General features: G+C 42.8%; 41 protein-coding genes. 23 read left to right on the top strand and 18 right to left on the bottom strand.

The features are described from left to right. Positions 1–168: 168 nt before the first annotated feature. From sthA to QL919_RS11060, 3 genes are all read right to left on the bottom strand, one after another. A complete protein-coding gene (sthA, locus tag QL919_RS11070) occupies positions 169–1,812 on the bottom strand; it encodes a Si-specific NAD(P)(+) transhydrogenase (RefSeq protein WP_290189576.1) in 1,644 nt (547 codons plus the stop codon). A gap of 144 nt (positions 1,813–1,956) precedes the next feature. Further along, positions 1,957–2,361, bottom strand: a complete 405-nt coding sequence (locus QL919_RS11065) for a DUF4377 domain-containing protein (RefSeq protein ID WP_290189575.1) — start codon at positions 2,359–2,361, stop codon at positions 1,957–1,959. 78 nt (positions 2,362–2,439) lie between these two features. After that, positions 2,440–3,336, bottom strand: coding sequence for a pyruvate, water dikinase regulatory protein (locus tag QL919_RS11060; RefSeq protein WP_290189574.1), 897 nt, complete (start codon positions 3,334–3,336; stop codon positions 2,440–2,442). A 747-nt stretch (positions 3,337–4,083) separates the two neighbouring features. Here QL919_RS11060 and ppsA point away from each other — a divergent pair. From ppsA to QL919_RS11030, 6 genes are all read left to right on the top strand, one after another. Further along, a complete protein-coding gene (ppsA, locus tag QL919_RS11055; protein WP_290189573.1) occupies positions 4,084–6,468 on the top strand; it encodes a phosphoenolpyruvate synthase in 2,385 nt (794 codons plus the stop codon). A 146-nt stretch (positions 6,469–6,614) separates the two neighbouring features. Continuing rightward, positions 6,615–7,316 (top strand): IS1 family transposase, encoded by a 702-nt coding sequence (locus QL919_RS11050; protein ID WP_290189572.1) that lies wholly within the window; start codon positions 6,615–6,617, stop codon positions 7,314–7,316. Positions 7,317–7,532: 216 nt separating this feature from the next. Then, positions 7,533–8,462, top strand: a complete 930-nt coding sequence (locus QL919_RS11045) for a branched-chain amino acid transaminase (RefSeq protein WP_290189571.1) — start codon at positions 7,533–7,535, stop codon at positions 8,460–8,462. A gap of 335 nt (positions 8,463–8,797) precedes the next feature. After that, complete coding sequence (locus QL919_RS11040; protein ID WP_290189570.1) at positions 8,798–9,886, top strand: glycosyltransferase family 4 protein; 1,089 nt, start codon at positions 8,798–8,800, stop codon at positions 9,884–9,886. A gap of 30 nt (positions 9,887–9,916) precedes the next feature. Continuing rightward, positions 9,917–10,879 carry a glycosyltransferase gene (locus QL919_RS11035; RefSeq protein WP_290189569.1) on the top strand — a complete coding sequence of 321 codons (963 nt, stop codon included), beginning with the start codon at positions 9,917–9,919 and terminating at the stop codon, positions 10,877–10,879. A 3-nt stretch (positions 10,880–10,882) separates the two neighbouring features. Next, complete coding sequence (locus QL919_RS11030) at positions 10,883–11,860, top strand: capsular polysaccharide synthesis protein (RefSeq protein ID WP_290189568.1); 978 nt, start codon at positions 10,883–10,885, stop codon at positions 11,858–11,860. 13 nt (positions 11,861–11,873) lie between these two features. Here the strand turns inward: QL919_RS11030 and QL919_RS11025 are convergent, their stop codons facing one another. The 3 genes from QL919_RS11025 to aspS all read right to left on the bottom strand — a co-directional run bounded on the left by QL919_RS11025 (position 11,874) and on the right by aspS (position 15,663). Next, complete coding sequence (locus QL919_RS11025) at positions 11,874–12,590, bottom strand: glycosyltransferase (protein ID WP_290189579.1); 717 nt, start codon at positions 12,588–12,590, stop codon at positions 11,874–11,876. A gap of 228 nt (positions 12,591–12,818) precedes the next feature. Beyond that, positions 12,819–13,769 (bottom strand): lysophospholipid acyltransferase family protein, encoded by a 951-nt coding sequence (locus QL919_RS11020; protein ID WP_290189567.1) that lies wholly within the window; start codon positions 13,767–13,769, stop codon positions 12,819–12,821. 67 nt (positions 13,770–13,836) lie between these two features. Then, a complete protein-coding gene (aspS, locus tag QL919_RS11015) occupies positions 13,837–15,663 on the bottom strand; it encodes an aspartate--tRNA ligase (RefSeq protein WP_290189578.1) in 1,827 nt (608 codons plus the stop codon). A gap of 389 nt (positions 15,664–16,052) precedes the next feature. On the opposite strand from aspS, the gene sohB reads away from it, so the two are divergent. The 5 genes from sohB (at position 16,053) to QL919_RS10990 (ending at position 21,783) form a co-directional block, all read left to right on the top strand. Beyond that, positions 16,053–17,033, top strand: a complete 981-nt coding sequence (sohB, locus tag QL919_RS11010) for a protease SohB (protein WP_290189566.1) — start codon at positions 16,053–16,055, stop codon at positions 17,031–17,033. A 248-nt stretch (positions 17,034–17,281) separates the two neighbouring features. After that, the gene (locus tag QL919_RS11005; RefSeq protein ID WP_290189565.1) at positions 17,282–18,550 is read left to right on the top strand and encodes an acyl-CoA dehydrogenase family protein; all 1,269 of its coding nucleotides are present in this window, start codon (positions 17,282–17,284) and stop codon (positions 18,548–18,550) included. A 111-nt stretch (positions 18,551–18,661) separates the two neighbouring features. Then, on the top strand, positions 18,662–19,945 hold the full coding sequence (locus QL919_RS11000) for a phosphotransferase family protein (protein ID WP_290189564.1): 1,284 nt from the start codon (positions 18,662–18,664) through the stop codon (positions 19,943–19,945). Between the two features lie 80 nt (positions 19,946–20,025). Further along, positions 20,026–20,781 carry a histidine phosphatase family protein gene (locus tag QL919_RS10995; RefSeq protein WP_290189563.1) on the top strand — a complete coding sequence of 252 codons (756 nt, stop codon included), beginning with the start codon at positions 20,026–20,028 and terminating at the stop codon, positions 20,779–20,781. 132 nt (positions 20,782–20,913) lie between these two features. Further along, entirely contained in the window at positions 20,914–21,783 is an 870-nt protein-coding gene (locus QL919_RS10990; protein ID WP_290189562.1) for an SDR family oxidoreductase, read from the top strand. A gap of 281 nt (positions 21,784–22,064) precedes the next feature. Here the strand turns inward: QL919_RS10990 and QL919_RS10985 are convergent, their stop codons facing one another. The 5 genes from QL919_RS10985 to QL919_RS10965 all read right to left on the bottom strand — a co-directional run bounded on the left by QL919_RS10985 (position 22,065) and on the right by QL919_RS10965 (position 29,081). Beyond that, entirely contained in the window at positions 22,065–23,765 is a 1,701-nt protein-coding gene (locus QL919_RS10985) for an AMP-binding protein (RefSeq protein ID WP_290189561.1), read from the bottom strand. Between the two features lie 722 nt (positions 23,766–24,487). Further along, positions 24,488–26,185 carry an AMP-binding protein gene (locus QL919_RS10980; protein WP_290189560.1) on the bottom strand — a complete coding sequence of 566 codons (1,698 nt, stop codon included), beginning with the start codon at positions 26,183–26,185 and terminating at the stop codon, positions 24,488–24,490. Between the two features lie 411 nt (positions 26,186–26,596). Beyond that, a complete protein-coding gene (gene fetB / locus QL919_RS10975) occupies positions 26,597–27,391 on the bottom strand; it encodes an iron export ABC transporter permease subunit FetB (protein ID WP_290189559.1) in 795 nt (264 codons plus the stop codon). A gap of 113 nt (positions 27,392–27,504) precedes the next feature. Beyond that, entirely contained in the window at positions 27,505–28,458 is a 954-nt protein-coding gene (locus QL919_RS10970) for an ATP-binding cassette domain-containing protein (RefSeq protein ID WP_290189558.1), read from the bottom strand. 29 nt (positions 28,459–28,487) lie between these two features. Continuing rightward, positions 28,488–29,081, bottom strand: a complete 594-nt coding sequence (locus QL919_RS10965) for a thioesterase family protein (protein ID WP_290189557.1) — start codon at positions 29,079–29,081, stop codon at positions 28,488–28,490. 305 nt (positions 29,082–29,386) lie between these two features. Between QL919_RS10965 and xthA the strand changes: the two genes are divergently transcribed. The 3 genes from xthA to QL919_RS10950 all read left to right on the top strand — a co-directional run bounded on the left by xthA (position 29,387) and on the right by QL919_RS10950 (position 32,280). Next, positions 29,387–30,220 (top strand): exodeoxyribonuclease III, encoded by an 834-nt coding sequence (xthA, locus tag QL919_RS10960; RefSeq protein WP_290189556.1) that lies wholly within the window; start codon positions 29,387–29,389, stop codon positions 30,218–30,220. Positions 30,221–30,322: 102 nt separating this feature from the next. Beyond that, on the top strand, positions 30,323–31,546 hold the full coding sequence (argJ, locus tag QL919_RS10955; protein ID WP_290189555.1) for a bifunctional glutamate N-acetyltransferase/amino-acid acetyltransferase ArgJ: 1,224 nt from the start codon (positions 30,323–30,325) through the stop codon (positions 31,544–31,546). Between the two features lie 335 nt (positions 31,547–31,881). Next, positions 31,882–32,280 carry a DUF4377 domain-containing protein gene (locus QL919_RS10950; RefSeq protein WP_290189554.1) on the top strand — a complete coding sequence of 133 codons (399 nt, stop codon included), beginning with the start codon at positions 31,882–31,884 and terminating at the stop codon, positions 32,278–32,280. A gap of 356 nt (positions 32,281–32,636) precedes the next feature. On the opposite strand, the gene QL919_RS10945 is transcribed toward QL919_RS10950, so the two are convergent. Beyond that, positions 32,637–34,073, bottom strand: coding sequence for an L-serine ammonia-lyase (locus tag QL919_RS10945; protein ID WP_290189577.1), 1,437 nt, complete (start codon positions 34,071–34,073; stop codon positions 32,637–32,639). Between the two features lie 461 nt (positions 34,074–34,534). Here QL919_RS10945 and QL919_RS10940 point away from each other — a divergent pair, with 461 nt between their 5' ends. After that, complete coding sequence (locus QL919_RS10940; RefSeq protein ID WP_290189553.1) at positions 34,535–35,974, top strand: solute carrier family 23 protein; 1,440 nt, start codon at positions 34,535–34,537, stop codon at positions 35,972–35,974. A 203-nt stretch (positions 35,975–36,177) separates the two neighbouring features. Here the strand turns inward: QL919_RS10940 and QL919_RS10935 are convergent, their stop codons facing one another. Together QL919_RS10935 and tnpB are read right to left on the bottom strand one after the other, a co-directional pair. Beyond that, on the bottom strand, positions 36,178–37,110 hold the full coding sequence (locus QL919_RS10935) for a DMT family transporter (RefSeq protein ID WP_290189552.1): 933 nt from the start codon (positions 37,108–37,110) through the stop codon (positions 36,178–36,180). 354 nt (positions 37,111–37,464) lie between these two features. Continuing rightward, positions 37,465–38,616 (bottom strand): IS200/IS605 family element RNA-guided endonuclease TnpB, encoded by a 1,152-nt coding sequence (gene tnpB, locus QL919_RS10930; protein ID WP_290189551.1) that lies wholly within the window; start codon positions 38,614–38,616, stop codon positions 37,465–37,467. A 157-nt stretch (positions 38,617–38,773) separates the two neighbouring features. On the opposite strand from tnpB, the gene QL919_RS10925 reads away from it, so the two are divergent. Beyond that, complete coding sequence (locus tag QL919_RS10925; RefSeq protein WP_290189550.1) at positions 38,774–39,808, top strand: WG repeat-containing protein; 1,035 nt, start codon at positions 38,774–38,776, stop codon at positions 39,806–39,808. Between the two features lie 145 nt (positions 39,809–39,953). Here the strand turns inward: QL919_RS10925 and QL919_RS10920 are convergent, their stop codons facing one another. Both QL919_RS10920 and QL919_RS10915 read right to left on the bottom strand, forming a co-directional pair. Continuing rightward, entirely contained in the window at positions 39,954–41,027 is a 1,074-nt protein-coding gene (locus tag QL919_RS10920) for an alpha/beta hydrolase (RefSeq protein ID WP_290189549.1), read from the bottom strand. Positions 41,028–41,054: 27 nt separating this feature from the next. Then, the gene (locus tag QL919_RS10915; protein WP_183618001.1) at positions 41,055–41,219 is read right to left on the bottom strand and encodes a rubredoxin; all 165 of its coding nucleotides are present in this window, start codon (positions 41,217–41,219) and stop codon (positions 41,055–41,057) included. A gap of 339 nt (positions 41,220–41,558) precedes the next feature. Between QL919_RS10915 and QL919_RS10910 the strand changes: the two genes are divergently transcribed. After that, positions 41,559–42,128: an adenine phosphoribosyltransferase gene (locus QL919_RS10910; RefSeq protein WP_290189548.1), complete on the top strand. Its 570-nt coding sequence runs from the start codon at positions 41,559–41,561 to the stop codon at positions 42,126–42,128. 173 nt (positions 42,129–42,301) lie between these two features. Here the strand turns inward: QL919_RS10910 and QL919_RS10905 are convergent, their stop codons facing one another. After that, positions 42,302–42,754, bottom strand: a complete 453-nt coding sequence (locus QL919_RS10905; protein ID WP_290189547.1) for a hypothetical protein — start codon at positions 42,752–42,754, stop codon at positions 42,302–42,304. Between the two features lie 188 nt (positions 42,755–42,942). Next, a complete protein-coding gene (locus QL919_RS10900; protein WP_290189546.1) occupies positions 42,943–43,884 on the bottom strand; it encodes a transaldolase in 942 nt (313 codons plus the stop codon). Between the two features lie 742 nt (positions 43,885–44,626). Here QL919_RS10900 and pheA point away from each other — a divergent pair. The 6 genes from pheA (at position 44,627) to QL919_RS10870 (ending at position 51,913) form a co-directional block, all read left to right on the top strand. Then, positions 44,627–45,808 carry a prephenate dehydratase gene (pheA, locus tag QL919_RS10895; RefSeq protein ID WP_290189545.1) on the top strand — a complete coding sequence of 394 codons (1,182 nt, stop codon included), beginning with the start codon at positions 44,627–44,629 and terminating at the stop codon, positions 45,806–45,808. 205 nt (positions 45,809–46,013) lie between these two features. Beyond that, positions 46,014–47,156, top strand: a complete 1,143-nt coding sequence (gene hisC, locus QL919_RS10890; RefSeq protein ID WP_290189544.1) for a histidinol-phosphate transaminase — start codon at positions 46,014–46,016, stop codon at positions 47,154–47,156. Positions 47,157–47,314: 158 nt separating this feature from the next. After that, positions 47,315–49,624: a bifunctional prephenate dehydrogenase/3-phosphoshikimate 1-carboxyvinyltransferase gene (locus tag QL919_RS10885; RefSeq protein ID WP_290189543.1), complete on the top strand. Its 2,310-nt coding sequence runs from the start codon at positions 47,315–47,317 to the stop codon at positions 49,622–49,624. Positions 49,625–49,929: 305 nt separating this feature from the next. Beyond that, positions 49,930–50,892: an EamA family transporter RarD gene (rarD, locus tag QL919_RS10880; RefSeq protein WP_290189542.1), complete on the top strand. Its 963-nt coding sequence runs from the start codon at positions 49,930–49,932 to the stop codon at positions 50,890–50,892. Positions 50,893–50,955: 63 nt separating this feature from the next. Beyond that, positions 50,956–51,366 carry a dihydroneopterin aldolase gene (gene folB, locus QL919_RS10875; protein ID WP_290189541.1) on the top strand — a complete coding sequence of 137 codons (411 nt, stop codon included), beginning with the start codon at positions 50,956–50,958 and terminating at the stop codon, positions 51,364–51,366. A gap of 1 nt (position 51,367) precedes the next feature. Then, positions 51,368–51,913: a 2-amino-4-hydroxy-6-hydroxymethyldihydropteridine diphosphokinase gene (locus tag QL919_RS10870; protein WP_198330870.1), complete on the top strand. Its 546-nt coding sequence runs from the start codon at positions 51,368–51,370 to the stop codon at positions 51,911–51,913. Positions 51,914–52,107: the final 194 nt, after the last annotated feature.

The following is a 52,107-nucleotide window of genomic DNA, read 5'->3' as shown; positions in this document are numbered from 1 at the left end:
ATATCTATAATGAGAGGCGACCGCATTTGAGTTTAAATATGCTAACACCGAACCAAGTCCATAGAAATATAGGATATAACTCTCAAAGAAAAAGTCAGATACTTGCAGTATCTGACTTCTCATAAACCCTCAACCTATTCTAGGACGGGACATTATATCAAACCACATCTAGAACACTCGGTTCAGACCGTTCAATGCTGCTACTCGATAGGCTTCTGCCATCGTTGGATAGTTAAACGTGGTATTTACAAAGTACTCTAAAGTAGCGTTACACTTCATCACCGCTTGACCAATATGAATAATCTCTGAGGCATGGTTACCATAACAATGGATACCTAGAATCTCAAGCGTCTCACGGTGGAACAAAATCTTAAGGACGCCTGAACGCTCACCAATGATTTGCGCACGTGCCAAATGTTTAAAGAACGCTTGCCCCACCTCATAAGGAACTTTTTCATCCGTCAGCTCTTGCTCGGTTTTACCAATACAAGAGATTTCAGGAATGGTATAGATACCCGTCGGCACGCTTGATACTGGCTCCGCATCACTATCGCCAACCATAAACGCCGCCGCACAGCGCCCTTGGTCGTAAGCTGCAGATGCCAAAGATGGCCAACCAATCACATCACCAGCCGCGTAGATATTGTCCACTTCCGTACAGTAAGTATCATCCACTTTTAGCTGACCACGGCTATTGGCTTCAAGACCAATGGCTTCGAGATTTAACCCTTCGGTGTTACCTGAGCGACCATTCGACCATAAAATAGCATCAGATTTGATACGCTTACCGCTCTTTAGATGCAGGACGACGTAATCATCATGCGTTTCTAGGTAATCAATCTCTTCATTGCTACGAATCAGTACGCCAAACTGTCTAAAGTCATGGGCGATAGCATCACTAATCTCACTATCGAGATAACTGAGCAATTGGTTTTGGTTATTAATCAAATCAACTTTATAACCAAGACCGGTGAAAATAGAAGCATACTCACAGCCAATCACCCCTGCACCATAAATGATGATTTTTTTGACCACATAATCCATTTGCAGAATCTTATCGGAGTCAAATACGCGCGGGTGATTAAAGTCTAAGATTTCAGGACGATAAGGACGGCTACCAACCGTAATAATGGCTTTATTAAAAGTCACGGTCTCAAAGGCACCATCGTCTTTTTCGACATTCAAAGTATGTGCATCAATAAAGCTGGCCCAACCGTGAATCACTTCAATACGGTTGCGCTCGTAAAAACGAGTATGGGTACTTACCTGATTGCGGATGACTTTACGGGCATTGGTCAGCACTTTATTTAGCGGTACTTGCTTATACTCCATCGCCTTAGTAAACATAGGATCACGGCGGAAGTTAATCAAGTTGAAAACTGACTGACGCAGCGCTTTACTCGGTATCGTCCCTACGTGGGTCGAATTCCCACCGACTTGCTCACGTGGATCAATAACAGCGACCTTTTTACCAGATTTTGTCAGCTTCATCGCCGCGGCTTCACCAGCAGGTCCAGCCCCTAATACGACAATATCGTACTCGTACTGATGCTTGTCCGCCTTTACAGGACGAGAGTCTTTGGTAAAACCTGTTTTGATATCAATGCGGGTATCATCTAGCGGATTGACCAAGTCAGGGTGATGCATGATGTCATCAGTGACTTGCTCATGAGTTTGCTCTATTTTTTCTTTCTTGTCTTTGCCTACAGTGTGTTCAGGGTTGGGCACACGACCGCTTTCTTTATTTGATACTTCAGTGTGAACATCTTCACCGATATCATTAGTAGCATCGCTTGGTTTTTTACTTCCCATTGTGTCCTCTTTATATTTATTAAGGTATTTATTATTTGGGGCGTATCCTCACTCTGAGCATTAAATGTAAAATAGGCTAACAATGAGTACACGCCCTAGGCGGTGAATCAATAAAACACTATTAAAGTGCTACTTATCACGGCGCTAAAGCGTGCCTACCATACGTTGAGATAGGATATTTTGCAATGTCCAATGCCCAGTAAGACTCTGCTTCCCCTCATCAATCTGTGGACGCACGCTAATCACATACTCCGTACCCAAGCTTGGCTTAAAGTCATCAATCCAGTCATAAGGAATCTGAAACACGCTACCGTCTTTACTCGATTTTGCCAACAAGCACTGCATCGGTAGGGCAGAAGCACAGGCCACGCGATTTGGCATGATGGTTAGAGTTTGTGCTTCACCCAATACGATGGTCGGAACATAGCGCGGCTCAGGTACTGGCTCACGCGCAAAAGGTGATGTCTGACAGGCACTAAGCAAAGTCGCCATGCTTAATAAACTGGCCAATAATAAGGGCTTCTTGCTAAACTGAAAGGATAAGCTCATAAGGTTCTCTATCTGAAAGTGGTCTTGTAATAAATGAGAGTGTATTAATTATTATTTGCTAAAAAGATGAATAAAGGATTAACCGATGCGGCGTTTTAGACCCGTCATCTGCAGAATACGAGTGGCAATTTCCTCAACAGACATCTCAGAGACATCAAGGCTTGGAATACCATGCGTGATATAAATTCCTTGTATCGCACGCTGTTCTTGTTGAACCTGCTGATAGCTTGAGTAACGGCTGCCTGCACGACGCTCCTGTCGTATCTTTACCAAACGATCTGTATCAATGGACAACCCAAATAATTTGTCTTTGTGATCACGCAGGGCTTTTGGCAACTGATTGTCATATAAGTCATCTTCGGTTAGCGGGTAATTGGCCGCACGGATACCGAATTGTAACGCAAGATATAGTGACGTCGGTGTTTTACCTGAACGTGATACCCCAACCAAAATAATATCTGCGGCATTGTAGTGACGCGTACGCGCACCATCATCATTGTCTAATGCAAAATGAACGGCATCGATACGTTCTTTATAGGTCTCAGAATCGACGTCGTCATGAGCATGGCCAGAATGACCATCAGGCTCTACCCCTGTTTCTTCGGCGACGCGTCCAATTAAGCCTTCATACATGTCCAGGTTACAGCTTTGCGCTGAGTTAATCGTCTCACGAATCTCAGGGCTGACAATGGTATCAAACACCAACGGCAGCATCCCATCTCTTTGATAGGCCATGTTGATTTGTTCAACAGCATCTTCAGCACGTTCGATACTATCTACATAAGGCAAGACTCTGGTCTCAAATGGTACCGAAGCAAATTGACTCAAAATAGCGCGACCCAATGTCTCAGCGGTAATCGCTGTACCATCTGAGATAAAAAATGCCGTTCTAATGGCTTGTGAGCTGTCTAAGTTTAGCGCATGGCGGTTTTGGATAGTCGGATTCACCTGTTCAGCTGGATTGCTTGAGTACATAACTTTGACACCTCGGTTGAAAACTCAATAGTAATCTTCATGTAGCGTTAATCTAATATTAGTCGGGCTTAACTGTTAATCGTCACGGCTTATCATTGGTCACTTATAAAGTAGCAACTCATAAACGAGTCGTTTATAAGTGATTCATAAATAATCATCAAATATTAATGCTGATAATGCACCATGATATAGCAGTAAAAACCCTGCCTTTATGGTCTACATTATACGCACAATAGCGTCTTAATAGAAATCAATGTTACAGGCGTACACTTAGAAACTGATACATATATAGCAGACGAAAACATCGTTAATATGCACTAATATCTAACAATATTTAGTAGCATCATACTATGTTTTGAAAATGACATTAGATGGTTATAGTTAGTCATAAATAAGTGCTTATAGTTTCATAACTTTTTAAATTTTGTCAAATGATTACAGTAGCCTGGTTTCGGTCTCACATGATCTACTTATCTAACTTCACCTTATCATGTCATTTATAGGTCATATTGGTGGTTATCACTCTTACTTAAAAATCATAAAGTATCAATATAGCGTTGTTTATCCACATTTTTGACGTGATACAAAAGTGAGCTTTTTAGAATACTGCCCTAAATTATGTAGCAAACCCCACAATTTGTATCTTTTTCACAAGTTTTTTGGTTCAACCCCTCGAAATTCTCTAAATATAGCGGTATAATTGACCGTTATAATCTTTACTAAATAACCTTATTTTCTGGAGTTATCATGGCAGCGCAATCTACAGCACTTGTAATCAATCTGGATCAGCTAGGAAAAAACGACATTGATATGGTCGGTGGTAAGAATGCCTCGCTTGGCGAGATGATCAGCCATCTTTCTGATTTGGGTGTCAGTGTTCCAGGCGGTTTTGCCACCACTTCAAATGCGTTCAACCGTTTTTTGACAGAGACGGGCTTACTAGACAAAATTAATAGTGAGTTAAAAACGCTTGACGTTAATGACGTTAACAAGCTTGCTGCTACTGGTAAAAAAATCCGTACTTGGATTATTGAGCAAGAGCTACCAAGCGACCTTGAAGCAGAAGTACGCAAGTCTTTTGAAACGATGAGTGGCGGCGAAGATATTGCAGTTGCTGTACGTTCTTCTGCGACTGCCGAAGATTTGCCAGATGCCTCATTTGCCGGTCAACAAGAGACCTTCTTGAATATCCGTGGTATTGATAACGTCCTGTTAGCGATTAAAGAAGTATTTGCGTCTCTTTATAATGACCGTGCTATCTCTTATCGTGTACACAAAGGTTTTGAGCATGAAGGTGTTGCTCTATCTGCCGCCGTACAGCGTATGGTACGCTCAGAAACTGGCGCTGCTGGTGTCATGTTCACGCTAGATACCGAAAGTGGTTTTGATCAAGTGGTATTTATCACCTCAAGCTACGGCCTGGGTGAAATGGTTGTACAGGGTGCGGTTAACCCAGACGAATTCTATATCTCTAAGCAATTGCTAGCCAATGGCAAGCCTTCGGTTATTCGCCGTAACCTAGGTAGCAAGCATAAGAAAATGATTTATGGTGATGAAGGTAGCACCACCAAATCTGTGAAAACAGTCGATGTTGAAAAACAAGAGCGTATGCAGTTCTCACTAACGACTGAAGAACTGACCTCTTTAGCCAAGCAGGCCGTTACCATTGAAAAGCATTATGGCCAAGCAATGGATATCGAGTGGGCAAAAGATGGCGATAGCGGTGAAATCTTTATCGTTCAAGCCCGTCCAGAAACCGTCAAGAGCCGTCAAGACAGCAATGTCATGGAACGCTATATCATCGATACTACTGATGCCAAAGTACTGTGTGAAGGTCGTTCAATCGGTCAGCGTATCGGTTCAGGTAAAGTGCGTATCGTTAGCAACCTAAACGAGATGGACAAGGTAGAAGAAGGCGACGTATTGGTATCAGACATGACGGATCCGGATTGGGAACCAGTCATGAAACGCGCCTCTGCTATTATTACCAACCGTGGTGGTCGTACCTGTCACGCTGCTATCATCGCTCGTGAGCTAGGTGTACCAGCTATCGTAGGTTGTGGTAACGCCACTGAGCTATTGGTTGATGGTCAAGACGTCACTGCTTCTTGTGCCGAAGGTGATACTGGTTTCATCTACGAAGGTCAGATTGACTTTGAAGTACAGACCAACTCTGTTGAGTCTATGCCAGAGCTTGCCTTTAAAGTGATGATGAACGTTGGTAACCCAGATCGAGCCTTCTCATTCACGCAAATGCCAAACGAAGGTATTGGTCTTGCGCGTCTTGAATTTATCATCAACCGTATGATTGGTGTGCATCCAAAAGCACTATTGAACATGAACAGCTTGCCACGTGAAATCTCACAAGCAATCCAAGAGCGTATCGCAGGTTATGCCTCACCTGTTGACTTTTATGTTGATAAATTGGTTGAAGGCATCTCAACACTAGCCGTTGCCTTTATGGATCAGCCAGTGATCGTTCGTATGTCAGATTTCAAATCAAACGAATATGCTAACTTGCTAGGTGGTAAGTTATACGAGCCATCAGAAGAAAACCCAATGCTTGGTTTCCGTGGTGCTAGCCGCTATGTGTCTGACAACTTCCGTGACTGCTTTGAGCTTGAGTGTAAAGCGCTGAAACGTGTACGTGATGAGATGGGCTTGACCAACGTCGAGATTATGATTCCATTCGTTCGTACTGTTGGCGAAGCCAAAGAAGTCATCGAGTTACTGGAGAAAAATGGTCTAAAACGTGGCGAGAATGGTCTACGCGTCATCATGATGTGTGAGCTACCAACCAACGCCCTATTGGCAGAAGAGTTCCTAGAACACTTCGATGGTTTCTCAATCGGCTCTAACGACTTGACTCAGTTAACGCTAGGCTTAGACCGCGATTCAGGTATCGTCTCACATTTATTTGATGAGCGTGATCCTGCTGTTAAGAAGCTATTGTCTATGGCTATCAACGCTTGCCGTAAAGCTGACAAATACATCGGTATCTGTGGTCAAGGCCCATCTGACCATCCAGATCTTGCTTTCTGGCTCATGGAACAAGGTATCAGCTCAGTGTCATTAAACCCTGACTCAGTACTAGATACTTGGTTCTTCTTAGCTGGTGAAGAAGCAAAATAACCCGTAACGTTAAGTCAAAGCGGTAACTCACAGTCGTTAACAATATAACCATTAGGGTCTATTTAAAAATGTGGTGGTGTATCAAAAAGTATGCTGGAGTAATAAAGGGAGGGTGACAGTCAAAGCAAGATGATATATTTGAGGTTATGAAGACACAAATACAGATCAATTGCCCCGACTGTCACAGTCCCAGTTTTTCGATACATGGCATAAAAAGCTATGGCAAGCAGAACTACCAATGCAAGGACTGCAAACGCCAATTTATTGGCGATCATGCGGTAACCTATAACGGCTGTCACTCTAGAATAGAAGATCTCATACGACTGATGACTGTCCGAGGTTGTGGTGTTAGAGACATAGCCGTTATAGCCAAGGTTAGCATTGGTAAAGTACTTGGCACCATAGGCTCATCTGTTTATAAGATCGCGCCTAAGAAGCGATATTATGAACGCTTAGAGGTTGATGAGTTCTGGACTTACGTGTATCGCAAGAAGCGTAAAGTCTGGCTCATCTACGCTTATGACCGTGCTACTAATGAGATTGTCGCTTATGTCTGGGGCAAACGTGACCTAAAAACGGCTAAGAAGTTAAGAGCACGTTTAAAGCAGCTTACAGTCAGCTATGGCTCGATTAGCATGGACAACTGGGACAGTTTTATAACCGCCTTTAAAAGTGATAACAAACGAATTGGCAAACAGCATACGGTAGGCATTGAAGGCAATAACTGCCGTCTTAGACACCGATTGCGTCGGGCGGTTAGAAAGACTTGTTGCTTCTCAAAAAAGCTTGATAATCACTTTAAAGTATTCGATCTGGTGTTCTTTTATGTCAATTATGGCTACGTCTGATGCCAGCATACTTTTTAGAACACCACCAAATATTTTATTTACTAATATAGCCAGTGATATAATCGCCCACACATGGTATTAGGTATTGATAGTAACGAAGATATATTTTTAACAATAAAAATGAATGCGGTGGTGTTATCATATGATGTTGATAATTACTGTTAAACAAAAACTACTTAAAAAGTTAGACGTCAGCGCTAGCATAAGGACTATAAAATGAATATGGCAACACAAGAAGGCAAGCTTTGGATGAATGGCACGATGATCGAACAGCCAGATGCCAAAATCCATGTACTGACGCATAGCCTACATTATGGCATGGCGGTATTTGAAGGTGTGCGTGCTTACCAAACTGCTGACAACCGCACGGCGATTTTTCGCCTAAAAGAACACACTGAGCGTTTGCTAGGGTCTGCAAAGATTTTTCAAATGAGTGTGCCTTTTGATGCAGCGGCACTTGAACAAGCACAAAAAGATGTGGTCAAACAAAATAACTTAGCAGAAGCTTATATCCGTCCGCTGATTTGGTTTGGTGCTGAAAAACTGGGTCTGTCATCGCGTGATAATAGTGTTAATGCGATGGTCGCAGCATGGCATTGGGGTGCATACCTAGGTGAAGACGGTATCAAAAATGGTATTCGTGTAAAAACCTCATCATTTACGCATCACATGACCAATGTGACCATGTGCAAAGCCAAAGCATCTAGTAACTATCCTGTGTCTATTATGGCCAATCAAGAAGTCACGCGTAACGGCTATGACGAAGCCATCTTGATGGATCCGCAAGGTTATGTTTGCCAAGGTGCTGGCGAGAACTTATTCTTAGTCAAAGACGGTGTGCTGCATACGCCGGACTTAGGTGGCGGCGCGCTGGATGGTATCACCCGTCGTACTATTATTCAGTTTGCTGAAGACTTAGGTATCAAAGTCGTTGAACGCCGTATCACTCGTGATGAGTTCTACTTAGCAGATGAAATCTTTATGACTGGTACGGCAGCTGAGGTCACACCAATTCGTGAATACGATGATCGTACTATCGGCAATGGTGGCCGTGGTCCGTTGACTGAGAAATTGCAAACCTTGTACTTTGACGTAGTACATGGCCGTAATGAGCAGTATATGGATTGGTTAAGTTTTATTGACTGATTTTAAAACTGCATTTTATTTTTAAAACTATATTGTATGAACAAAAAAGCTAAGGCTGTTTTTAAGTCTTAGCTTTTTTGTTGAGTGATATTAATCGGTATTCTAAAGTGAAGTTCATACACTATAACTACTAATGATAAGCTCGCACATAATTTATGGATGCGGTATCATAACGTCGCTTAGTTTTAAGCTATATCTTGCTATGGTGTCCATTTATAAACACGGATGCTTAGCATGTCGATTCTTAAAGCAGGTGCGTTCAAATTGCGAGCGTCATAGGATCTTGTTTTTTAGCTAAGTCTGGTTTTACTTTGAATAGATTAATGGAGAAGCCATTGAGAGTCTTACATTTTGTCACTGGTGGCTTTTCAGGAGCCACAAAAGTTGCTATTGATTTGGTCGAGGCTCACAATCAAATCGAATCAACGGACAACCTATTAGTACTGCGTCGTAAAAAAACGACCGTACCAGAAAAGCTAGCTGAACTTGAAGATAAAGGTATCGATTACAAGGTTGTCACAGGTACTACCCATCTTGCGACTGTCCATGAATTAAAAAAACTATGTGAGCAATGGCGACCTGATATATTAGTTGCGCATGGATTTCCTGAGCATTTATTGGGAAGACGAGCAGGGCTATTGGCACAAGTACCTTACCTAGTACAAGTGGAACACAATTCTAAAGAGCGCTATACACCATGGAAGCTATACCAAACGCGTAAACTAAGCAAATCTACAGCCAGTATTGTGGCAGTCTCTGAAGGTGTGGCTCAGGTATTGTCTGAGCAAGATCTTCACGCACCCATTCAAGCCATTCCAAATGGTATCGACACCACTCGATTTGGTGGTGCTAATCTCTTACCTGTTGAGGAGAGATCACAAGATCTTATTATGGTGGGAAGGTATGCTAAAAGTAAGGATCACGTAACTCTAATTGAAGCACTGAAGCATTTAAAGAAAAAAGGAGTCAGTCCTACCCTTACTTTGGTTGGTAGTGGGCGCAAGCATTACCAAAAAGAAGTACATGATTTGGTTGATCGCTATGAGCTGCACAATCAAGTGACCTTTATAGAGTACAGTAGTGAAGTTGAAAAACTATTGCTGCAACATAAGGTGTTTGTCATGTCGAGCCGTTTTGAGGGGCTGAACCTAGCGGTGCTAGAAGCGATGGCAAGTGGCTGTATCGTAGTGGGAAGTACTGCAATGGGCGTGAAAGAATTAATTGATGACAAAAAGGATGGTTTTTTGTTTCCTATCGGAGCAGTAACAGAGCTGGCAGATATCATCGAGACTGTTCTATCTAATCCATCAAACTACCAAGCACTAGCAACGGCAGCTAGAGAGAAAGTTTTAGTTCATTATGATAAAAAACAGGTCACTCAAGCGTATTATCAATTATTTCAGAATTTATTAACGAGCTGTTAATTATTATAAAGTTTTTAATGTGAGTGCTGTATGAATAAAGAAGATCTAACAATTGGTATTTTAATACCTGTTTATAATGTAGCGGATTATGTAGAAGAGTGTATAGAATCCATACTCACTCAAATCGATACTAGAGCATCTATTTTAATAATGAACGATGCTTCGACAGATAATAGTGCAGCTATTATCAAGCGTTTTGAAAACCATCCTCAAGTGCAAATCTTCGATGCGCCTCATAATAGAGGTTTGTCAGCCACACGTAATGCGCTTTTTGATATGACCCAAACAGAGTATATCTGGTTTATTGACTCTGATGATGTTATGTACGAAGGTGCTTATAAATCTGTCATGTCTCAAATAGAAAAATTGAACTCGGATGTGCTATGTGCTGATTATGTATCATTACGAGGGAAAAAAGAGGTAAAGAAAAAAGCTTTTATAGGCAAGGCTAATAAAAATTATATCAATAAGAGAAATAGCTTCTTAGATAATATTATTGAAAATAATAGTAATCATGTTTGGAATAAGGTTTTTAGAAGACAGATAATACAAGACATAAGGTTTAAAGAAGGATTGAATTTTGAAGATATTTTGTATATGACTGATATCTCATTAAAGAGTTTTAAATATAGCTATTTGAAGTATCCAGTCATAAAGTATCGTGAGCGTGAAGGGTCTATTTTAAAAAATCTCGACAAAAAATACGTAGATGATTATTTATATGCTTTCACTTATCGCGTTGAAAACTATCAGAGAGACGAGGAAAAAGACGGCTATCATTATTTACTGTATAAAGTATATAAGCGTTATATAGGGCTGTTAAATAAAATAGCTAAAAACAATCAGGAAGATTTGTTAAAAGATACTTATGATCAATATAATAAGTACTTCTCAGAGCTCTATCTGGTTGCTAATAAAGAGCTGCCAATACATCAAAGAATAATCCTGAATATTAAACGTTCTAAATTAGATAGAATTCTGAAAGGTATATAGACCATGGAAAAGATCTTTAACGTTATCAGTAATAAGCCCTTTAAAATATTCTATAACGGTCTTGTACCTCGCAGTAAAAGAAAGGAGTGGGGTTTTAGATACTCAGAACTTCCTGTGCAAGCTCAAGTAGCCACATACTGGCATCATATTATAGAAGCGTATTTTAATGGTGAGATCGAAAAATATAATATCCAGCCCAAAAAAGACATAAAAAATAAAAAAATTATTTGGCAGTACTGGGCACAAGGAGTAGAGAATGCAAAAGACACTGCCAAGCTTTGTTTCGCATCTGTAGATAAATACAAAGGTGATTACGAGGTTATACGTATTACAGACGATAACATAGATGAATATCTGGAATTGCCAGCATTTATTAAAGAGAAAAGAAGAAATCCTGAATTTCGTCCAGTATTCTTTTCTGACTTATTAAGGGTTGCGTTAATAAACGTGTATGGAGGTATATGGTTAGATGCATCAATACTAATGACCGATGATATTCCTACTAAGTACGAAGAGTATGATTTTTTTATGTTTTCAAGAGATGCTGATTCTGCTAATAAGGATTGGGGTAAAGGCGACCAGCATTTTTATTTCAGCTGGCGTGAAGAGTTTAAAGTTAAACATTTAAGTAGTATCATCTATGGACATAAAAAAAGTGAGTTATCCTCAGTGATATTAGATTTATTATTATTTTTCTGGAAAAATGAAGAGAAAATCCCTCACTATTTTTTCTTCCAAATAATGATTAATGAATTGAAAGATATGAATGTTGTCAATTTTAATTTTCCAGCAGAGGATGATACGCTACCGCATTTACTGCAGACTAAAATGAATAAGAAATTTAAACAAGAGGAATATGAATCTATTGTAGGCCAAGCTTCCTTACATAAACTAAGCCTACACGAAGAACTTAAAGAAAATGATATATTTGGCAATTTAACCTATTATGGCTTCTTTAAGAAAGAAATTTTTAGTAAATAAGGCTTTTAAAAGCTTACTGCCAATGCTCCTTCAACCAAGGGCTTGGTTTTACATGACGATACCACTTACCACCGCCGCCTTTAATGGCATCAGGTGGATTAATTTCACCATGAAAGATAACAATTTTGGCACCCTCAGGCAGCGTTGGGGCACGTAACAAGTTGAATGGGATAGGGGCAATACACTGATATTTAAAACTGACACACCAGTCTTTATTCCAGTACTCTAGGTGATGATGCTCACGCAGATAGTTAGATAAGTAAGCCTGCTCATGGCGAACTTGCTGACGAATGCTGTCGAAGTTGCGCTCAAAGTTTGCCAGTAAATCAGGATAAGTGCCCATACCAATATTAAAGCGATAAACTGAGCTATTTCCAATCATGCGCCATGGCTTTTTCCAGTCACGAATGATGACGACACTGTCTTCGTACTCAGCTTTATACGTGAAAAAAACATCGATATTATCCACTATGACGATATCAATGTCTAAGAATAATGCCACACCTTTTAAATCGTATAATTCTGGCTTAAAAGTTGTGAGTTTTTTCCAACCACGCTCAGGACCAGCTGGCAGATCCATCTCAGGAATTGGGTAACATTGAACGGCAGGGTCAATACCAGTGCTGTCATCAGTGAGACAGACCATTTGGAAATCTAAAGTCAAGTGCCGACTGACCATGTTGTAAAGACGGTTGACATATTCTGCACCGTATTTATTGCCCCATTTCATACAGATGACATAGCGCTGCTCATCAGATGGGCTCGAGTCTTGTCCTTGGGGTGTTGATGAGGTATCGATTGCGTCTATTACCATGGGGCACTCGTATTAAAGTCGACAAAAATGAATGTAGAAACACACAATATTAACATAGCTCAAAGGTGTGATATATCTGAACGCTTAAGGATTGGTATAATTTTAATGCTAACTTTGATTCTAAAGGTTTTAGTTTTGGGCGATTTAATTAATACTTTCAGTATTTTTGATACCAGAGGTCGAGCTGGTATGATTTTTATGGATAAACGCCTCTAGACTGGCTTTATCAGCGATATAAGGGTTGTCTAAAACAGGAATATGCTTAAAACGACGGTAGCCCCACATATAATGACTGCATTTATCTTCAATCATATGCTGCATGGCAAGGTTAAGCGCATGAGCAGCGGTTTCAGCGTTACGATCGTAGAGGGCTGGATCATCAAGCTTATAGCAATAGATATCAAAGCCACGTCCGTCATCACGACGAATGCAAGATAAGCCGACTAACGCACATTTGGTTTTACTCGCGAGTTTGGATGCCAATGTACTGGTTAACGTCTCAACACCAAAGAAGGGCACGACCACACCGCCTGATGGGTCAGGCACATGATCGGGCAATACAATACTAAAGCCACCTTGTTTGAGGGTCTTAAATACGGCTTTTACACCACTACCATCTGTTGGAACCAGCGTGGCATTCAGACGCGAGCGACCTTGTAGCACAAACTCATTAGTGGTATCGCCTTTAACCGGTTTGTACATAATCGTTGGCGAACCAAACTGATTGAGCCAAGCGTTCATCATCTCCCACGTACCGAGATGCGGAACGATTGCTAGCATACCATTAGGATTGGCCAGACCATCTAATAAAATGTCTTGATTATGAACGTCACGAATCTGAGCGATGCTCCATTCAGGTGGCATCGCCCAGGTCTTGATAGACTCAATACTGGTTAAACATTGATGATAAATAATGTCTTTGGTTAAGGCTTGTTTTTTTGCAGCAGACAATAAGGGGAATACCAATGCTATATTGATACGCACAGTGCGCATAATACTAGCGTTCGGCATCCTTAGTATTACCCAAGCGACAAAACGTGCCAGCATCTGTAAGACAGACAGTGGCACGAATTTGAAAATATGATACGGATTCATGACCAGTCACACGGTGATGAATCACGTAACCTGTTAGACAAAGAATAACTAAGCATTATCTAACTATTTATTGCGCAGATTTGTTAGCGTCCGCTTGTGCTTTCTCACGCACACGGATACCAAGGTCACGCAGCTGTCTGCTATCTACTTCAGCAGGTGCTTGAGTCAATGGGCACTCAGCAGTTTTGGTTTTTGGGAAGGCAATGACATCACGAATAGAGTCTGCACCGACCATAAGCATAATCAGGCGATCTAAACCAAATGCCAAACCACCATGCGGAGGCGCACCGAATTTTAAGGCGTCAAGTAAGAAACCAAACTTATCTTCTGCCTCTTGCTCGCCGATACCAAGCGCTTCGAGTACGGCTTGCTGCATATCATAGGTATTGATACGTAAGCTACCACCGCCAACTTCTGTGCCATTCAGTACCATATCATAAGCGATAGAAAGTGCCGCTTCAGGATTGGTTTTCAGTTCTTCAACAGAACCTTTTGGCTTGGTGAATGGATGGTGCATTGAGGTCCATTTGCCATCGTCAGTTTCTTCAAACATTGGGAAGTCAGTCACCCAAAGTGGTGCCCACTCACAAGTAGTCATTTCTAAGTCTAGACCAATTTTCTGACGTAGTGCGCCGATTGCATCGTTTACGACACTGGCTTTATCGGCACCAAAGAAGATAATATCGCCATCTTCTGCGGCAGTACGTTCAATTAAGCTCGCCAACACATCATCTGTCATGTTTTTGATAATCGGTGACTGTAAGCCCGATTCTTGGTCTACGCCATTATTGATTTTGCTAGCGTCATTGACTTTAATATATGCCAAACCGCGCGCGCCATAGATACCAACAAACTTGGTATAAGCGTCAATTTGCTTGCGGCTCAATGAAGCACCACCAGGGATACGTAGGGCAGCAACGCGACCTTTTGGATCGTTTGCAGGGCCGGCAAACACTTTAAATTCAACATCTTTCATCAAGTCTGCAACGTCAACCAACTTTAGAGGAATACGTAAGTCAGGCTTGTCTGACGCATAGTCACGCATGGCTTCTGCATAAGTCATACGTGGGAACTGTTCAAATTCAACGTCCATCATGGTCTTGAATAAATGCTTGATTAGACCTTCGTTGATATTCATGATTTCTTCTTCATTTAAGAAAGAAGTTTCAATATCAACTTGGGTAAATTCAGGCTGACGGTCAGCACGTAAGTCTTCATCACGGAAGCATTTAGCGATTTGATAATAACGATCAAATCCTGACACCATCAATAACTGTTTAAACAACTGTGGTGACTGTGGTAAGGCAAAGAAGTTACCTGGGCGCGTACGTGAAGGTACAAGATAATCACGGGCACCTTCTGGCGTTGCACGAGTCAAGATAGGCGTTTCAACGTCTAAGAAGCCATGATCATCTAGATAACGACGAATCGCTGATGTCGCTTTGGCACGGAATACCATACGCTCTTGCATTTGCGGGCGACGCATATCAAGATAGCGATATTTAAGGCGCAAGTCTTCTGATACCGTGGTGTTCTCATCATTCAATGGGAATGGCGGGGTTTCAGACTTTGCTAGTACTTCAATCTCTTTACCCAATAGCTCAATTTGACCACTGGTCATGTTGTTATTTTCAGTGCCTTCATAACGACGGCGTACGCGACCAGTGATTTTTAGCACGTATTCAGGACGTACGGCATCAGCAGTAGCAAAAGCTTCTGGCGTATCAGGATCAACAACGACCTGCAAGATACCAGCGCGGTCACGCATGTCTAAGAAAATCACGCCACCGTGATCGCGACGACGATGTACCCAGCCCACGACACTAATGGTTTGCTCAATTAAGCTTTCAGTTACGGCTCCGCAATATTCGTCTCGGTATTCGCTATGCGTCATAGTGCTTTGCGTCATAATATGGTTATCCAGTTATCAGCCCAGTTCGAAATACAATACTGCAGCCGCTATCGTGTGATACAAGCGCTGTGCCATTCAAGCCATCAGCCAAAAAAGCACAAATAACGCGATATAAGACAATGGGTCATCACGTTGGCTGCAGAAAATTTGATGTAAACGCATATTATGCCTAATCTGCCCTTGTTATACAACCTGATGAAGCTAATCAAAGCATAGGAATGTGTCGCTATAAATCGTATTGATACCCTAATAATTGTATTGGGTTAAATATTGTCATTTGGCTTGAAAATACAAACAGTAGTGCGCATATCAACCGCACGTTAATAAAAACATCAATATCGTTATATCTACTGACTTGAGGAATTGTAATTATGCTATTTCACCCACCCAAAAATCCTGTTGAGCTGAAAGTATTGCATCTTAATGAGGCGCAAAAGCAGCGCCGTGAAGATTTGATGGAGGCGACCCAAGGCAAAGCTGCCCTCAAGCAATTTAAAAAAACCATGGCTAAAAAGGCCAAACAAGCGCTAAAAGCCAAAACCAAAAACAAGAAAAAAAATACTGACAGCAAACCACAAGTCTTTGTTCTTGATTTCGATGGTGATATCAAAGCAACGGCGGTGAAGCATTTACGTGAAGAGATCAGCACACTAATCAGTACCGCCAATAAAGGCGATGAAGTAGTGGTACGCCTAGAGTCGGGCGGTGGTTTGGTACATGGTTATGGATTGGCGGCCGCACAATTGGTTCGTCTAAAAGATGCTGGTCTCAAACTAACGGTTTGTGTCGACAAAGTAGCGGCAAGTGGCGGTTATATGATGGCTTGTGTTGCAGACAATGTCATAGCGGCACCATTTGCGGTGATTGGCTCTATCGGCGTGGTATCTCAACTTCCAAATTTTCATAAATGGCTGAAAAACCATGATGTGGACTATGAGATGTTTACCGCTGGCGACTATAAGCGCACAGTAACGGTATTTGGTGAAAACGATGCTGAAGATCGTGCAAAATATCAAGAAGAGCTGGAGCAAACACATAAGTTGTTTAAGCATTTCGTCAATACTTATCGTCCAATATTAGACTTAGATAAAGTGGCAACAGGTGAGCATTGGTATGGTGAAGATGCGTTGCAGCTAAATTTGATCGATAGCCTGCAAACCTCTGACAGTTATATTTTAGAGCGTATGGAAAACAGCGAAGTGTATGCGCTGCATTCACGTCAAAAGCCAACACTGGCAGAAAAGCTTGGATTGGCTCAAGCGGCAGAAGCTACTCTGAGTATGGTGGCTGATAAATTACCAGATGCGTTAGCGCGTTTTGAATTAAACAGCCGTTTGAATATTCTGAAATAAGTATAAATATCATGATGTTATTTGACAGCTAGTCTTTTGGTATTTCAATACTGAATCATGCATTGTTTGTATTTTGTAAAAGGCGTGTCCTAGTGGGTCGCGCCTTTTTTGCTGTTTAATGACAAATGCTATGTTATAAATGGTGCAGATAAAAGAGAGTATACGTACGTACACTATAATATTTTATTAAAATTTCGATATGAAATTTATAAAAGTCATTAACCATAAGTCAAGAAAAGGAAGTCATTATGTCTAGTAATACCTTAATGTTTACGGCAACAGAACATGGTCAAGCCATGCATGCCAAAGTTAAAGCCTTTATCGAAAGCTATATCGAGCCAATCGAAGCGCAGTTTTGGGCAGACTGCCATGCGCAAAACCCCGACGGTGATTGGACAAAATGGCATTGGCCAGAAAAATATGAGAGCTTGCGTAAACAAGCACGTGAAGCGGGTCTTTGGAATTTATTTTTGCCAGATGACACGCTAGGCGCTGGGTTATCGGTTACCGATTATGCACCGATTGCTGAGCTGACTGGCCGCAGCTTACTTGCCCCTTACGTATTCAACTGTAATGCGCCTGATAGCGGCAATATGGAATTGCTATGGCGTTATGGCACACAGGAGCAGCAAGACAAGTGGCTCACGCCGATATTAGAAGGTAAAACGCGTTCAGTATTTTGTATGACTGAGCCTGATGTGGCATCAAGTGATGCGACCAACATGCAAGCGACAGCTGTGGTTGATGGCGATGAGATTATCATTAATGGTAGCAAGTGGTGGTCATCAGGTCTGGGCGACCCTGCGGTTGATATCTTGATTGTCATGGCCTATACCCCTGATGACACTAAAGACCGTCATCATCAGCACTCGATGGTGTTGGTGCCAGCCAAAACGGCAGGCGTCAATATCGAGCGTATGCTAAAAGTATTTGGTGACTATGATGCACCGCACGGGCATGGTGAAGTTAGCTTTAATGATGTACGTGTGCCCGTCAGTCACTTTATCGGTGGACCGGGCATGGGCTTTGAGATTGCGCAAGGTCGCCTAGGACCAGGCCGTATCCATCATTGCATGCGTTGTATTGGCGCTGCTGAGAAGTCGTTAGAGCTGGCCGTCAAACGCGGCATGGAGCGTACAGCTTTTGGTAAGCCACTGCTACAATTGGGCGGTAACTTTGAGCGTATCAGCGATGCTCGTATTAAGATTGACCAAGCACGCCTACTGACTTTATATGCGGCGCAGAAAATGGATGCCCAAGGTACCAAAGCAGCACTCACTGAAATCTCTGCGATTAAAGTGGTTGCACCGACTGTATTACAAGAAGTGGTCGATATGGCGATTCAAATCCATGGTGGTATGGGCGTTTGCCAAGATACCATGTTGCCTTCATTTTATGCTCAAGCTCGAGCGCTACGTCTAGCCGATGGTCCTGATGAAGTACATAAAACCATGATTGCGAAACTAGAGCTTAAGCGTCAAGGTTTTAGTCGTTCGTCGAAACCTGCTAAATCGTAATATAACGTTAAAATACCATCTCTAAAAATTCACTATTAATCAGTTAATAGTGAATTTTTCATCACTGTAATTATTGATAAAAATAACTGACCACACGATAAGGAACATCTCATGGCAACTGACAATCATGCCAACAATACTGACAATGACCATCAAACACTTAATAAAGTCTTGGATAAAGGTGGCGAAGTGCGCGAAGGTGAAGAGCTTGACGCACAAGCGGTCAGCAATTGGCTACGCGAGCAAGGTGTTGATATAGAAGGCGAGCCAACCGTTACTCAATTCTCTGGCGGTGCTTCAAACTGGACCTATCGCTTGCAGTATGAAGGTGAGGGCACAGAACAAGATTTAATTTTACGCCGTCCGCCAAAAGGCACTAAAGCCAAATCAGCGCACGATATGGTACGTGAATATACCGTACAAAAATCCTTAAAAGATGCCTATCCTTATGTGCCTAAAATGGTCGCGCTATGCACTGATGAATCTGTCATCGGTGTCGACTTTTATGTCATGGAGCGCATGGAAGGTATCATTCCTCGTGCCAATTTGCCAAAAGGCATCGATTTAGATGTAGAGCAGACGCGCGCCTTATGTACCAATGTCATTGATGCGTTGGTTGACTTACATCAAATCGATTATAAAGAGCATCCTGACTTGGTCAGCCTTGGACGCGGTGAAGGGTACTGCGAGCGCCAAGTGACTGGCTGGGATAAGCGTTATGTCAAGGCCAAAACACCAAACGTCCCTAGCTTTGGCTTAGTTCGTCAATGGCTGAATAAGCATACGCCTGCTGATAGTAAGACTTGCCTCATTCATAATGACTGGCGCTTTGATAATGTGATTTTGGATGCCACTGATCCGACCAAGGTCATTGGCGTACTCGATTGGGAAATGGCGACCTTAGGTGATCCTTTAATGGATTTGGGGAGTGCATTGGCTTATTGGGTCGAAGAAGATGACAACATCATTATGCAGCAGTCACGCCGTCAGCCAACGCATTTAAAAGGTATGATGACCCGTGATGAAGTGGTTGACTATTATCTGCAGCAATCGGGTCTTAAGATAGACAATTGGACGTTTTATGAGGTGTTCGGTCTGTTCCGTTTAGCGAGTATTGTGCAGCAAATTTACTATCGTTATTATCATAAACAAACCACCAATCCAGCGTTTAAGAACTTTTGGCTCATCGTCCATGTACTACATGCTAAATGTCTCAAGCTGATTGCGCAGTACGAAGGTGAGGCGTTATTCAATACTTATGTGCAGCCACAATTAAAAGAGATTGGTATCGATGCTGCTACGATTGAGCAATTGCCAGCTCCTGTACAGAAAGTGGTCAAAGGCATTTTACCAAAAGGCTATTTTACCAAAGCGCCGCAATCATCAGATGAGTAATTGTTTATTCTGTATGCAAATGCTGTAGAAAACGGCAGGTTAAAACCGCATGTAAAAATTATGATAAAAGGCAGTGTTTTATGACAACCATTCTTCTAGCCCGTCATGGTCAGGCATCCTTTGGACAAGAAAATTACGATCAGCTCTCAAAGCTTGGCGGTATGCAAGCGCAAATGCTCGGTCAACACTATGCAAGCACGCAGCGCCGCATCGATGCGATTTTTACTGGTAGCTTGGTCAGGCAACAGGACTCAGCACGGCATTTTTGGGAGCGTTATCAGTCGGCTGTGGATGAAACTGAAAAGCCTTACACGCCTGCAATTGATATCAATCAGCCTGATAGTTATGTGCTGCCACAGTTTGATGAATTTAATCATAAAGATGTGTTAATAAAGTCCAATCCTGCTTTTGGCAATCGCGCGGCAATCGCAGCTGAGATTGCGCAAGCAGAAGTGCCTGCTACGCGGTTAGCTGAGCTGTTTGATGCGGCGATGCAGCGCTGGCATGCAGGTGATAACGATAGTGACTATATCGAGAGCTGGGTGCAGTTTAGTGAGCGAGCAAAGCAAGCGCTTGAGCAAGTGCGTCTGCAAGTTGCTCACTTACAGTTGGGTCGTGATGATACAGTGCTGGTCTTTACCTCGGGCGGTATCATTGCTGCTATCACCGCACAGTTATTGCAACAAGGCAGTTCAACCGCTTATCAAATCAATAAAAGCTTGGTCAATACTGGCGTGACGTCTCTGACGCTTAAAAATGACCGTACGCGCTTACTATCTCTGAATGAATATAGTCATCTGTTTTCTGAAGGCAAGCGCTTTGTGACATGGCGATAAAAAAGGTGTTATTAACACGATGCTTATCGAAAAAACCATGAGAATCGAAAAATAGCTCTCATTTATCCATTAATAGCTATCATAAGTAAGCCAATAATCATCTATGGGTTCGTAATCTAAAAAGGACTTTTTATGCAAAACAAATTAATAAGCTTAGTTACCAGAAGTGCCAATCAAAGCAAAAACCAAGTATTTAGTGCCATTCAACCAGCACGTTACTTAAACGACTTAAATAAGCAGCAGGCTGGGCAAGATAAAACGGTATTAATCACAGGGGCTAGCTCAGGCTTAGGCGAGGGGATGGCAAGACTCTTTGCCAAACTCGGCTACAATCTCGCTATTTGTGCCCGCCGTACTGACCGTTTAGAAAGTTTAAAGTCGGATCTGATGGCAACCTATCCTAATATCCGTGTCGAATACCGCGCTCTAGATGTCAGCGACTATGAGGCGATTTTTACAGTGTTCGACACCTTTGCAGAGGATTTTGGTGGTATTGATCGCGTGGTGGTCAATGCAGGTATTGGCGACAGTCGCCGCATTGGTAAAGGTCATTTTGAGACCAATCGCCGCACTGCTGATATCAATTTTATATCAGCATTGGCCCAGTGTGAGGCTGCAATGAACATCTTTCGTGCACAAAATAGCGGTCATCTTGTCGTCATATCGAGTATGTCTGCGATGCGAGGTCTGCCGAGACATTTGACGACCTATGGTGCCAGTAAGGCTGGATTGGCTCATTTGGCAGAAGGGATTCGTGCTGATATGCTCTTGACCAAGCTGCCTATTAAGGTGTCTACGATTTATCCGGGTTATATTCGTACAGAAATCAACGAAGGCTCTAAGCCACTACCATTCGAAGTCGATGCAGATACAGGCACCCAAGCCATTGTGGCCGCGATTGAAGCAGGCGTGGAAGAAGCCTGTGTGCCAAGCTTGCCATGGTCAATGGTTGGCAAGGCTATGAAGCATCTACCTTTGCAGGTTATCAATAAGTTAAGCTAGCCTCTTTATGACAATATATAAATAATAGCTATAGTCGGAGCACTTTTAAATCGCTACGGTGTTACCCGCCCTAGATGTACTTAGTGTACTATCTGCGGTCGGTCGCCTTGTAGCGATTTTAAAATTCCTTGACTATAACAAAAAGCCCTCCATGTCAAAATATGGAGGGCTTTTTCATTGACGGCTCTTAATAAATTGACCCTGATACCCTGAAAATAACCGCTAACTTTAATGTTATCAGTAATCAGTAATCAGTAATCAATGACTATTAAAAATCACGGTTACAGCGTTTGTGGATTGTCCAGCAAGTGCTGCTCACGCAATTTTTGACGAAGTATTTTACCCACGTTACTCTTTGGCAACTCACTGACAAACTCGATATGACGTGGACACTTATAGCCAGTTAAGTGATCTGTTGCGAACTCTCTAATATCACTTTTCGTCACATTGTTGTCCGCAGGGACGACATAGATTTTTACCGCTTCACCTTGGTTCTCGTCAGGGATGCCAATCACCGCACAATCAATGATACCATCATAATCAAGCATGACTGACTCAATCTCATTTGGAAATACATTGAAACCTGAGACCAAAATCATGTCTTTTTTACGGTCCAATAAAGTAACGTAGCCCTTTTCATCCATGCTGATAATATCGCCAGTACGGAAGTAACCATCGCTGGTAAAGTCTTCGCTAGGGTCTTTATTGAGGTAGCCTGAGGTGACGTTAGGTCCTTTGATACACATCTCACCTGCTTGATGCAGTCCGACGCGCTCTCCATTATCATCAACCACAATGATATCAACACTAGGAACGGGTATACCAATAGTGCCATTGAATTTGCGATCAGTGATGACGTTAGCGGTACCTGCAGCAACGCCTTCAGTCATACCCCAACCTTCAATCATCGGACAGCCGGTCACTTCTAACCAACGCGCGGCTGTCTGCTCAGTGGCAGCCATACCACCTGCTTGTGAGATACGTAGTGAGCTGAAGTCCAAATCTTTAAAGTTTGGCTGATCTAGCAAGCCTTTAAATAAGGTGTTAACCGCTGGGAAAATATGGAACGGTTGTTTTGACAATGTCTTGACAAATCCTGGCATATCACGTGGGTTCGGTACCAATATAAAGGTGTAACCTGAGCGCATACCAAGCAAGCTAAGCATAAAGGCAAAAATATGATACAGCGGCAAGGCCATGACCATATTGATATATACTTCGTTGATGTCTGATGTCACAGGGCGATACCAAGCTTCTGACTGCAGCGCTGCTGACACGACGTTACGCTGAGACAATACCGCACCTTTTGATAAGCCTGTCGTACCACCAGTGTATTGCAAAATGGCAGTTTGGCTTAAGCTGGTCTTTGGTGCTTGAAACGCTAAATTTTTGCCTTTCTTTAATACGTCAGGGAATTTAGTGACATTATATTTAGGGTCATTCAGATTGTACTTAGGCACCAAGCGTTTGACTTGACGAATAACCGTATTAACCAAAATACCTTTAAGCCCCATCATATCGCCCATTTTTGATAGGACAATACGTTTGATGGCGGTCTCGTCGATGACCTGCTCAAGGGCTTGGGCAAAGTTATCCACCACAAATATAACCTGAGCACCTGAGTCATTTAATTGATGACGCAGTTCACGACCTGTATATAGAGGGTTAATAGGGGTGCATACATAACCTGCACGCAGAATACCAATCATCGTTGGCAGATACTGCGGCACGTTTGGCATCATCAGCGCCACGACACTGCCCTTAGGGATGCCCTGCGCCTGCAGCCAGGCTGCCACTGCAAGCGATGCCTTATCGACGTCGCCGTAAGTGTGTGTCACACCCATACAGATACTCATCGGGTGCATGCGGAAGCGATTGAAGCAGTCCTCATACAGTTCTATCAGGTTTTCATACTGATCAGGGTCAATGCTCTTTGGTACATTTGATGGATACTGAGCAAGCCAAGGTTTATTTGCTGTCATATTTAGCGTCCTTAATTTTGATATAAGTTAAGGTTCTATAAGAAAGTAGTCACATCCCTGTCAGCGATATCTCGATATTGCATGAGTATTATCGTTGAGTGCTATCCTATCTATAACTGACTGCTAACATATGGTGGCCTTCGTACAATGATATTTAACTACTAAAAGCAACTCTCTCAGTAGATTAAATGGCTATTTAAGTAGCGACTATTCAATAGCGTACTTATAAAATATAGGCACTGAAAAACGACAATATTCTGTTGTTTTAACTAGGAATTCCATTAATTAAAGCAACAGAATAACCAGTGACATATTTCGGCAATACATTAACACAACTACAACTTTAATCGGTATCAACATACTAGAACTTCGCAGTGCAGATATAAATTTGATTAATAAAATAATATGTGTTGCAAGAAAAAAATGATGAGTGGTTATTAAGGATAGATGAGCTGCTAATAGGCGCTAAAAGAAGTATTGAGTTTTAGGGTCTATGTTGAGAAATACACATCTCTCAATAACATATAGTAAAAAAAAGGTAAGAGTATAGTGAGGTTAGTTTATTGCTAGAGCGTGTCCTAATAGGGAACAAAAAACACCCTGCAATCGATGCAGAGTGTTTGTGTACATAAGCTTTTTACTCATAAGCTACGATGAAGCAGTCTTGCCCATATTAATTTGTTTAACTTAGCTGACGCTTATATCGAGAGAGTAGGAGTTACTTATACTCGAGGATAGTCAGCGTTGTGCTTTTCGCGCAATTTTTGACGCAGCACTTTACCCACGTTACTCTTTGGTAGTTCAGTCACAAACTCAATATGACGCGGGCATTTATAGCCCGTTAAGTTATCTAGCGCAAATTCTTTAATAGAATTTTTGGTGACATTGTTGTCCGCAGGGACGACATAGATTTTGACTGCTTCACCTTGATGCTCATCAGGGATACCGATAACCGCACAGTCAACAATACCTTCACAATCAAGCATGACTGACTCAATCTCATTTGGGAAGACGTTGAAACCCGAGACTAGAATCATGTCTTTTTTGCGATCTAGCAGTCTAAAGTAACCTTTCTCGTCCATGCTAACGATATCACCCGTACGGAAATAGCCATCACTGGTAAAGTCATCACTGCTGTCTCTATTTAAATAACCTGAGGTGACGTTAGGGCCTTTGACGCACAGCTCGCCCGCTTCATTGGTACCGACGCGATTGCCCTCATCGTCGATAACGATAGCATCAACACTAGGGACTGGAACACCAATGGTACCATTGAACTTACGGTCAGTGATGACGTTGGCTGTACCTACTGCGACACCTTCAGTCATACCCCAACCTTCAATCATCGCGCACCCAGTGGTCTCTAGCCAACGTGTCGCTGTCTGTTCAGTGGCGGCCATGCCCCCTGCTTGTGAGATACGCAGTGAGCTAAAATCAAGGTTTTTAAAGTTTGGATGATCGAGTAACCCTTTAAACAAGGTATTAACCGCAGGGAAGATATGGAACGGCTGTTTTGATAAGGTTTTGATAAATCCGGGGATATCACGTGGATTGGGTACTAGGATAAAGGTATAGCCTGCACGCATACCAAGCGAGCTCAGCATAAAGGCAAAAATATGATACAGCGGCAACGCCATGACCATATTAATATAAACCTCGTTAATCTCGGAGGTGATGGGTCGTGTCCAAGCTTCTGACTGCATGGCAGCTGCCACGATGTTACGCTGCGATAAAATGGCACCTTTTGATAGACCAGTGGTACCACCGGTATATTGCAAAAACGCCTTTTGATCGAGTGACATTTTTGGTTTTTGAAAGGGTAGGTTTTTGCCTTTTTTTAGCACATCAGGAAACTTAGTGACTTGATATTTAGGGTCATTGAGCTTGTACTTAGGTACCAGACGTTTTACTTGACGAATAATGGTATTAACCAAAATACCTTTAAGACCCATCATATCGCCCATCTTTGATAGGACAATACGTTTGATGTTGGTCTCGCCAATCACTTGCTCAAGGGCTTGGGCAAAGTTATCGACCACAAAAATAACCTGAGCACCAGAGTCATTAAGCTGATGGCGCAGTTCGCGGCCTGTATAGAGTGGGTTGACTGGAGTGCAGACGTATCCTGCACGCAGAATACCAATCATGGTTGGCAGATACTGCGGTACGTTTGGCATCATCAGCGCCACGACACTACCTTGTGGCAGTCCTTGAGCTTGCAACCACGCAGCAATCGCCATTGAGGCGTCATCAATATCATTATAAGTATGGGTAACGCCCATACAGATACTCATCGGGTGCAGACGAAAACGGTCAAAACATTCTTCGTACAGCTCCATTATGCTGCTATATCTATCTGGGTTGATAGTCTTAGGTACACCATTGGGATAATTGGCAAGCCAAGGTTTATTCGGCATCATAGTCAGCGTCCTTGAAGGTCAAAATAGGGTGGGATTGTGTATCAAAGCAGTCATATCCGTGTCAATAAAACACTGCAGCGCTGACATAAATCGCTTGTCGCTGCGTGTGACAACATCCTTATTTATTGACTGGCTGCTCTATATTTCTTGTTTACAACATTTTTTATTAAGCTTAATAACTGATGTGAGCACTGAGAGCACTTGGACATAAAACCATTCAGTCTTAGTCAAGCTGTTCCATTTTTTAGCGCTAACATGAGCGTCTTAAGTCTTCAAAAAAACAAAGATACAATTCAGCAATACATTAGCATGAAAGCAGGTGAAGGCAATGTTAGCATGCAATACTGACCAGTTCATAGATATATCTGGAAAATATATTTATATATGTTGCAAGGTAAATATGATGAGTGGTCAAAAAGGTATGACGAACTGTTTATTTTGGTTAAAAAATCGCCGATAAGTAAGCAGGGCGCTAATGGTGCAACCAAGTGTGCTGCTAACGCAGATTAAAAACATAGTTACAATCTGATAACGTACAGCTTGAGTCGGATCAGCACCTGCCAAAATTTGTCCAGTCATCATGCCGGGTAAGCTGACAATACCGACGACCAACATAGAGTTGAGTGTTGGGGTCATGCCATTAATGATGGCTGCTCTTATTTGTTCGTGTATGGCCTCAAATGGCTTGGCGGATAGGCTTAACATCATCTCAATGCGACCTTGTTGCTCATGAAAAGTGTTAATCAATTGATTGCTGGTCAAAGAGATGGCGGTGAGAGAATTACCCAATATGAGTCCCAATATCGGTATGACAAATTGCGGTGTGTACCAAGGCTCAACTTTTAAGATGACCATAATGGCTATGGCAGTCACCAACACTGCAGAGACGCTCACGGAGATAAGAGTATCGATAAATAAGCCATTATAACTGCGTTTGACACGATTCTTAGCCGCACTCCCTGCAATCAAAGTCATAATGGTCAAAATCAGTAGAACTTCATACCATTGCTCACGGGCAAAAATCCATGCCAATATGAGACCGATAAAGCTCAGCTGAACCACGGTGCGAATAGCTGCTGTGAGTAACGTCTTGGTCAGCTTCAATCGTAAACGCCACGACACAATAAGCACAATGACAATTAAGCTACTGGCAAGGGCAATGTCAGCGTAAGTGAGGAATACCTGTATGTCGTCCGTACCGCTCATAGATACTCATTATATAAAGGGGTGAATATAATATAGGGATGAATGTCATGTTGATAAAGCAAGTTTGGTAACGTCAATTGGAACATCGGCATCAGCGTTGATGTTAACTTTTTTTAGGGTACTTGCGTTAACACACCCGCGTGCATGTGCCAATGATGATCAGCCAATGGCATGATGTCTTGCGTATCGTGAGTTACCCATAACACAGTGCGCTGCGTAGCTGCTCTTAGCCAACCAATAAGTAACGTTACCAACTGTGCGGAGGTGTCGCCATCTAAAGCAGCGGTAGGCTCATCTAATAGTAATACGTGCGGATGTAATTGCAATAGGCGCAAGGTGTTGACCAGTTGTTGCTCTCCGCCAGATAGATGATAGGCATCTTTCTGCAAAAACTCTGCGCCTCGTTGCAAGTGAGCGAGCTGAGTGATGTGCCAATTGATATCAAAATCAAGATGTTGATGAGCGTGCAACTGATAGGGCATTTGGAGGTTGTCAAGCACGCTCCCTTCTAACAGCTGTGGATGCTGCGCGAGTAAGGCGACTTGGTGACGCCACTGCGTAGGCGGCGTATCATGGATGCTTTGATAATTCATGTTGAGAGAGTCAATATCACGCATGCCAGTAGCATTGTCAAAGGTGGTAATGCTACTGGTGTTGTGATTGTTTGTCACCCAAACATCGCCGCTGCTCATAGGTAATAATCCTGACAACACCCGCAATAGTAAGGACTTGCCGCTACCAGAGGACCCTGTCAAAACCGTCACTTGTCCTTGTGATAATGTGCCACTGACTCCTTTTATCAACAATTTTCTCTGAGTGCTTGGTATCTGTTTGAGTGAGTTACTCTGTTTAAATTTACTAAGCCATGATCTATATTTGGTAGATAGAGCATCTTCTTTTGACTTATCAATAGCACCATTATTAATGTCATGCTTACTAATGACACCATTATGAATAACACTGTCATTCGGCTTTATAATGACTGGACGCTGACTATGCACACAGATATTGTCAAATTTCAGCATAGGGCTGTTATCATGAACATGGACATCAGTATCAATAGTCATCGTTGAGCTGTGCTGGACACTGCTAATCATTACGGTGCAGTTGCATGCTGATGGATTGCCTGTTCAATGATGTCACGTAGCTGTTGAGGCACGCGTATCGGGCGCATGGGCGTGGCAGTAGCAACGTTAGCATCGGATTGAGTGTTGTTATTTTCACTGTTAGATACTGAGGCAGGTCTTATTTGATTTTGCACACAAGCAATGACAATCTTGGTACTACTTAATAAGCTATCGTTGGCTTTGCTGTTATCATTTGCTAAATGTCGATGGATACTCTGATAAAACACGATGCTGGCAGGTTTTATTTCGACCTTATCGATGCGTACGCTGATGATTTCATCCAGTAGTATGGCGCGTTTGTACTGCAAATCTGCTTGACTCACGACGAAGTGCTGTACTTCACCATCATCAGTCTGGAGGAAATAACCATTTAATCCTAATTGAGTAAACCAGTCTCGGCGGCAGTTTTCAAAAAACACCAAATGATTGGCATGGTAGACTATACCGCCCGCATCAGTGTGGTTAATATAGACATTATAATCTTTCGCAAACAATGGCGTGATCTTTTGGTTGGCTGTGGTGTTTGAGTCGTTGCGCTCGGTTTTTGGCGTATTTGTTTTCATATTGCTTGTCATAATAAGGCTCAGTATTTTTATAAGTGTTGTTTGCTAGCTGTTTTTTGATAATAGGTTTGATAGTGATTTTTCAAAGTAATTGTTTTTAAACGGATAGTTTTTTAAGTAATAGTCAAAAATAATCTTTATTAATCGTGTCTTCTAGAATATGTATAAGATAGCTATTACTATACTGACTACTCTAGCTTAAGATATCAGGGCACGCAACAGCCAGACTTGCTTACGTCTGTTATCATAGTGATGCATATATACATAGCAGCACTGCATTTTCATCGATTAACATAGGACAGTTTATGACCCGTTTTGTCAGTTTTAATATCAATGGTATTCGTGCACGTCAACATCAGTTGGAGGCAGTGCGAGAGGTAATCGATCCTGATGTGATGGGTTTGCAAGAAACCAAGGTGCATGATGATCAGTTCCCATTGGCGAATGTAGAAGGTCTTGGCTATCACGTTGAGTACTTTGGCCAAAAAGGACATTATGGTGTGGCACTATTGTCTAAAGTTGCGCCGATTTTTGTACAAAAAGGCTTTCCTGGCGAAGATACAGAAGCACAAAAGCGTTTTATTCATGCCCGCTATGAGTTTGACGGTCGTGAGATTGATGTGCTGAATGGTTACTTCCCCCAAGGTGAGAGTCAAGATCATCCAACCAAGTTTCCTATGAAGCGTGCCTACTATGCCGATTTGATGGCTTATATTGATACGCTAAAAGCAGAAGGTCGCTCGCTCATTATCATGGGTGATATGAATATTGCCCCAGAAGATATCGATATTGGTATCGGTGAAGCCAATGCTAAGCGCTGGCTTAAAAATAGAAAAACCTCGTTTCTGCCAGAAGAGCGTGAGTGGTATGCAGACCTGATGTCACGCGAATTGACTGACACCTATCGTCTGCATTATCCAGAAAGTACAGAACTATATAGTTGGTTTGATTATCGCAGTCGTGGCTTTAATGATGACCCTAAGCGTGGTCTACGTATCGACCATATCTTATGTACCGCAGATCTCGTTGAGGCGTGCGTCGATGCTGGCATCAGCTATGAGCTACGTGCGATGGAAAAACCCTCTGACCATGCACCAATTTGGTCGGCATTCGATGTAAGCAAGATAGCAAATAAGTAAACGAAGTTTTTATTATGCTCATCACCCTTTAGGGGATGTGTTGAAAACTCACAAATGACATTTTATTTATAATCATAAAAATTGAAAAGTAAGGAAATCACTATGGCTGTTGGAAATGTGGCAGTACCCGATATTATTTATCCCATCGACGGTATCAAACTAAGTGCTACTGCGGCGGGTGTGCGCTACAAAGATCGTGATGATTTGGTCGTTATTGAGATTGCAGAAAAGGCAACCAGCGCTGTCGTTACGACTAAAAATACTTTTTGTGCTGCACCTGTACGAGTATTGCGTGAGCATTTTGCCAAGGCCAGTCCACGTTACTTGGTGACCAATACGGGCAATGCCAATGCGGGTACGGGCGCTGATGGTAAGCGCCGCGCAGAAGAAATCTGTGCAGCGTTGGCTACCAAAGCAGGCGTGGAAAGCAATACTGTTCTGCCATTTTCAACAGGCGTTATTGGCGAGCCATTAAATAGCGAAGCGGTCATCGCAGGATTGGATGATGCCTTGGCTAACTTGGGTGCTGATAACTGGCTGGCAGCGGCAAACGGTATCCGTACCACTGATACTATTCCCAAGCTTGCTAGCCAAAAAGTCGATGTCGGTGGTACTAGCTATCATGTGACTGGTATTTCAAAGGGCTCAGGAATGATACGCCCCAATATGGCGACGATGCTTGGCTATGTGGCAACGGATGCCAATATTGCAGCGGACTTATTACAAGAGATGTTAAGTGCCATTAATGAGCAGTCATTTAATCGCATTACCGTCGATGGTGACACCTCAACCAACGATTGCTGTGTATTGGTAGCCACAGGCGCTGCCAGCTCAGAGGTGATTGATAGCCCTACGCATCCTCATTATCAAGCGGTGTTTTCAGCCTTAACAGAGGTGTTTGTTCGCTTAGCGCAATTGATTGTGCGTGATGGGGAAGGTGCGACTAAGTTTATGACGGTAAAAGTCACGGGTGGTAAAGTGACGCAAGAGTGCTGTGACGTCGCATACGCAGTGGCGCATTCTCCACTCGTAAAGACAGCGTTCTTTGCCAGTGATGCCAATTGGGGTCGTATTTTAGCGGCTGTTGGCTATGCAGGTATCGATGACCTCGATACCGAGCAGGTTGATGTATATCTAGACGAAGTGATGATTTGTCAGAATGGTGGCGTCGCGCCTAGCTATACAGAAGAAGCGGGCAAAGCAGTCATGAGTCGCCCCGAGATTACCATTCATATTGACCTTGCACGTGGTGATGCCAGCGATACGGTATACACCTGCGATTTATCATATGACTACGTCAAGATTAATGCTGATTACCGTAGCTAAGGGTTATCGCTGTCAGCTAAGTAAAATACTGTTTAATGAATAACTAAGCCAGAGTGACTATCACTCTGGCTTTTTGCTGTGTAAATTTTGCTCAGTATCAATTTACTCTACTATTCAATACGCACGATTAACATCAGTTGCAAAAGCTGACGTTACTTTACAAAGCTGATGTAGAGAGGAAGTTGGGCTGCGACCTATAATTGCCTCAGTAAATAACAAACGATACTGTTGATGATTTCAACATCATTGAGCTCTCTAATATTTTCATTGATTTTATATTGTCATGAACAGTTGCGTTCAAATAAAAGTAATAAAAACTCACTGAGGATTGAATAATGAAAAAATTGGCACTAGCAGCATTAATGACGACTTTTGCTTTATCAGGTTGTTCTACTATGAATATGGACAACGAACGTACCATGGTTGTTGAAGGGCAACCTATGAACGTAAAAGTGGTTAATATCCCAAGCTTTGAAGTTGAGATTGCCCCACGTAAAGCAGTTTGCGACCTGACAGCAACAGACGGCTCTAAAGTTGAGTCTGAGTGCTTGCAGTATCGTCAGACTTATCAGAAAAACTACACCACTCTAAGCGGTAACATCCAAGGTTTCACCTATGAGCCAAACTATCGCTATGTGCTTGATGTACGTCAAGAAGCGGTAACTGCTGAAGGCTCTGACGTTGTACAGCCAGTTTGGATTCTTAATGAAGTGGTTTCTAAAACTGCTGAGTAATATCAGTGTTAGCCGTATCATGATGTGTTATCAAGCATCAGGTTGATAACGCCATGAGCGTTTGAATGGCTTCTCATGCAAAAGGCCTCTAATTTTTTAGAGGCCTTTTTTTATGTAAATGTCCCGTCCTAAAATAAATTTTTTGGCAAGGAGCCAGTTTGATAACCTTTGAATATATAGTTAGTAAAAAGTAATATCGATACATTACGTGCTGCTGATATCAATTTTTCTTGCTTGCTGTGCCTGCGCAGACAGAGGCTACAAAAAATTGATATCAGCCATACCGTAGCGTTTTTAGGGTATTTTGACTATAGCGCTACAGATATTGATAGTAGTCTATATGTATATTTTCTAGATTAGCACTGACTGTATTTTACACTGACACCATGCGAGGCTGTGAGGATACGATTATCTGCATAAACCGCTAAACCGCCGCGAGAGGTTTCTTTATATTTGTCTAACATATCAGCGCCTGTGACTTTCATGGTCTCAATCACCTTGTCCAAAGAGACAAAGTGCTGACCATTTCCGCGGCAAGCGAGACGGGCTGCATTAATCGCTTTGACTGCGCCCATGGCGTTACGCTCGATACAAGGTACTTGTACCAGCCCTCCAACAGGGTCACAAGTAAGCCCTAGATTGTGTTCGATACCGATTTCTGCTGCATTTAGACATTTGGCTGGCGAGCCGTCCATAATCTCTGCCAGTGCAGAGCCTGCCATGGCACAAGCAGAGCCGACTTCACCTTGACAGCCGACCTCAGCACCAGAGATAGAGGCATTCTCTTTGATTAAACTACCGATAGCGGTGGCATTTAATAAAAACTTGCGCACACCATCTTGGCTATAACTTGGTAAAAAATCACGATAATAATGTAGCACGGCTGGGATAATGCCTGCCGCGCCATTGGTTGGTGCAGTGACAACCTTGCCACCATTGGCATTTTCTTCATTGACGGCAAGGGCATATAAGTCAACCCAGTCCATCGCTGCAAGCTTATCAGTTTTAGAGATGGGTTGGTCTTTTTCGGCACAAAGCTGCTGATACAAGTCTTGAGCACGGCGTTTGACATCTAGGCCACCTGGCAAGATGCCCCCATTTTCACAGCCTTGTTTGACACAGTCTTGCATAACATCCCAGATGGTGTCTAAGTATTCAAATACTTGTTCTTTATCGCGAAAGTGACATTCATTGGCCAATACCAGCTCACTGATACTTAAATCATGCTGACGACATTGTTCTAATAGCTCTGCCGCTGTGTTAAATGGGTAGGGCACACTATCAATGGTCGGGCTGGCATGGTCTTCATCAGGGTTGGTAGCATCTTCTTCGTTGATGACAAAGCCGCCACCGACTGAGTAGTAAGTCTGTTGGTACAGACTACCATCTGTCAATATTGCTCGCAAAGTCATGGCATTGGGATGGTAGGGTAAAACAGTATCATCGTACCAATACACATCATTTTCTGTATCAAAATCAATCGTATGAGCGCCTGATACCGTCAGTTTTTTTTCAGAGAAAATAGGAGACAGGTACTCGCTGGTCATACGGGTGTCAATCGTGCTGGGCGTATGTCCAAGTAAACCTAAGAATATGGCTGTATCGGTTGCATGACCTTTGCCAGTGGCTGCCAAAGAACCATACAGCTCAATCTCGATTTTGTTAATAGCGGTCAGCTCTGTTTGCTTGGTGAGCGACGCTAAAAACAGATTCGCCGCCACCATCGGTCCTACGGTATGCGAGCTTGATGGGCCAATGCCAATTTTAAATAAATCAAAAACACTAATCATAATAAGTTACCGAAAATTATAAGTGTTTTGGCAAATTATATAGATTGCCTATGGCACTTTTATGGGAGGTATAATAGACAGTTGCTGCATGTAAGCCCTTTATAGGCTATATATTAAGCTCTGACTGTGAGAGTGGTGGTGCAATGAGAATAAACGGGACTTTAAGAATAACTTTTATTTATTATGAAACTCCGTTATCATGCCTGCAGCCAACCATTTTGTAACATCCTGTAAGCAGGTCATCCCTGTGATATTGCTTAGCGACAGTGAGCTAAGCAGTGATTCCAGTAGAACATATCTATCCTGATACCTCTAGCAGAATCTGATTAACAGCAGAATATCGCTATCATAACAAATAACACTTTTGGTTTGCTAGCATATAACATAAATGAATGATTTATGACGATATATTATCAATGAATTTAGCCTATTAATTTAGCTCGGCTCACATAGGACACGCGCGCATGCCATCTCAAAAAGACCACTCCTCCCATCTAGAAAATAGTGCTCAAGATCAGAACGCATTAGAAGCTGCAGGTATTGACACAGCAGCTATCCAATATCCGCATGACCCTGACTTCGATAATGGTCGTTGGTTTCCAACTTGGAAGCCTTACAAAGGCGATTTGGATCGTGATCCTGTTGGGATTAATGAGTATCTGCCACCAGCGAAGAGTGTGTTACTGGGTGTGCAGCATACCTTTGCGATGTTTGGTGCAACTGTACTGGCGCCATTGTTGATGGGATTTGACCCCAATCTAGCGATACTCATGTCAGGTATTTGTACTGTGATGTTTTTTATGATCACAGGTGGGCGCATGCCAAGCTATTTGGGCTCAAGCTTTGCGTTTATTGGGCCAGTCATCGCAGTGACTGCATATGCAGGGGCAGGATTCAACGCTAACTTGAATGTCGCATTGGGCGGCATCATGGCTTGCGGCATCATCTACGCGTTAATTGGTCTACTGGTGATGAAAACTGGCACAGGCTGGATTGAGCGCTTGATGCCGCCCATCGTAACGGGTGCTATCGTGATGATTATTGGTTTGAATCTAGCACCAGTCACTATCCAAGGGGTATCTGCTAATCAATTCGATGCGTGGATGGCTACCTTGACCGTATTGCTCATCAGTGGTGTGGCAGTGTTCACACGCGGTATGCTGCGCCGTTTGCTGTTGTTGGTTGGTCTGATATTGTCTTATGTTGCTTATTTTGTGATGACCAACATCATGGGTTTTGGTACGGCGATTGATTTTAGTAGTGTGGCGGCGGCATCGTGGATTGGTTTACCCACTATTCATACTCCTAGCTTTGAGATGAGCGCCATTATCCTCATCGCGCCTGTTGCCTTTATTTTGGTGGCCGAAAACTTAGGACATTTTAAAGCAGTTGAGGGTATGACCAAAGCTCGTGTGACCCCTTATATGGGCCGCGCATTTTTCGCAGATGGTGTGGCAACGACTTTTTCAGCAGGTTTTGGTGGTACGGGTGTGACCACTTATGCCGAAAACATCGGCGTCATGGCGGTTACGAAAGTCTATAGTACGACGATATTTGTCGTGGCAGGTCTGGTGGCTATTATGCTAGGGCTATCACCAAAGTTTGGTGCCATTATCCAAACGATACCGGCAGCATTATTAGGCGGTGCTTCTATTGTCGTCTTTGGTTTGATTGCGATTGCGGGTGCAAAAATTTGGATTGATAACCGTATCGACTTTAGCAAAAACAGCAACCTTATTATCGCTGCGGTCACCGTTATCATGGGCACAGGTAACTTTAGCCTGCACCTAGGCGGGTTCGACTTGGGCGGAATCGGTACCGCTACTTTGGCAGCCATTGTATTAAACGCATTATTTAACCAAGGTTCTGAGGCCAAAGAGGCCAATAAAGCATTGGCTAAATAATTTATCTAATCCACATCAAAATCCTAAAGTTAGAAAAGCGCCCATTTTATATATAGAATGGGCGCTTTTTATATACATGATCAGCAAGCCTTAAAACTTATACCAAACCCAAAAGGTCCGATTAACTTTGTCAAATTTGCTAAGCGTGCTAAGTATAGTACTTGCGCAAGTTTTCCGCGATACTCTCATTTTTGGAAATGGTATTACTTGTATTTACGTTTATAAAAACGTGCAAAAAATCGATAACGGCGCAGCGCACGGGGCTTAGGTTTTAATGAGCCTAAATAGATTGCAAACATTGTCAGTAGGGCGCCGCTCCACTGTAAAGTATTAATCGGTTTGTCGAGCCAGCTGTAATCAATGACCAATGCAGCGATAGGCTCAGTTAATAGTAGCAGTCCTGTCAATGCCAGAGACAGCTTGGGAATAGAGTAGGCGATAAGCCCCCATGCCAAACACTGCATCACGGTACCGTACACCAATATCCAGCCAATCTCAGACCAAGAATTGGGTAGGATATTACCTGTATCGAATAGAAACATCGGTACAATCATCGCCATCACACCGCCGATACTAATCAATTGCATGAGCATAAATATCGGCGTTGGCTCGGTATCATGCGTTTTACGTATAAATGTCATTGATGCCGCTAGCATAGCACCTGATACAATACCCGTGATAAACCCCCAAGTTGCGGCACTATTGTGTGCAAACTCAGGGCTACCTATCATCGCCACCCCAGCCATCGCTAGAAATAGACTGATAAGCTGTAATATAGATTGGCGCTCATTGAAATACAAAAAACCAATCGCTGCCAAAAAGAAAATCTGTAAGCTATTGAGCAAGGTCGAGATACCAGGGCCGACCGCATAAATACTCTCATGCCACAGCGCCAAATCCAAACCTAAAAATGCTCCCGATAATAAACCATAAAAAATAGCTCGTCTTGAGCGCGGCAGACGCTGCCCCATAACCTTGGCTAATATAGCAAAGACGACACCAGAAATGGCCAAGCGCCAAAATGACATCGCCCAACCACCGATATCGACGTGAGCCACGATTAAACTGCCCAAACCAAAAATAATACAGCCAATGACCAAGCCAATAGGTGCAGAGCGTGAAGAGGCGACAGCCATAGAGAATCCTTATATTTATCTTATTATTTTAGATAGTCGATTCATTGCGTTTAAGATGATAGTGCTTCAGATCATCATACAAGTCATATTGTCGAGGTTTTACACCTAAAATGAAATGGCAAAACCACAATTATTAGTGATATTACGACTGATATTATGGTGATGTTATATCTGACAGCTATCCTTACAGGAATAATGTTGGCGACGTTTGCACTATTTGCTAGTCTAGTGGTTTACAATGATTGGCTGATAACCGCATTACTAATGAACTACCCACCACCTAAAGAGGTAGGGGTTTCTTAGGTAATACCCATACTTGATACGATATTTTGTATCAGCGGTTAGGCAAATGGACTAAGCTAACCCCGTCGTACCGACGGTTTTGATTGTTGCCAGTCTCAAACCCTCACTGAGGATGTTGATACTGGCGTTTATGTCTCTATCATGCTTTTGCTGGCAACTCGGACAATTCCATGCCCTCACCTGTAATGGTAGCTCAGCCTTAGTCAGTAAGTGACCACAGCCTGAGCAGGTCTTAGACGATGGATACCATCGGTCTACTTTGACTACCTCTTTACCGTACCAATCGGCTTTATAAGTCAGCATGGTGGTAAAGGCTGACCATGAGCTATCGCTAATCGCTTTAGATAACTTTTTATTCTTAACCATGCCTTTGACGTTTAAGTCCTCAATCGCAATCACATCGTGGTTTTTGATGAGAGTGAATGAGAGTTTGTGTAGAAAGTCTTTTCGGATATTGGTTATTTTTTCATATACCTTAGCGACTTTAACTTTTTGCTTTTGATAGTTGCGGCTGTCAGACAATTTGCGCTGATTCGCTTTGGCAATGGCTCTACGCTTGGCCAGTATTTTCTGTTCTCGCGCAAGCTTATGTTGCAGCTTCGATAAAAAGGTAGGATTAGCGACTTTTGTACCGTCCGATAAGACGATAAAGTCGGTCAGTCCTAAGTCAATGCCTATTCTTGAGTGAGTTTTTAGCAACGGCTCTACGATAGTTTCAACCAGTAAGCTGACATAGTACTTGCCTGATGGGGTTTTGCTGATGGTCGCTGACTTGATTAAGCCATTTACCTTGCTTGGAAATTTAGCGTTGATATGACCAATCTTAGGCAGTTTGACAGTGCTGTCTGTGATCGCCACTGTGCCCTTTTGGTTGTTGGTCGTATAACTATCCTTAATTCCTTTTTTCTTGAATTTTGGGAAGCCTGCGCCTTGCTTGAAAAACTTGTTATAGGCAGCTCTTAGGTTCTGCTGCACATTCGCCAGTGCTAGGCTATCGACTTCTTTAAGCCATTCAAATTCTTTTTTATAGTGAGCAGGGGTATTTTTAAGCTCGGTCTTATGCTCGTTGTAATGATCAATCTTGTCACTAAGCATTTTATTCCAAATAAAGCGTGTGCAACCAAATGATTTAGCAAAGAATATTTGCTGACCCTCATTAGGGTATAATCTTACTTTATGGGCTTTTAGGATTTGCTTGGTCATAAGGAGCTTGTTGTTAATTGGCGTTATAATTATTAATTATAATACCATAGGGAGTAAGGGTAGTTATCAATAACGCATTCATCCCACTACTTTAGAAGTAGGGGATTTCTGCGCTGAAAATGTTAAAAATATCAATACAACTAGACTAGGTTTATCTATGCATCGACGCTCATCATCAACACGACAACGACTATCGACATCTGGTTTGGCGCGAACGGTGTCAAGATATGGTTTTACTATAGGCGTTCTCTCTAGCGCCCTACTTGTGATGCCAAGTGCACAAGCGGCCAGTTGTAAAATTCCAAAAAGCTATTATAAAAATGTCTCCTGCACGTCTAGCAGTGGTCATTATTTAGCGACAAAAGATTTTGGTGCGCCCGTTGCTTTGATTAACAGTAAAGGCAAGAGAGTTGTTGATTTGTCGCGCTACCAAAAAGTCGACGCTGATAAGATATCGAATGGTTTAATACCAGTATTACGCAATAGTCATGTTGGCTATCTTAATATGCAAGGACGTGAAGTCGTGCCTGCTATGTACGATATGCTCAAAGAAAGCCAAGGGTGGGCACGTGCAGTATCTGATGGACGTATCGTGGTCAAAAAAGACGGGAACTATGGTGTTATCACTACTGATAATAAAACAGTGGTAGCATTTTCATCATCGATTAGCGATATTGATGATTACCGAAGTGGGGTCGCCCGTGTGCGCAAAAGTAAAGCTGTCAGCTGGCTAGATAAAAACGGCAAAACCATAAGCGATCCCAATAGCAGTAACAATGAGCAGCCTGTAGCACGACAAGCACCAGCCCGTAATGACAGCAACAGTAGTAATAATAGCAGCAGGGCATCAGCGCCCAACATATTTACCACGTTACAACCACGCCAACAAGATGGCAGATGGGGTTTCGTTGATGATAACAATGTGACCATGATTACATACTCTTTCGATGAAGTGCGGCCATTCTCCGAAGGCATGGCGGGTGTGCGTATCGATGGAGACTGGGGCTTTGTTAATCTTGGCGGTGAATTGGTGATTCCGTTTCGCTTTGCTAATAGTGGCGTGTCAGCTGCTGATAGCTACAAAGGCAACCCGTCATTTGTATTTACCAATGGCAAGGCATGGATTGGCAACCTAAAAAACGGCAATAAGATGTGTATTGATAAAGAAGGCACTGGTGTCGGCTGCGACTGACTGTTTATGCGACTGAGTATTTAGAAGATAATCGATTGAGCTCAGGATATCTTCAAGCATAAAAAAAGCGCGCAAACCCTATCATTAATTTTTAGGATTTGCGCTCTTTTTATGGCGAATTAAGTAGTCGTACAAGAGCGTAAGGCTATTCGTTTAATAAATGATTGCTAATCAAATCGACCATATAGGGCTGATAATACTCAGGGATATCATGCGCCATTCCTTCGATTAAATGGAAGGTGGCATTGGGAATGGTCTTCGCAACCACACGGCCTTGTGACGCAGGGAGTAGCCCATCTGCGCTACCGTGCAGTACAATCGTCGGTGCTTTAACTTGCTTGCTAAAACGACTGATAGAGCCTGATGCCAAGATAGCATTGAGCTGCTGTACTGTACCGAGCGGATGAAAATTGCGTTGGTAGCGCAGTTTGGCGATTTCGCGCACCATGCGTACATTGACATGCCCAGGTGTACCAACCGTCTTCATAAACCAGACGCTATGACGCACAATATCACGCTCAGAATGGCTCTCAGGGCGATTGATAAGGGTATATAGTTGTTTGGGCTTTGGCGGTTTTAAAAAGGCGCGGTTGGTCGTCGTAAACATAAGCGCCATACGCTGTACCAAACTTGGATAACGAGCGGCCACGATTTGCGCGATCATCCCGCCCATAGAAGCACCAAGTAGGTGGGTCTTGCCAAGCTGTAATGCTTTAATCAGACGTGCAGTGTCTTCTGCCATGTCCGTTAAATTATAGGCAACTTGCATACCTTTATTAGACAGGCCTGTTTGCAGGCGCATCATCATCTTCAATTGACTGATACGCGGTAGTCCATCAATCTGTACTTTAGAAGACAAGCCGATGTCACGATTATCAAAACGAATCACAAAAAAACCAGCATCAATCAGGCGCTTAATAAAATTATTTGGCCAAAATATCATTTGTGAGCCAAGCCCCATAATCATCAATAATGGTGGGTTATTAGGGTTGCCACCAGCCTCAACACAAAGCTCGATACCATCGCCGATATCAATCATCGCTTGATGCAGGTGCTCACTAAGGTCGGATTTACGCCATTGATGCGAGCCAAACCGCTGCCATTCAAGAGTAGGGTAGCTGTCTGAATGCTCATTGATACTCTGACCCAAATTTTGATTTGATTTTGGATTCAAGCTTTCAGAAGGTTCGGCAGGGTTGGTGTCATTTGATTGTGTCATGAAGTGTCCTAATTAGAGGGTCATCTACTACAGTTCAAGCATCTCAAAATCAAGCTTACCGACTCCACATTCTGGGCAAATCCAGTCGTCAGGGATGTCTTCCCATTTGGTACCCGGTGCAATGCCTTCTTCAGGGCAGCCGAGCTCTTCGTCATATATCCAACCGCAGACAATACATTCATAACGTTTCATACATAGTCCTATCGATTATTACCAGTGCTACAGGGCGTTATTAACGCCGATGTTTAGAATTGTAGTCATCATATTCGACGACAAAAACGACCGTAGTTTAGCATATAACCGTGATTTTCATAGTTAAGTTTACACTTGTATATTGAGATAATCTGGTATTTATCAAGCCAATAGTGGTCGTTATCTGTGTTTCAATGCTCGTATTACCGTGAGTCAGACCGCAACATTAAAATCAATCATGCTATAATAACCGCCTTTAAATCTACAGTGCTAGCATTCATTTAGCACTGATGAATGATTCTTCAATTCCCATACAAGTCATATACACTAAGGGTTTCCATGAGCATTAATGCCGCTGATACATCCGCTAATACTGAAAACGAGCCCTCAAATGTGCTCAATACTGACCATCCATTTTGGCAGATTATTCGCACAGTACCAGACTTCCCAAAAGTCGGCATCGATTTTTATGATATTACACCGTTACTGCGCAGTCATATAGATGCGGTCATTGATGCATTGCTTGCTGCACTGCCAGAAGGGTTGATAGATGAGGTAGACTGTTTGGGTGCCGTTGAGGCGCGTGGGTTTGTCTTTGCTAGTTTGCTGGCAGGTCGATTGGGCAAAGGCATGATTTTGCTGCGTAAACCAGGTAAGTTGCCACCGCCAGTCGCTAATAAAGCCTATGCGTTAGAATATGGTAAAGACACGCTTGAGATGCAAAATAATTTGCCACCTGAGCGTGTGTTATTGGTCGATGATATTTTGGCCACTGGCGGCACGTTGACCACGGCTTATGAGCTTTGCAAATCAGCTGGTCATGCGGTGGCAGGGGCTTTAGTATTACTCGATTTGGTCGAATTGCATGGCGAGTTTCCAGTACCTGTCTATACGGTATTAAAAGCCTAAACGTAATGTGATTAAAAGCGTAACCCTGATTTGGATATTTGGGCTAGAGATATTTAATGGCTATTTGAATGCTCAATATATGCTTTTCATAAATAGACGCATCTAATAAATACGATTAATAAAAAATCGCGCTGAATCTGATCAGCGCGATTTTTCTTGTATTGTCATGAATATTAGGCCACTTTTTTGGCTTGTTCATACCTTTTACAGCTCTGTTCTACGAGGGTGCGACCAACCGTTTTAGGTGTCGTAATCTTAAAATCTTTTGTTGTTAATATAGGCTTGTCTGATTGCCAAGATTTTAAGACTTTATCATTAGCGGCGTAGTCTACGTAAGCGCGCCGATAGTAACTGGCATCCTTACAAGAGATAAGTAGCTGCTGATCACTATAGTTAACATTGCTGTCATCAGTATTTTTCTTGGATGTGGGATAAGTTCTACGGATAGAGACCATGATGTTTTCGACCCGTTTCTCATCGATGATGCTGATGTCGGAGCTTTCAATAGAGTCTAAATCTAGGCTAAAGACTGAACCAGAACTGCTCTTAGACACCTCTGACCAATTCATTGCTTGTGCGCTGAGTGCTAAAGCACTGCCTGCCAATAACACTGATAGCCGTTTCATACTTAAGCCCTGCTTCTTGTTATTTGAAGTCGGTCATAATAGCCAACTTGTCATCAGCAGGCAAATATCTTTTACCTGATGTCTATTATTCATACTTGCTGTACTACTACTGATACTCACTAAACTGGCGTTCATATTCACAGTAATAATATTTATGCTCATCGCATTGGCAGATATGATATGGACCGTTATTCACGGATAGCAGCAAGTGTCTTAGCAAGCTCGTCACGAGCAGTAATGAAGCCATCAATGCCCTTTGGTAGCAGGTCTTGAGTGACAGTGTCTTGTTGATAAGCGGCACTAAACTCGTCATGTGTCAGACTGACTCGAGTCATGTCATCTAATGCCATCGACATGCTAGGTGAGAGCTGACGAGTCACTTCAATGTCCATCGTGGCTAGCTCGTCGATGAGGTTTGGGGCGATGGTCAAGAGATCACAACCTGCCAATGCCAGTATCTGCTCAGTCGAGCGGAAGCTTGCACCCATCACTTGCGTTTTATAGCCATGCTGTTTGTAATATTGATAAATGAGTTTTACTGACTGCACGCCCATGTCATCAGAGGCTGGTACGTTTTGTCGGTTTTGTTGGCGTTTTTGCCAGTCTAAAATGCGTCCAACAAAAGGCGATATGAGTGTCACGCCTGCATCGGCACAGGCAATGGCTTGATGCTGTCCAAACAGTAAGGTCAGATTACAATGGATCCCCTGGGTTTCAAGATAACGCGCCGCCTCAATACCTTGCCAAGTCGCTGCCATCTTAATCAATACACGTTCAGGGTCGACATCTGCTTTTTGATAAGATTCCATAAACGCCATGGCTTTATCAATGGTCGCCTGGGTATCATAAGACAATCGTGCATCGACTTCGGTAGAGACTCGGCCTTCGATGAGCTCTAAAATATCACAGCCAACTTGAATGGTGAGTGCGTCAATCACAGCATCGATATCACCGTTATGATGGCTCATTGTTTCTGATAGCATACCTTGATTGTCAGGATGTGTGAGCGCCTTAGTTATTAAGCTTGGGTTGGTGGTTGCATCAATGGGTTTTAAGCGCGCAATGGCGGCAAGGTCGCCAGTATCAGCGACAATAGTGGTCATGGTACGAAGCTGTTGTAATGCGCTCATTAGATATCCTTTTTTCAATTTCTATTATATCGATTATTACATGTCACCAATTACAGGATGGCTTTTACACTATAACTTTGTTGTAGGTAAAAATCTTATCGGTGATGGCTTTTTTAAATATCAGCATTTTATAGACAGTGCTATTTGTGACTCGCTTTAAACTGTAACATAGTTTTGAGACTATGTAGCCTGATAGTTTTAACCTGCCTCGCTTTCCCGCAAAATAACTGTGCTATAGTTGACTGAATAAATACGTGTGATATCGCTGAATTTTTTTGCCGCAAAAAGTGTACGACTTGAATCGCTCAGCTTGTATCAAGACTATTTTGAATCGACTATGCTGTGAGCGGGTTTACGAGTATTTACGAATGGGCAGTGAGCAAAGTTTTTGCTATAGTAGAGCCGATCAATAGATTGTCCGCTATACTATGCAATTGATGCGGGTGGCATATCTGAATGCATATCATTAGATGACAGTATAGTATAGGCTGGCAGGGCGCAAAATTTCTGATAGACTATTTTGTCGATGACGATTATTGCTAATGTAATGAGTTGTCATAACCTTTGATTACTATCAACGGTCGACTTAATGACAGTAACTGAGATACCTTCAGTTTTTTGGGGCTGCGATGTTTGCGTAGGTCACTATTGAAGAGTTTTCAAAGCATTTAAAATTAACATAGTAATACCTAGTATTTATAAAAATTTAAACAGTGATGAAATTTAAAAAGGATGGGCGGTAATGAGTGAGCAGTCACCAGAGCAAAAGATGGATAATCTGAATCAAACCACGACAGGCACTAGCGATACCGCAACTGAAAAAGCATTTTTAGATAATATTCGCACAAGTATTGATGCAGTTGACCGCGAAATCCATGAGTTAATTAACAATCGTGCTAAGTTGGCTCAGCAAGTGGCAGTGGTAAAGAAAAGTCACATCGCTAATAATCCGACTGCTGAGAATAATAACCCTATATTTTATCGTCCAGAGCGTGAAGCTCAGGTACTAAAAGCAGTCATGGAACGCAACACTGGTCCAATCGCTGACGAAAAAATGGCGCGTTTGTTCCGTGAAATTATGTCGGTCTGTTTGGATTTAGAAGCACCGCAACGTATTGCTTTTTTAGGTCCCGTTGGTACCTTTACCCACGCTGCGGCCCTCAAACATTTTGGTAAAGCTGCTGATACCGTGCCGATGACCACCATTACCGATGTGTTCCGTGAAGTTGAAGCGGGTACGGCGATGTATGGTGTGGTACCCGTTGAAAACTCCTCAGAAGGGGTGGTCAATCACACCTTAGATGGCTTTTTATCTTCTACCTTAAAAATTATCGGTGAAGTCGAGCTGCCTATCCATCAAAACTTCTTGGTCGCTGAACATACCAAGGTTGATAGTTTAAGTCGTATTTATTCGCATCAGCAATCATTGGCTCAATGCCGCCATTGGCTCGATGTGAATTTCCCTAATGTTGAGCGCGTTGCAGTATCGAGTAATGGTGAAGCCGCTCGCCGTCTCAAAAACGAATGGCATTCAGCGGCTATTGCTGGCGATGTCGCTGCTGCTGAATATGACTTACATAAGCTCTATTCAAATATCGAAGACAATCCAAGTAATACCACACGCTTCTTAATCATCGGTCATGAAGCCATTGCGCCATCTGGTCAAGACAAAACCTCTATCGTTGTCTCTGCTCACGATAAAGCGGGTGCGCTGATCGAAATTCTAAAGCCGTTGTCTTATCATAATGTGTCAATGACCAGTATCGAGACGCGTCCTGAACGCCCTAATAAGTGGGCTTATGTATTCTTTATTGATATGAATGGTCATATCGATGATCCTAACGTCAGCGCGGCTATTGCCGATATCCGCCCGTTGGTAAAAGATGTGCGCATATTAGGCTCGTATCCAAAAGCAGTGCTATAGCCAAAACCACAATACAAGGGTGGCAGCGTTAACCTTGCTTGCAGCATGAATTATATGTCTACATTTGGTTGCCTTGTCCCTTTTTTATGATGAACCAGCTATATATTGAATCAATGACACAGTGACACAACGCCGGCTTTACCAAACCATAATGAGTGCCGGTATGAGTCATTAATGGATGCGTCATCACCTCTAAGGATAAACCATGCAATCTAATCAATCGTCAGGGGCAAACGTCTCACCGTTAGTACCTGCCTACGACAGTATTTTAGAGCTAGCCCCGTATCAAACAGGCAAGCCGGTAGAAGAGTTGACGCGCGAGTATGGTGTCTCGGATGTGGTAAAGCTTGCCAGTAACGAAAACCCGATAGGTTGCTCGCCGCAAGTAACCTTGGCTATTACGGAGCAATTGGGTCAACTGGCACGCTATCCTGATGGCAACGGTTATTATTTAAAACAAGCGCTTGCTGATTTTAATAGTGTGGATGTTGAGCAGATTACTCTAGGTAATGGCTCTAATGATTTATTGGATATATTGGCGCGTGGTTTTGTGAGTTGTGATGATGCTATCGTCTATAGTGAGTACGCCTTTGTGGTGTATTCGATGCTGGCGAAAATACAAGGCGCAACAGGGGTAGAAGTGCCAGCGCAGCGTTTTGGTCACGATTTAAAGGCGATGTCTAAAGCGGTAACAGATAATCCGAATACCAAGATTGTTTTTATTGCCAATCCTAATAATCCAACGGGCACGCAGCTTGGTCATAAAGAGCTTCGCGAGTTTGTCGCTAGTGTGCCAAGCTCAGTGCTAGTGGTGTTGGATGAGGCGTATATCGAGTATAGTCCTGAGAGTAATAATAGGGCGCTGCTTAATGAGTTTGATAATGTCGTCATCGTACGCACTTTTTCCAAAGCTTATGGACTGGCAGGTCTGCGTGTTGGCTATGCCCTCAGCTCAATACCAGTAGCAGCATTGCTCAACCGTATTCGTCAGCCGTTTAACGTCAGCCGTGTGGCATTGGCCGCTGCGGCCGCCGCACTTAATGACCAAGACTTTATCGAAAAAGTCCGCTTGACCAATAACGAGCAAATGCGCTGGTTAGAAAAACAATTCGACGCGTTAGGTTTGGGTTTTATTAAGTCGCATGCCAACTTTATCATGGTGGAAATAGAAGTTGAGATGGAAGCAATAACCGCTGCTTCTATTCATCAAGCGTTACTAGAACAAGGTGTGATAGTCCGCCCATTAGCCGCCTATGGCTTACCTAACTGGCTACGTATTACGGTAGGTCTGGCAGAGGACAATCTTCGTTTGATTGATACGCTGCACTCAATTTTGACTGAAGATTAATAAATAATTGGTAAGATTTTTTCGATTAGTAAATATATTTTGATTAATTCTGTCACTTAACAACATACACATAAGCTTGGCTTTCGTGATGCTGAAGTCAATCTGACGCTAGTTCATTTAACGAGATATGTCGCCAGCCAAAAGATAAAAAGAATATTATGCAACTCCCTTTTAATACTCAGCCGCCGTTATTTAAGCAGGTTTGTGTCATCGGTCTAGGGCTGATTGGCGCAAGTCTTGCTCAAGCTATAAAAGACAATCATTTAAGTGAGCGCTTGGTTGCTGTCGATAGGCACTTGCCAAGCATTGACGAAGCCATTCAGCATGGTTTGTTAGATGCGGGTGGCACTGTGTTAAGTGACGTGGTGTCAGGCAGTGACTTGATTGTCATCGCTGTACCGGTACAGGCGGTGAAAGCCGTGTTTGTCGATATTAAAAATGCAATGGATAATGGACAGCTTGCCACAGATTGTATGATCACGGATGTCTGTAGTACCAAGGTCAATATCATTGAGGCGGCACAAGCCGTGTTTACCACATTACCAACAGGTTTTGTACCTGCGCATCCGATTGCTGGGGCTGAGAATTCAGGGTATCATGCCAGGCGCGCCACATTATTTGCCAATCATAGTGTTATCATTTGCGAGCTGCCAACGAGCAATCCTTCTGCAATTGCTAATTTGCGTCAATTATGGGAAGCGGTAGGTGCAACTGTCATGTCAATGGACGCTGAGCATCATGATGCTATCTTGGCGCACACCAGTCATTTACCGCACCTGCTGGCATTTAATTTGGTTGAACAGCTGGCAAGTCATGATGATAATTTAGATATGTTTCGCTATGCTGCAGGTGGCTTCCGCGACTTTAGCCGAATTGCTGCCAGTGACCCTAAAATGTGGCATGATATATTTTTTGCCAATCAAAGCGCGATTGTGAGCGCCCTTGATGAGTATGGTGTTTATTTACAGACCATGCGCCAACTTATTATTGATAAAGATTCAACCGCCCTGATGGGACTTTTGGGCCGCGCGCAAGCCGCACGGCGACATTTTGGCCATATGTTAGCCAGCACCCCTTATACGGATACTTCTGCCATGTCAGCTTCTTATAATATTACCCCTAGCAACACCGTCTCTGGCACCATTACTATTCCTGGTGATAAATCTATCTCGCATCGCAGCATCATGCTTGGTAGTCTAGCCACTGGCGTCACCAACGTCACTGGGTTTTTGGAAGGGGAAGATGCGCTGGCTACCTTGCAGGCGTTTCGTGATATGGGCGTGAGCATTGAAGGCCCTGATAAAGGTAAATTGACTATTCATGGCGTGGGTATGAATGGTCTAAAACCAAGCAAAACGCCATTATATATGGGCAACTCAGGCACCAGTATGCGCCTGCTAGCCGGTATTTTAGCGGCACAGTCATTTGATAGTGTGTTAACAGGCGATACCAGTCTAAACAAGCGGCCAATGGAGCGTGTCGCAGCACCTCTTCGCGAGATGGGTGCTGTTATTCAAAGTACCGGCCATAGTGGCACAGCGCCGTTAAGTATCACTGGTCGTGATAATGTCGGTAAGCCGCTGCAAGGGGCAGAGTATGATATGCCAGTCGCTTCTGCACAGGTTAAGTCTTGCTTATTGTTGGCTGGACTGTGGGCAAAAGGCACCACGACTGTCATACAACCTGAGGTTAGCCGTGATCATACCGAGCGTATGCTGTCAGCCTTTGGTTATCCTGTAATCGTCGATGGCAATCGCATTAGTGTAGAAGGTGGTGGTACACTGACAGGCGGTGATATTGCTGTCCCTGCGGATATCTCATCGGCAGCATTCTTTATGGTCGCTGCTGCGATTAGTCAAGGTAGTGAGCTGACCCTTACGCAAGTCGGTATTAACCCGACGCGTACCGGTATCATCGATATTCTAAAACTTATGCAAGCGGATATTAGCCTAAGCAATGAGACCCATGTGGGCGGCGAACCAGTGGCGGATATTACTATTCGTAGCTCAAGCCTAAAAGGTATTGATATCCCAGAATATTTAGTACCATTAGCGATTGATGAATTCCCAGTATTGTTCATTGCTGCTAGCTGTGCCCAAGGTCGTACAGTACTAACGGGTGCGAAAGAGTTGCGCGTGAAAGAGTCCGATCGTATTGCTGTCATGGCAGACGGTCTACAAACGCTAGGCATTGATTGTACGGTGACTGAAGATGGTCTGATCATTGAAGGGCAAGGTATTCAAAGTCAAAATGGTGAAGTGAATAACAACCAACCTGTATTTGGTGGCGGACATATTACCTCGCATCATGATCATCGTATTGCCATGAGCTTTGCGGTTGCAAGCTTACGTGCCTCTAAGCAAATTACCATCGAAGGCGTTGAGACGGTCAATACCAGTTTCCCAGGATTTGCAGAACTTGCTAATCAAATTGGCATGTCTATCCAAGTTAATCAAGGCGATGCGTAATAGTATCCAAAGTTCATATTTGATTTTACTATCATCAAAAGTATGTAGAGATTAGATATAGCAAAATATTAAACCTGCTAAGAACAAACCTAAATGAGGGTTAATTTGAAATATCTTTAATCCTTGTAAGTTATTTTAAAAATGTTGTTGTCGTTAGCAATGTGTTGATACCTAAATGGGTATGAACGCATTGCTTTTTTACTTTATATCCTATATGTAGTAACCCTGCGCTTCTGTCTATCGCTTCTACCATTTGTCAAAATAGTCAGGGTCGCGCTTTGCTCTAACTTAAGTTGTCTTGCCTTATGACCACTCAAAATGTTGTCAAAAAACCAGTCGTTCCAATCAAAACTACGAGAAGTGGTATCGTCACTGCGCTGATCGCTTTTTGTATATGGGGTGCATTTCCTTTATATTTTAAACAGTTAGCGGCTTATAACGCGACAGAAATTATCGGTCATCGTATTGTTTGGACGTTTGCCTGTTTGCTCATCGTCGTGGTCGTGACCAAGCGCTGGCAGTGGATAGATACTTTAAAACAAAACCCCAAGTGGATAGCCTTGACCTTTTTGTCCGGTATTATTATTGCCACCAACTGGCTCACGTATGTATGGGCGGTCAATCACGATCAAATCCTTGAGGCCAGCTTAGGGTACTTTATTGGTCCGTTAGTTGGCGTGGCACTATCGATGATTTTGTTCAAAGAGCGTCTACGCACCCTACAATGGGTCGCGATTGGATTTGCGCTATTGTCTGTGGTCATTCAGGTAGTCATGTTGGGTAGTCTGCCATGGTTATCGCTCATTCTTGCCTTTAGTTTTAGTACTTATGGCACCATTCAGCGCCAAACACCACTAACTCCTGTTGATGCAATGTTCGTTGAAACCACGATGCTCGTACCCATCTTTATTTGGTGGTTTTGGCAAGCGGATGTGGTCAGCAGCCAGCTGAGTTTTTGGTTTACCTCAAATATTTGGTTGCTCATGATTGCAGGTCCGATTACTTTGATACCGTTACTGCTATTTAATAGATCGACTAAGCTGGTTGCTTATAGTATTTTAAGCTTTATGAATTATCTGACGCCGACCTTTATTTTCTTCTTGGCGGTATTCTATTATAAAGAGCCTTTTGACTTAAGCCGTTTAGCCGTCTTTGGTTTGATTTGGCTCGGTCTGTTATTATTCAGCATTGACTTGTGGCGTCATCGCCCTAGTAAGGCGCTAAAGGCCGAGCGGTTGCGTAAAGAAGCTTTGCAGCAAAGTAAATAAGCATTTGTTTGCAAAGCTAGTACTAGAAATCTGGATTTAAAATTAATTAATAAGGCTGAAATTATGTTTCATACCGAATCTGATGTGGTATTTGTCAAAGGCTTAACAGTAGAAGCAGTCATCGGTATCTACGAATGGGAGCGAGCTATCACTCAGCCGTTACTAATTGATATAGCGCTTGAGACAGATATTAGCGCCGCTGCTGCTTCTGATGACGTTAACGATGCACTGAATTACAAAGCGGTCTGCGATGACGTTAGCGAATGGTGTCAAGCTATTAAGGCGCAGTTGCTAGAGCATTTAGCGGGGCAAATCGCTGATAAGTTGCTTGCCAAATATAGCTGTCATAAAATCACTTTAAGCATTGCTAAGCCCACTGCTATCAAGCAGGCCGATGCGGTTGGGGTACAGATCACGCGTTATGCAACGGCCATTGAAGATAAGCCAGTTGTAAGCAAGGACGATGATGCATAATATGCATAAAAATTTGGCTGATTTGAGTCTTGAAACGCTAAAAAAGCAGACGCCTGAACTGTTGCAAACACAATCTGTGACGGCAGTATTATTGGCTTTAGGCAGTAATTATCAAGCTGAACATTATCTGCCGCTTGTCCGAAAGGATCTAGCGGCGCTAGGGGGAATACAGTTATCTACTGCATTTGAAAATCCTGACTTTACATCGACCGAAGCGCAACCAAAGCCCGATTATACCAATCAGTGCGTTTATTTGCGTTTGGGAGAGCCAATGACACTGCAACAGTTACAGCAGGTTTTTAAAGATCTTGAGGGTGACTGTCATAGGCAGCGTCTAACAGAAGCTCAGACGCCAATAAAAAAAGTTACGATGGATATCGATATTCTATTGATAGAAACGCTATTAATAGAAGTTGTTTCTGATAAAAATAGCCTAAGCAGCAATAAGGAATTTGAAGAGTCTAATTGGATTGTAATGGCAGATCGTTACCCATTCAAAGCGCATGAAAGAGCAGGGGTTGAAGAATTAATTTCAGATATTCCGTAGTTTTATGGATATTTAATATCAATTTTGAATAAAATGGAGTATTAAGAGCTGTACTAGTTAGCATAAACCCCCTATGGCAGGATAGTTGTCACCCCTAAATATTAATCCAAATGGGGGGCACAAGGACCAATCATGCCAAGATATAGTGACGATCGTAAACAAGCCATACTCAGCAAACTGCAACCCCCATTAAA

Origin of the sequence: Psychrobacter sp. APC 3426 (assembly GCF_030408035.1) — a bacterium.
Taxonomy (GTDB): Bacteria; Pseudomonadota; Gammaproteobacteria; order Pseudomonadales; family Moraxellaceae; genus Psychrobacter.
This window is presented reverse-complemented; position numbering and strand designations above follow the sequence as displayed.

Coding starts and splice junctions, on each gene's coding strand:
- sthA (WP_290189576.1), bottom strand. CDS start 1,812: ATGGGAAGTAAAAAACCAAGCGATGCTACTAATGATATCGGTGAAGAT.
- QL919_RS11065 (WP_290189575.1), bottom strand. CDS start 2,361: ATGAGCTTATCCTTTCAGTTTAGCAAGAAGCCCTTATTATTGGCCAGT.
- QL919_RS11060 (WP_290189574.1), bottom strand. CDS start 3,336: ATGTACTCAAGCAATCCAGCTGAACAGGTGAATCCGACTATCCAAAAC.
- ppsA (WP_290189573.1), top strand. CDS start 4,084: ATGGCAGCGCAATCTACAGCACTTGTAATCAATCTGGATCAGCTAGGA.
- QL919_RS11050 (WP_290189572.1), top strand. CDS start 6,615: ATGAAGACACAAATACAGATCAATTGCCCCGACTGTCACAGTCCCAGT.
- QL919_RS11045 (WP_290189571.1), top strand. CDS start 7,533: ATGAATATGGCAACACAAGAAGGCAAGCTTTGGATGAATGGCACGATG.
- QL919_RS11035 (WP_290189569.1), top strand. CDS start 9,917: ATGAATAAAGAAGATCTAACAATTGGTATTTTAATACCTGTTTATAAT.
- QL919_RS11030 (WP_290189568.1), top strand. CDS start 10,883: ATGGAAAAGATCTTTAACGTTATCAGTAATAAGCCCTTTAAAATATTC.
- QL919_RS11025 (WP_290189579.1), bottom strand. CDS start 12,590: ATGAAATGGGGCAATAAATACGGTGCAGAATATGTCAACCGTCTTTAC.
- QL919_RS11020 (WP_290189567.1), bottom strand. CDS start 13,769: ATGAATCCGTATCATATTTTCAAATTCGTGCCACTGTCTGTCTTACAG.
- aspS (WP_290189578.1), bottom strand. CDS start 15,663: ATGACGCATAGCGAATACCGAGACGAATATTGCGGAGCCGTAACTGAA.
- sohB (WP_290189566.1), top strand. CDS start 16,053: ATGCTATTTCACCCACCCAAAAATCCTGTTGAGCTGAAAGTATTGCAT.
- QL919_RS11005 (WP_290189565.1), top strand. CDS start 17,282: ATGTCTAGTAATACCTTAATGTTTACGGCAACAGAACATGGTCAAGCC.
- QL919_RS11000 (WP_290189564.1), top strand. CDS start 18,662: ATGGCAACTGACAATCATGCCAACAATACTGACAATGACCATCAAACA.
- QL919_RS10995 (WP_290189563.1), top strand. CDS start 20,026: ATGACAACCATTCTTCTAGCCCGTCATGGTCAGGCATCCTTTGGACAA.
- QL919_RS10990 (WP_290189562.1), top strand. CDS start 20,914: ATGCAAAACAAATTAATAAGCTTAGTTACCAGAAGTGCCAATCAAAGC.
- QL919_RS10985 (WP_290189561.1), bottom strand. CDS start 23,765: ATGACAGCAAATAAACCTTGGCTTGCTCAGTATCCATCAAATGTACCA.
- QL919_RS10980 (WP_290189560.1), bottom strand. CDS start 26,185: ATGATGCCGAATAAACCTTGGCTTGCCAATTATCCCAATGGTGTACCT.
- fetB (WP_290189559.1), bottom strand. CDS start 27,391: ATGAGCGGTACGGACGACATACAGGTATTCCTCACTTACGCTGACATT.
- QL919_RS10970 (WP_290189558.1), bottom strand. CDS start 28,458: ATGACTATTGATACTGATGTCCATGTTCATGATAACAGCCCTATGCTG.
- QL919_RS10965 (WP_290189557.1), bottom strand. CDS start 29,081: ATGAAAACAAATACGCCAAAAACCGAGCGCAACGACTCAAACACCACA.
- xthA (WP_290189556.1), top strand. CDS start 29,387: ATGACCCGTTTTGTCAGTTTTAATATCAATGGTATTCGTGCACGTCAA.
- argJ (WP_290189555.1), top strand. CDS start 30,323: ATGGCTGTTGGAAATGTGGCAGTACCCGATATTATTTATCCCATCGAC.
- QL919_RS10950 (WP_290189554.1), top strand. CDS start 31,882: ATGAAAAAATTGGCACTAGCAGCATTAATGACGACTTTTGCTTTATCA.
- QL919_RS10940 (WP_290189553.1), top strand. CDS start 34,535: ATGCCATCTCAAAAAGACCACTCCTCCCATCTAGAAAATAGTGCTCAA.
- QL919_RS10935 (WP_290189552.1), bottom strand. CDS start 37,110: ATGGCTGTCGCCTCTTCACGCTCTGCACCTATTGGCTTGGTCATTGGC.
- tnpB (WP_290189551.1), bottom strand. CDS start 38,616: ATGACCAAGCAAATCCTAAAAGCCCATAAAGTAAGATTATACCCTAAT.
- QL919_RS10925 (WP_290189550.1), top strand. CDS start 38,774: ATGCATCGACGCTCATCATCAACACGACAACGACTATCGACATCTGGT.
- QL919_RS10920 (WP_290189549.1), bottom strand. CDS start 41,027: ATGACACAATCAAATGACACCAACCCTGCCGAACCTTCTGAAAGCTTG.
- QL919_RS10915 (WP_183618001.1), bottom strand. CDS start 41,219: ATGAAACGTTATGAATGTATTGTCTGCGGTTGGATATATGACGAAGAG.
- QL919_RS10910 (WP_290189548.1), top strand. CDS start 41,559: ATGAGCATTAATGCCGCTGATACATCCGCTAATACTGAAAACGAGCCC.
- QL919_RS10905 (WP_290189547.1), bottom strand. CDS start 42,754: ATGAAACGGCTATCAGTGTTATTGGCAGGCAGTGCTTTAGCACTCAGC.
- QL919_RS10900 (WP_290189546.1), bottom strand. CDS start 43,884: ATGAGCGCATTACAACAGCTTCGTACCATGACCACTATTGTCGCTGAT.
- pheA (WP_290189545.1), top strand. CDS start 44,627: ATGAGTGAGCAGTCACCAGAGCAAAAGATGGATAATCTGAATCAAACC.
- hisC (WP_290189544.1), top strand. CDS start 46,014: ATGCAATCTAATCAATCGTCAGGGGCAAACGTCTCACCGTTAGTACCT.
- QL919_RS10885 (WP_290189543.1), top strand. CDS start 47,315: ATGCAACTCCCTTTTAATACTCAGCCGCCGTTATTTAAGCAGGTTTGT.
- rarD (WP_290189542.1), top strand. CDS start 49,930: ATGACCACTCAAAATGTTGTCAAAAAACCAGTCGTTCCAATCAAAACT.
- folB (WP_290189541.1), top strand. CDS start 50,956: ATGTTTCATACCGAATCTGATGTGGTATTTGTCAAAGGCTTAACAGTA.
- QL919_RS10870 (WP_198330870.1), top strand. CDS start 51,368: ATGCATAAAAATTTGGCTGATTTGAGTCTTGAAACGCTAAAAAAGCAG.